Annotated in this window: 44 protein-coding genes (2 of these 44 cut by a window edge); 24 read left to right on the top strand and 20 right to left on the bottom strand. The window is 39.5% G+C overall.

The window, feature by feature from the left end:
* Positions 1–211 carry the 3' portion of a hypothetical protein gene (locus tag B0O44_RS02080; RefSeq protein ID WP_110827035.1) on the top strand. The gene continues 104 nt to the left of window position 1, outside the view, so 211 of the gene's 315 nt are visible here — the last part of the coding sequence; its start codon lies beyond the left edge, outside the window; the stop codon is at positions 209–211.
* A 61-nt stretch (positions 212–272) separates the two neighbouring features.
* Here the strand turns inward: B0O44_RS02080 and B0O44_RS02075 are convergent, their stop codons facing one another.
* Positions 273–1,121, bottom strand: coding sequence for a sigma-70 family RNA polymerase sigma factor (locus tag B0O44_RS02075; protein ID WP_110827034.1), 849 nt, complete (start codon positions 1,119–1,121; stop codon positions 273–275).
* A 369-nt stretch (positions 1,122–1,490) separates the two neighbouring features.
* Between B0O44_RS02075 and mnmA the strand changes: the two genes are divergently transcribed.
* Positions 1,491–2,582 carry a tRNA 2-thiouridine(34) synthase MnmA gene (gene mnmA, locus B0O44_RS02070; protein ID WP_110827033.1) on the top strand — a complete coding sequence of 364 codons (1,092 nt, stop codon included), beginning with the start codon at positions 1,491–1,493 and terminating at the stop codon, positions 2,580–2,582.
* Positions 2,583–2,649: 67 nt separating this feature from the next.
* Here mnmA and B0O44_RS02065 read toward each other — a convergent pair whose 3' ends face one another.
* The gene (locus B0O44_RS02065; protein WP_110827032.1) at positions 2,650–3,159 is read right to left on the bottom strand and encodes a glutathione peroxidase; all 510 of its coding nucleotides are present in this window, start codon (positions 3,157–3,159) and stop codon (positions 2,650–2,652) included.
* 321 nt (positions 3,160–3,480) lie between these two features.
* Here B0O44_RS02065 and topA point away from each other — a divergent pair, with 321 nt between their 5' ends.
* The 4 genes from topA to pbpC are packed head-to-tail and all read left to right on the top strand — an operon-like array spanning position 3,481 to position 14,500.
* Positions 3,481–6,051 (top strand): type I DNA topoisomerase, encoded by a 2,571-nt coding sequence (gene topA / locus B0O44_RS02060; RefSeq protein ID WP_110827031.1) that lies wholly within the window; start codon positions 3,481–3,483, stop codon positions 6,049–6,051.
* On the top strand, positions 6,052–6,456 hold the full coding sequence (locus B0O44_RS02055; protein WP_110827030.1) for a hypothetical protein: 405 nt from the start codon (positions 6,052–6,054) through the stop codon (positions 6,454–6,456).
* A 54-nt stretch (positions 6,457–6,510) separates the two neighbouring features.
* A complete protein-coding gene (locus B0O44_RS02050) occupies positions 6,511–12,096 on the top strand; it encodes an alpha-2-macroglobulin family protein (protein ID WP_110827029.1) in 5,586 nt (1,861 codons plus the stop codon).
* A gap of 1 nt (position 12,097) precedes the next feature.
* Positions 12,098–14,500, top strand: coding sequence for a penicillin-binding protein 1C (gene pbpC, locus B0O44_RS02045; protein ID WP_110827028.1), 2,403 nt, complete (start codon positions 12,098–12,100; stop codon positions 14,498–14,500).
* Here pbpC and B0O44_RS02040 read toward each other — a convergent pair.
* The 6 genes from B0O44_RS02040 to B0O44_RS02015 all read right to left on the bottom strand — a co-directional run bounded on the left by B0O44_RS02040 (position 14,457) and on the right by B0O44_RS02015 (position 21,813).
* A complete protein-coding gene (locus tag B0O44_RS02040) occupies positions 14,457–15,020 on the bottom strand; it encodes a lysoplasmalogenase (RefSeq protein WP_245943527.1) in 564 nt (187 codons plus the stop codon). The genes pbpC and B0O44_RS02040 overlap by 44 nt on opposite strands.
* 220 nt (positions 15,021–15,240) lie before the next feature.
* Positions 15,241–15,546: an RNA recognition motif domain-containing protein gene (locus B0O44_RS02035; RefSeq protein ID WP_108555963.1), complete on the bottom strand. Its 306-nt coding sequence runs from the start codon at positions 15,544–15,546 to the stop codon at positions 15,241–15,243.
* A 167-nt stretch (positions 15,547–15,713) separates the two neighbouring features.
* Positions 15,714–16,079, bottom strand: coding sequence for a response regulator (locus tag B0O44_RS02030; RefSeq protein ID WP_110827026.1), 366 nt, complete (start codon positions 16,077–16,079; stop codon positions 15,714–15,716).
* 168 nt (positions 16,080–16,247) lie between these two features.
* A complete protein-coding gene (locus B0O44_RS02025) occupies positions 16,248–18,029 on the bottom strand; it encodes a DUF885 domain-containing protein (RefSeq protein ID WP_110827025.1) in 1,782 nt (593 codons plus the stop codon).
* A gap of 129 nt (positions 18,030–18,158) precedes the next feature.
* The gene (locus tag B0O44_RS02020; protein WP_110827024.1) at positions 18,159–20,582 is read right to left on the bottom strand and encodes an AsmA family protein; all 2,424 of its coding nucleotides are present in this window, start codon (positions 20,580–20,582) and stop codon (positions 18,159–18,161) included.
* Between the two features lie 124 nt (positions 20,583–20,706).
* Positions 20,707–21,813, bottom strand: a complete 1,107-nt coding sequence (locus tag B0O44_RS02015; protein WP_245943588.1) for an MFS transporter — start codon at positions 21,811–21,813, stop codon at positions 20,707–20,709.
* Between the two features lie 294 nt (positions 21,814–22,107).
* Here B0O44_RS02015 and B0O44_RS02010 point away from each other — a divergent pair, with 294 nt between their 5' ends.
* Positions 22,108–22,479, top strand: coding sequence for a YtxH domain-containing protein (locus tag B0O44_RS02010; RefSeq protein ID WP_110827022.1), 372 nt, complete (start codon positions 22,108–22,110; stop codon positions 22,477–22,479).
* Positions 22,480–22,620: 141 nt separating this feature from the next.
* Positions 22,621–23,466, top strand: a complete 846-nt coding sequence (locus B0O44_RS02005) for a CvfB family protein (RefSeq protein ID WP_110827021.1) — start codon at positions 22,621–22,623, stop codon at positions 23,464–23,466.
* A gap of 45 nt (positions 23,467–23,511) precedes the next feature.
* Here B0O44_RS02005 and B0O44_RS02000 read toward each other — a convergent pair whose 3' ends face one another.
* From B0O44_RS02000 to B0O44_RS01975, 6 genes are all read right to left on the bottom strand, one after another.
* Complete coding sequence (locus tag B0O44_RS02000) at positions 23,512–25,635, bottom strand: glycoside hydrolase family 97 protein (RefSeq protein ID WP_110827020.1); 2,124 nt, start codon at positions 25,633–25,635, stop codon at positions 23,512–23,514.
* A 101-nt stretch (positions 25,636–25,736) separates the two neighbouring features.
* Positions 25,737–27,536 carry a RagB/SusD family nutrient uptake outer membrane protein gene (locus B0O44_RS01995; RefSeq protein WP_110827019.1) on the bottom strand — a complete coding sequence of 600 codons (1,800 nt, stop codon included), beginning with the start codon at positions 27,534–27,536 and terminating at the stop codon, positions 25,737–25,739.
* A gap of 20 nt (positions 27,537–27,556) precedes the next feature.
* The gene (locus B0O44_RS01990; protein WP_110827018.1) at positions 27,557–30,679 is read right to left on the bottom strand and encodes a SusC/RagA family TonB-linked outer membrane protein; all 3,123 of its coding nucleotides are present in this window, start codon (positions 30,677–30,679) and stop codon (positions 27,557–27,559) included.
* Positions 30,680–31,100: 421 nt separating this feature from the next.
* Entirely contained in the window at positions 31,101–32,696 is a 1,596-nt protein-coding gene (locus B0O44_RS01985; RefSeq protein WP_245943525.1) for a DUF6377 domain-containing protein, read from the bottom strand.
* Positions 32,697–32,785: 89 nt separating this feature from the next.
* Entirely contained in the window at positions 32,786–33,568 is a 783-nt protein-coding gene (locus B0O44_RS01980; RefSeq protein ID WP_110827017.1) for a DUF3050 domain-containing protein, read from the bottom strand.
* 44 nt (positions 33,569–33,612) lie between these two features.
* Positions 33,613–34,383, bottom strand: a complete 771-nt coding sequence (locus tag B0O44_RS01975; protein ID WP_110827516.1) for a queuosine precursor transporter — start codon at positions 34,381–34,383, stop codon at positions 33,613–33,615.
* Between the two features lie 101 nt (positions 34,384–34,484).
* Between B0O44_RS01975 and B0O44_RS01970 the strand changes: the two genes are divergently transcribed.
* The 6 genes from B0O44_RS01970 (at position 34,485) to B0O44_RS01945 (ending at position 41,020) form a co-directional block, all read left to right on the top strand.
* Positions 34,485–35,630 (top strand): methionine aminotransferase, encoded by a 1,146-nt coding sequence (locus B0O44_RS01970; protein ID WP_110827016.1) that lies wholly within the window; start codon positions 34,485–34,487, stop codon positions 35,628–35,630.
* A 23-nt stretch (positions 35,631–35,653) separates the two neighbouring features.
* Positions 35,654–36,457, top strand: a complete 804-nt coding sequence (locus B0O44_RS01965) for a nitrilase family protein (protein ID WP_245943523.1) — start codon at positions 35,654–35,656, stop codon at positions 36,455–36,457.
* A gap of 8 nt (positions 36,458–36,465) precedes the next feature.
* Complete coding sequence (locus B0O44_RS01960; RefSeq protein WP_110827015.1) at positions 36,466–37,500, top strand: N(4)-(beta-N-acetylglucosaminyl)-L-asparaginase; 1,035 nt, start codon at positions 36,466–36,468, stop codon at positions 37,498–37,500.
* A 17-nt stretch (positions 37,501–37,517) separates the two neighbouring features.
* Positions 37,518–38,258 carry a copper homeostasis protein CutC gene (locus B0O44_RS01955; RefSeq protein ID WP_110827014.1) on the top strand — a complete coding sequence of 247 codons (741 nt, stop codon included), beginning with the start codon at positions 37,518–37,520 and terminating at the stop codon, positions 38,256–38,258.
* Between the two features lie 69 nt (positions 38,259–38,327).
* Positions 38,328–40,115, top strand: a complete 1,788-nt coding sequence (lepA, locus tag B0O44_RS01950) for a translation elongation factor 4 (RefSeq protein ID WP_110827013.1) — start codon at positions 38,328–38,330, stop codon at positions 40,113–40,115.
* 23 nt (positions 40,116–40,138) lie between these two features.
* Positions 40,139–41,020, top strand: coding sequence for a bifunctional 5,10-methylenetetrahydrofolate dehydrogenase/5,10-methenyltetrahydrofolate cyclohydrolase (locus B0O44_RS01945; protein WP_110827012.1), 882 nt, complete (start codon positions 40,139–40,141; stop codon positions 41,018–41,020).
* A 10-nt stretch (positions 41,021–41,030) separates the two neighbouring features.
* Here the strand turns inward: B0O44_RS01945 and B0O44_RS01940 are convergent, their stop codons facing one another.
* The gene (locus B0O44_RS01940; protein ID WP_110827011.1) at positions 41,031–41,366 is read right to left on the bottom strand and encodes a Rieske (2Fe-2S) protein; all 336 of its coding nucleotides are present in this window, start codon (positions 41,364–41,366) and stop codon (positions 41,031–41,033) included.
* A gap of 97 nt (positions 41,367–41,463) precedes the next feature.
* Here B0O44_RS01940 and B0O44_RS01935 point away from each other — a divergent pair, with 97 nt between their 5' ends.
* Positions 41,464–42,087, top strand: a complete 624-nt coding sequence (locus tag B0O44_RS01935; RefSeq protein WP_110827010.1) for a 7-carboxy-7-deazaguanine synthase QueE — start codon at positions 41,464–41,466, stop codon at positions 42,085–42,087.
* A 93-nt stretch (positions 42,088–42,180) separates the two neighbouring features.
* Complete coding sequence (locus B0O44_RS01930) at positions 42,181–44,088, top strand: OmpA family protein (protein ID WP_110827009.1); 1,908 nt, start codon at positions 42,181–42,183, stop codon at positions 44,086–44,088.
* Between the two features lie 6 nt (positions 44,089–44,094).
* Here B0O44_RS01930 and kdsA read toward each other — a convergent pair whose 3' ends face one another.
* Both kdsA and recQ read right to left on the bottom strand, forming a co-directional pair.
* A complete protein-coding gene (gene kdsA, locus B0O44_RS01925) occupies positions 44,095–44,910 on the bottom strand; it encodes a 3-deoxy-8-phosphooctulonate synthase (protein WP_110827008.1) in 816 nt (271 codons plus the stop codon).
* A gap of 9 nt (positions 44,911–44,919) precedes the next feature.
* Complete coding sequence (gene recQ / locus B0O44_RS01920; protein WP_110827514.1) at positions 44,920–47,109, bottom strand: DNA helicase RecQ; 2,190 nt, start codon at positions 47,107–47,109, stop codon at positions 44,920–44,922.
* Positions 47,110–47,197: 88 nt separating this feature from the next.
* Between recQ and B0O44_RS01915 the strand changes: the two genes are divergently transcribed.
* The 3 genes from B0O44_RS01915 to B0O44_RS01905 all read left to right on the top strand — a co-directional run bounded on the left by B0O44_RS01915 (position 47,198) and on the right by B0O44_RS01905 (position 50,613).
* The gene (locus B0O44_RS01915; protein ID WP_110827007.1) at positions 47,198–48,163 is read left to right on the top strand and encodes a KpsF/GutQ family sugar-phosphate isomerase; all 966 of its coding nucleotides are present in this window, start codon (positions 47,198–47,200) and stop codon (positions 48,161–48,163) included.
* A 15-nt stretch (positions 48,164–48,178) separates the two neighbouring features.
* The gene (locus B0O44_RS01910) at positions 48,179–49,270 is read left to right on the top strand and encodes a mannose-1-phosphate guanylyltransferase (protein WP_110827006.1); all 1,092 of its coding nucleotides are present in this window, start codon (positions 48,179–48,181) and stop codon (positions 49,268–49,270) included.
* Between the two features lie 71 nt (positions 49,271–49,341).
* Positions 49,342–50,613, top strand: a complete 1,272-nt coding sequence (locus tag B0O44_RS01905) for an Hsp70 family protein (RefSeq protein WP_110827005.1) — start codon at positions 49,342–49,344, stop codon at positions 50,611–50,613.
* Between the two features lie 32 nt (positions 50,614–50,645).
* Here B0O44_RS01905 and rlmB read toward each other — a convergent pair whose 3' ends face one another.
* Positions 50,646–51,410: a 23S rRNA (guanosine(2251)-2'-O)-methyltransferase RlmB gene (gene rlmB, locus B0O44_RS01900; RefSeq protein WP_110827004.1), complete on the bottom strand. Its 765-nt coding sequence runs from the start codon at positions 51,408–51,410 to the stop codon at positions 50,646–50,648.
* A gap of 213 nt (positions 51,411–51,623) precedes the next feature.
* Between rlmB and dnaB the strand changes: the two genes are divergently transcribed.
* The gene (gene dnaB / locus B0O44_RS01895; protein WP_394340862.1) at positions 51,624–53,192 is read left to right on the top strand and encodes a replicative DNA helicase; all 1,569 of its coding nucleotides are present in this window, start codon (positions 51,624–51,626) and stop codon (positions 53,190–53,192) included.
* On the opposite strand, the gene chrA is transcribed toward dnaB, so the two are convergent.
* Complete coding sequence (gene chrA, locus B0O44_RS01890; protein ID WP_110827002.1) at positions 53,189–54,388, bottom strand: chromate efflux transporter; 1,200 nt, start codon at positions 54,386–54,388, stop codon at positions 53,189–53,191. The genes dnaB and chrA overlap by 4 nt on opposite strands.
* Positions 54,389–54,398: 10 nt before the next feature.
* Positions 54,399–54,707 (bottom strand): tetratricopeptide repeat protein, encoded by a 309-nt coding sequence (locus B0O44_RS01885; protein ID WP_317047128.1) that lies wholly within the window; start codon positions 54,705–54,707, stop codon positions 54,399–54,401.
* A 73-nt stretch (positions 54,708–54,780) separates the two neighbouring features.
* Here B0O44_RS01885 and B0O44_RS01880 point away from each other — a divergent pair, with 73 nt between their 5' ends.
* The 4 genes from B0O44_RS01880 to B0O44_RS01865 form a co-directional block, all read left to right on the top strand.
* Positions 54,781–55,518 (top strand): electron transfer flavoprotein subunit beta/FixA family protein, encoded by a 738-nt coding sequence (locus B0O44_RS01880; protein WP_110827000.1) that lies wholly within the window; start codon positions 54,781–54,783, stop codon positions 55,516–55,518.
* A gap of 37 nt (positions 55,519–55,555) precedes the next feature.
* Positions 55,556–56,527, top strand: a complete 972-nt coding sequence (locus tag B0O44_RS01875; RefSeq protein ID WP_110826999.1) for an electron transfer flavoprotein subunit alpha/FixB family protein — start codon at positions 55,556–55,558, stop codon at positions 56,525–56,527.
* Positions 56,528–56,565: 38 nt separating this feature from the next.
* Positions 56,566–57,180 (top strand): bifunctional nuclease family protein, encoded by a 615-nt coding sequence (locus B0O44_RS01870; protein WP_110826998.1) that lies wholly within the window; start codon positions 56,566–56,568, stop codon positions 57,178–57,180.
* A 113-nt stretch (positions 57,181–57,293) separates the two neighbouring features.
* A protein-coding gene (locus tag B0O44_RS01865) for a nucleoside permease (protein ID WP_110826997.1) crosses the window boundary here: on the top strand, positions 57,294–57,671 show its start. The gene runs 999 nt beyond the window's last position; the window shows 378 of its 1,377 coding nt (coding positions 1–378); its start codon is at positions 57,294–57,296; its stop codon lies beyond the right edge, outside the window.

Below are 57,671 nucleotides of genomic sequence, written 5' to 3'. Positions count from 1 at the left end.
CATAGCGGGAGCTTATATAATCCAGAAAGGAATCAGGACGCTTCATTCCTCTCCTTTAATTGGTACTCAGGAAGTTTTTCTTGGGGGTTTTTTATTGTATAATGGTGCCACTGGCATTAATTTGCTCTCCAGAAAGGCAAAAGAACCTTCTGAAATACGTAGAAATCAAATACAAGGAAATGATCCTGATTGCATCCCGGCTTTTGTTTAAAATTTTAACCTGACCAGAGACTTTACCTAACCTCTACTAATGATCTCTGGTCAGATATCTTTTACATTCTGCGTTTCAAATCTTTTTTCCGTCTTCTTAGTTCTTTTATCGCTTTATCTCTTAATTGTCTTACCCGCTCTTTACTCAGACCAACAATCGGAGCAATGTCATCCAGCAAAACAGGTTCTTTATCCTCTAGACCATAGAAAAGAATAATAATTTTTCTTTCCCTTGGTCTTAAAATATTGAGCATTCTCTTCACTTCTTCTTTCCTCGCTATTTTCATTAAATTGTGATCAGGTGATTCCCCATCATGCAATATATCAAGTAGCGTATTTCCAATCTCCTCATTGATGATGGAATCAAGAGAAACAGATAATCTGGCCATGTCAAGGTAGTCAGCGATTTTTGCTTCTGGCCATTCCATAGCTTCAGCTATTTCCGCTATAGAAGGATCCCTTTCCAGTTTTTGTTCTAAAATAGCCATCTGCCTATTTATTCTGGCAATGCTATTTATTTTATTGATTGGCAAACGAATGGTTCGTGTCTGACTTCCAATTGCATGAATCATATATTGTCTTATCCACCATACAGCAAAAGATATAAATCTAAAACCCAAAGTTTCATTAAATTGTTTGGCTGCTTTAATCAGACCAAGATTTCCTTCATTGATCAAATCCGCCAGAGGCAAACCATGGTGCTGATACTTTTTTGCCACTGATACCACAAATCTTAAATTAGATAGAATCATTAGCGTCATTGCTTCTACGTCACCTTCTCTCGCTTTTTTTGCTACAAGGCTTTCCTGTTCTAAACTTAATAAGCTGATTTTTCCTATATCACCAAAATATACCTCTAAAGATTCCCCATCCTTTTTGGTAATTGTAATATTAATTTTTAGCTGTCTCATAAAAAATGAATTAAATTATTTGTTAACTTTTCAAGAACCATTAAAATTTTTGACTTATATAGTGCATCATCTGATTTTACATTACACAATAATTACAAAAACAAATATTATAAGTTAATTCAATATTTCTGTAAGAAATTATAAATTCTATAAAGAAACCACAAACATAGATATTTAACCGAATAAAATTTTAAAATGCCATGATTCAGCATCTTTATATTCTGTTTTTATAGTTGTCTTTTTTTGCCATACATTATATTTTAAATTTCTAATCTGTATAATTATTCAGCCTGCTTTTTACAAGCCATTGACCTGTCCAGGAAAAATGTTTGCAATAAAAACTTTACTTTTGTACTCGATTCAAATACAATGAGTAAAAGAGGTAGAATTTTAGTAGCCATGAGTGGTGGTGTTGATAGTTCTGTTGCGGCAGTTATGCTTCATGAACAGGGATATGAAGTTATAGGCCTTACTATGAAGACCTGGGACTATGCAACTTCCGGCAGCAGTAGTAAAGAAACTGGATGCTGTAGTCTCGATAGTATTAACGACGCCCGAACTTTAGCGGTGAATTATGGTTTTCCACATTATATTTTGGATATAAGAGATGAATTTGGGGACTATGTAATAGATAATTTCGTTGATGAATATCTTGCTGGCCGGACTCCAAATCCTTGTGTACTTTGCAATACCCATATTAAATGGGAAGCGCTCTTAAAGCGTGCCAATAAACTGGATTGTGAATTCATCGCTACGGGACACTATGCAAATATTCGGAAACAGGATAACGGAAGATATGTAATATCTAAAGGACATGACGAGCATAAGGATCAGTCTTACGTACTTTGGGGTGTTTCACAAGAAAACCTGTCCCGGACCCAATTCCCGCTTGGATCTTTTTCGAAATCTGAAATTCGTCAGATGGCCTTGGATATGGGGCAGGAAGAACTGGCTAAAAAGAGCGAAAGTTATGAAATATGTTTTGTGCCAGATAATGATTACCGCTCTTTTTTAAAACACAAAGTTGAAGATCTCGAAGAAAGAGTAGCTGGTGGAAACTTCATTTTGAGTAACGGAATGGTTGTTGGCCAACATAAAGGTTATCCATTTTATACTATCGGACAACGAAAAGGCTTGGGAATAGCTTTTGGTGAGCCTATGTTTGTAACTCAGATCTTACCTGAAAGTAATACTGTAGTTTTAGGAAGGGCGGATGAATTGGAAAGAAGAGAAGCCATGGTTCGGAATGTGAACCTTGTCAAATATGCGAATATCAATGATCCAATGGACAATGTCATCACCAAAATACGTTATAAAGATGCCGGTATGTTGAGTACAATTGTACAGGAAAATGATAAAATGCGTGTAGTCTTTGATCATTCTGTTTCTGCAATTGCTCCTGGTCAATCTGCTGTATTCTACGAAGGGAACGATTTGCTTGGTGGAGGATTTCTTTGTTAGTTAGGAGACATTTCAAAAAAGGCTTTACTAATAGGATAGTAAAGCCTTTTTTGAAATAAAAATATCGCTATAGGTTCTTTGTAATCAATGGGTCTAACGGTGTCACTTTTGATCTGAAACGATGAACCAGTTCTCCTTTTTCATTAATCAAGAATTTTTCAAAATTCCAATTGATATCACCTGTGAAATCAGGGTTACTTTGAGAGGTCAGATACTGAAATAGCGGATTGATATCCGAACCCTTTACACTAACCTTCTCACTCAGCAGAAAGGTCACACCAAAATTCTTTTTACAAAAATCCTGAATTTCGGTATTGGTTGCCAGTTCCTGGCCTCCAAAATTTCCTGCAGGAAAACCAATAAGGACCACTTCTTTACCATATTGCTTGTGAAGCTTTTCCAATGCCTCGTATTGAGGCGTAAATCCGCATTTAGATGCCGTATTCACAATAAGGATCTTTTTCCCTTTGAACTTGGATAACTTAACCTCTTTCCCATCTATGGTCTTAAAGCTAAAATCGTAAATGCTTTTTGGGGGACTAAACAAAATGCTCAGTAGTATCAATAATGTATTCATTGTTTAATAAGTTTATATGTATACGAATTTAAGGATAAAATATTCAGTTAAATATAATTACTTCGTCAAGAAATTCTTTACCACTCTATCTTCATACAGCAATAAAACACAATCTGACCTTTAATTAAATTAGTAACATTTTATTTTTAAATCAAAGACTAATACCTAATTAGGAAACGAAAAAGCTAAACAAACACATACCTTTTTAGGGCAATTGCATAGGCATTGATAAGACCTGGTTCCATTAAATTATTACAAAAAAATAGATTCTATTTTGAATTTAGCTGTATTTATAGCTTTATTTGCAGAAAAACGTTCTGAATGGCGAAGAATTTATTAATAGTTGAGTCACCTGCTAAAGCTAAAACCATCGAAGGGTATTTGGGAAAAGATTTTCTTGTAAAATCAAGCTACGGTCATATCCGTGATTTGGTTAAAGGAGATATGGGTATTGATATATCCAATAATTTTACCCAGACTTATGAAGTTCCGGCAGATAAGAAACAGGTCGTTGCAGAACTTAAAAAATTGGCAAAAGACGCCGAAATGGTATGGCTCGCCTCCGATGAGGATCGTGAAGGGGAAGCTATTTCCTGGCATTTGTATGAAACCCTTGGTTTAAAAGAAAACAAAACCAAACGCATTGTTTTTCATGAAATTACAAAGCCGGCTATCCTAAAAGCGATAGAAACCCCTCGTACTATCGATTACAATTTGGTTTATGCGCAACAAGCCAGACGTGTACTGGACAGGCTAGTTGGTTTTGAGCTTTCCCCTGTTTTATGGAAAAAGATCAAACCTTCATTATCTGCAGGACGTGTTCAATCGGTCGCTGTGCGATTAATTGTTGACAGAGAAAGAGAATACAACCTTTTCAAAACTTCTGCAGCATACAAAATTACGGCACAATTCAATACGTCTAATGCGCGGGAATTAGTTAAAGCGGAACTTCCTTATCGTTTTGAGACTGAAGTCGAAGCGGAACAATTTTTAAAAGATTGTATTTCTGCTTCTTTTGATATCAGCAGTTTGGAGACCAAACCGGCCAAAAGAAATCCTGCCGCTCCTTTTACTACTTCTACATTACAACAGGAAGCTTCCAGGAAACTTGGTTTCTCCGTATCCAGAACAATGCAGGTTGCACAAAGATTATATGAAAGCGGTAAAATTACCTATATGCGTACCGATTCGGTAAATCTTTCAGAAACGGCGATCCAAGCAGCTGCAAATGAAATAAAATCAGCCTGGGGAGAAAAATATCTTCATATCAGGACCTATAAAACAAAATCAGCTGGTGCACAAGAGGCGCATGAGGCCATTCGTCCTACGTATTTTAATCATCATTCCGTATCTGGTGACAGCTCGGAACAAAGATTGTACGAATTGATTTGGAAAAGGGCGATTGCCTCACAAATGAGCGAAGCTCTTTTTGAAAAAACCACCGCTCATATCCACGTCAGCAGCAGAAATGAACACTTGGTTGCTGAAGGAGAAGTTCTCAAATTTGATGGCTTTTTAAAGGTATATCTTGAATCCAGTGATGATGAAGACCACGATGAGGCAGAAAATGATAATATGCTTCCTCCTCTAAGCAAGGGACAACAACTCAGTTTAAAGGAAATGAATGCCACAGAAAGGTTTTCACGTCCTCCATCAAGATATACAGAAGCAAGTCTGGTAAAGAAACTCGAAGAACTGGGAATTGGACGTCCCTCCACTTATGCTCCAACCATTTCAACGATTCAGAACAGAGGATATGTTATAAAAGAAGACAGAGATGGAAAACAACGTTCATTCACCTCAATCCTGCTGGTTAATGGAGCATTAAAAAAACAATTAAAGACCGAAATTACCGGGGCAGAAAAGGCAAAGTTATTTCCTACTGATATAGGCGAAGTTGTTAATGATTTTCTTGTTGAACACTTTAAGGATATTGTGAATTTCAATTTTACAGCTAATGTAGAAAAGGAATTTGATGAAATTGCCCAAGGACTACAGGAATGGACAAAAATGCTTCACTCCTTCTACACTCCTTTTCATCAGGAAGTAGAAAATACCCTGGAAACTGCTGACCGAGCCAATGGGGAGCGTTTACTTGGAATTGACCCTTTAAGTGGTAAAAATGTATATGCGAAAATAGGTAAATTTGGCCCGTTGGTTCAAATCGGACAGAATGAAGATGAAGAAAAGCCAAAATATGCCAGTTTACCTAAATCCCAGTCGGTTGCAACCATTACCCTAGAAGATGCTTTGCAACAGTTCAAACTTCCTTTTCAGTTGGAAGATTACAAAGAGAAGGAAGTTTCGGTTGGAGTAGGTCGCTTTGGTCCCTATGTAAAATGGGGAGAGGCATTTATATCGATTCCAAAAAATGAGGACCCTCTTTCCATAGACAGGGATAGGGCGATTGAAATTATCAATGAAAAAATAACAGCTGATGCGCCGGTCGCTCACTACCAGAACCTTCCGGTCACTAAGGGTACGGGAAGATTTGGTCCATTTATCAAATGGAATGACTTGTTTATTAACGTCCCCAAAGCTTACAACTTCAATAATTTAAGCGATAAAGATATTGCCGAATTAATTGGCAAAAAGATAGAAAAAGAGGCTAATCGTTTTATACAACAATGGCCTGAACAAAAGATTGCTATTGAAAATGGAAGATGGGGGCCTTTTATCCGGTTCGGAAAAGAAATGCTCAAACTAAAAAAGAACCCAGTCTCTAATGATAAATATACACCCGAAGAATTAGCAGATATTTCCCTGGAAGAAGTTAAAAGATTAATTATAGAACAGGTACCAAATGCATTCGATGTAAAAGCAAAGACAAGTACCAAAAAGAAAGCTCCAGCTAAAACGGCTACAAAAAAAGCAGTTGTTAAAAAGAAATAAATGAAGAAGGATCTTCCTGAAAATATTGTTGAAGATGTTGCCATGGCTGTTGTCCTGATGGGCGAAACACCAGAAATTAAAAACTGGACAGTCTATTTGATTAATCTTAAAGATGAGCCGATCAGTAATGTGCTGATTAGCTCTAAAGGTTATGGAGAAAAAGATGGAAAAATGGTAAAAACCTCCGTTTTGAGACATTTTTTAGGGGATATGGAAGCTCAATCTTTTTCAGGAGTAGAAGCTATAGATCCTCAGGTTTTTGGCCTTACAAATGAGTATTGGTTAAGCTATTATATTGAGGGTACCATTTATGATAAAAAATTTATTTTCCTCCCGGAAAGTATTGTAGATGAAAATTTAATTCGGATTCCATTGGTAAATAAACCTGGCGTGATGATCAGGTAGCTAAGATTCCATTTTTTTTGCTAATTTTCCGAACATCTGAAAAATTAGCAGTCTATGAAAATTGAACAGTCTACCCTACTGAACAAAAAAAACATTCTTATCACTTCCCTTGTCGTTATTTTGGGAGTTGGCGCATTTTTCTTTTTTAAAAAGAAAAAAACAAATGATCATAATCAGGCTTACTCTAAATACATAGAAGCCTATACTTCAGGAACAATATCGAAAAAAAGCTTCATCCGGCTTCATTTAGCCAGCCAGGTGAAAACTATGGGCAATCTGGGTACTCCGGATGACCGGGATCTTTTTGATTTCTCTCCAGGTATAAAAGGAAAGACCTATTGGATTGATGCCCAAACTGTTGAATTCAGACCCGACGAAGCCTTAACATCAGGAAAGGTTTACACTGGTACATTCAAACTGGATAAAGTAACCCCTACCGAGAAAGGTATGGAAGAGTTCAACTTTGATTTTAAAGTTATTTCTCCTGGTCTTAACCTGACTCAGAACGGTTTGGTTTCTCAGAACAACACTTCACTTGATTACATGAAATTAAGCGGAGAAATCAGTACTTCTGATCAGGAGGATCCCAAGTTAATCGAAAAAGCTTTAAGCATTGACTTTGGACAAGCACTTCATGTCAAATGGCAGCACAATCCGGCAAAATATACATCCTCTTTTACTATTGACAGTATAAAGAAAACAAAGAAGGAAGAAAAACTTCTTTTGAAATGGTCCAGCAACAGTATCGGGGCAGAAAACAAAGGCGAAGAAAACCTTATGGTACCTGCCCTTGGACAATTTAAAGTATTGAATATGAAATCAATACAAAACCAGGAAGACTATGCCTTACTCCAGTTTTCTGAACCCCTTAATGTCGCACAGGACCTGTCCGGATTAGTCACACTTGGCACTTTATCAGATTTAAGATTTACCATTGAAGGCAGTCAGTTAAAAGTATATGCAACCGACGCCTTGGATGGAAATTATACATTAACAGCTAATCCCGGTATAGAAAACATAAATGCTAAAAAACTGGGAACAACCAAAACAGGCAATATCATTTTTGAGAAAAAAGCGCCTGCGGTTTTCATTGCCGGCAGCGGAACCATTATTCCAAACTCAGGTAAACTTGTGTTGCCTTTCGAAGCAATTAATTTGAAGGCGGTAGATGTTACAATCATAAAAATTTATGAGAATAATATTCCGCAATTCTTTCAAAATAATAATTATAAAGATGGTACCGAATTAAGACGTGTCGGAAGACCTATAGTTCAAAAGACCATCAGGCTGGATGAGGACAAATCCCTCAACCTACATAAGAAGAACCGTTTTACGCTTGACCTGGATAAAATGATCCGGACAGAACCCGGCGCCATGTACAGGATCACAATCGGATTCAGACAAAGTTACAACGTCTTTGCCTGTGCCACTGTAAGCAACACAGAATCTGGAACTGTTTCTGATGGTGAAGACGATTACAATGATTACTATGGCGAAAAAATAGATGAGGACGACGAATTCTGGAGTCGGTATAATAATTATTATCCAAAGGGTTATCGGTGGAACGATAGAGAGAACCCCTGTACTCCTTCTTATTATACAAATGATAAATGGGCAAGCCGAAATTTAATTGCTTCTAATATTGGCCTGGTTGCTAAACGAGGAAATGATAACAGCATGGTTGTTATCGCTACAGATTTACTGACAGCCAAACCCATAAGTGGTGTAACTATAGAATTGCTGGATTATCAGAAACAAATATTGTTTAGTATCAAAACAGATGGTGATGGTCTGGCTAGTTTTGATCTAAAAAGAAAGCCTTTTCTTCTCATCGCAAAAAATGGTGAAGAGCGTGGCTACCTAAAGCTTGATGACGGGAGTTCTCTTCCATTAAGTCGCTTTGATGTAGGTGGTGACGTGGTGCAAAATGGGCTTAAGGGGTTAATCTATGGTGAACGTGGAGTCTGGCGTCCAGGAGATTCCCTATATCTTTCCTTTGTACTCGAGGATAAACTCAAAAAACTTCCCACCGCCTACCCTGTTACTTTTGAGCTTTATAATCCCATGGGTCAAATTATTAAAAAAATTGTTAATGGAAACGCTTTAAATGGCTTCTATACTTTTAAAACAGCTACTGAAAGTACCGCCCCTACTGGTAATTGGCTTGTGAAAATTAAAGCCGGGGGTTCAACCTTCAGTAAATCCATTAAAATTGAAACAGTTATTCCCAATCGTTTAAAGATTAATTTTGACATTGGTAAACGCAGCTATCTCGGTACTGGCAGTACTTCGACGGCTTTGCTCACTGCAAACTGGCTCTTTGGTTCTCCTGGTAAACACCTTAAAGCCAAAGTGGATGTTAACCTCAACACAATGAAAACAACATTTAAAGGATTTGAGGCTTATACATTTGACAATCCAACAGTGAGTTATCAGTCACAGGTTAAAACCATATTCGAAGGAACATTAAATGAAAATGGAACAGCTGTAATAAACACCAATCTGAATGAAAACAAAAATGCCCCTGGAATGCTTAAGGCTAATTTTAGTACAAAAGTCTTTGAGGCCGGAGGTAATTTCAGCATTGATAATTTCAGTATTCCGTATCATGTTTATGATCATTATTACGGAATAAAAACTCCCGAAGGTGAAAGGCTCAGCGGAATGCTCGTTACTGGTAAGGACCACCAGATAGATATTGTCAACGTTGACAGAGATGGAAAATTATTGGGCAATAGCAGCTCTGTAGAGGTAGAACTTTATAAAGTTCAATGGCGTTGGTGGTGGCAACAGGACAATCAGGATGTGTATGCAAACTTTACCCAGAACCAATACAATAAACTCATAAAAAAAACCACAGTAGTTCTCCATAATGGAAAAGGAGCCTGGACCTTAAGAATGAACGAACCCGAATGGGGGCGTTATTTGATTTTAGTCAGAGGTCAGAATGGTGCTCATGTAACTGGAAAAGATGTCTATATTGACTGGCCGGGCTGGGCACAAAGAGAGCAAGCCAATAATCCAACTGAAGCTTCGATGCTCTCTTTTACGGCCAATAAAACGAAATTCAAAGTGGGTGAAGATATTGTTCTTACCATTCCTTCCGGTAAAGGAGGAAGGGCTTTAATTTCAATAGAAAATGGCAGCAGGGTACTAAAAACGTTCTGGACAGAAACTAAGACAGGGCAAACTCAGTTCAAATTTAAAGCGGAAAAAAACATGACTCCTAATGTTTTCGCCAATGTAACGTTGTTACAGCCCCACGCCCAAACGGTTAATGACCTGCCTATTCGGATGTATGGAGCTATTCCTTTAACTATTGAGGATCCTGAAACCATTTTGAAACCAATCATCAAAATGGCTGATAAAATTAAACCCGAAACGGACAACACCATTAATGTCAGCGAACAAAACGGCAAGGCAATGACCTATACCATTGCACTGGTGGATGAAGGACTCCTTGATCTTACCCGCTTTAAAACACCAGATCCACATGCTGTTTTTTATGCAAGAGAAGGACTTGGAGTAAAAACCTGGGATCTTTTTGATTATGTTCTGGGGGCCTGGGGAGGCAATCTTGAACGCATTTTGAGTATAGGTGGTGATGGCAGTATCAATAAAAATCTTAATCCCGCGAAAGCAAACAGGTTCAAACCCGTGGTTACTTTTCTTGGTCCATTTGCAATTGCCAAAGGAGAGAGCAAAACCCATCACTTTAAACTGCCTCAATATATTGGTGCAGTACGTGCCATGGTTGTTGCAGGACAAGACGGCGCCTATGGATTTCAGGAAAAATCAGTTCAGGTTAAAAGGCCCCTTATGCTACTGGCAACCCTTCCTCGGGTGATTGGTCCAGGAGAGCATTTCACTCTCCCTGCTACTGTCTTTGCCACTGAAAAGAGCCTAAAAAATGTTACCCTTCAGATTCAAACACAAAATTTGCAGGTAGATGGGGCAAAAACCATCCAGTTACAATACAAACAACCTGGTGAGCAAATGGCTTACTTCGAAATTAAAGCACCAGAAATCAGTGGCATCGGAAAAGTAAAAATTATAGCCCAAAGTGGTGCTGAAAAAGCAGTTTATGATGTTGAAATTGACATCAGAAATCCAAATCCTTACATAACAAATGTTGTTTCTGCTACAATAGAACCAGGTAAAAGCTGGACTCAAAGCTACAATGGTATAGGTATGGCTGGTACAAATTCAGGAGCAATAGAAATTTCATCAATTCCTCCCCTGAATCTCAAAAAGAGGCTGGACTATCTGATGCAATATCCACATGGTTGCGTAGAGCAAACTACCTCTGCAGTGTTTCCACAACTGTTTATAGATAAATTAACACAGCTTAATGCACAACAAAAAGCGCAGACGGAGAAAAACATTAAAGCTGGTATACAGAGACTTAAAAATTTCCAGACAAGTGATGGTGGTCTTGGTTACTGGCCAGGCGCTGGTTCATCAGATGAATGGGGCAGTAATTATGCTGGGCATTTCCTTGTAGAAGCCCAAAATGCCGGCTATACTATTCCCGTTGGACTAATGGACGAACTCTTACGCTATCTTAAAAGTAAAGCGAGTGCCTGGGCACCAAACAGTACCAATTTCTATGGCGGTGATTTATCACAAGCTTATCGTTTATATGTACTTGCTTTGGCTAAAAGAACAGACATGGCAGCCATGAACAGATTAAAAGGCTTTCAATATATCTCTGTACCAGCCAAATGGAGACTTGCAGCAGCCTACAAGTTAGCAGGGCAAACGGATGCTGCAAATCAATTAATCAGAGGACTCGAGACCAATGTTAAGCCTTATACCCAATTGGGCGGAACCTATGGTTCAGATCTTCGGGACGACGCAATGATTATGGAAACTTTAACCTTAATGGGACAAAAAGCCAAGGCTGCACAACTCCTGCAACCTATTGCAGCAAAACTGGGTAAAGATGACTGGTACAGCACACAAACAACAGCTTATAGTTTACTTTCCATTGCAAAATTCTGTGGACAGACCTCTCAAAACAATAAGTTGAACTACACCTATGTTATTGATGGCAAAAAGGGCAATGTCAATACCGACCAATACATCAGTACAACGGGGCTTTCTTTCAAAGCCAAGAACCTTGTGATCAATAATACCGGAAACAAAGTTCTTTTTGCCAGACTAATCCTTCAGGGGCAGCCAGCCGCAGATCAGAATAATTTTTTACCGAATAATCCAGAAACACTGAACATGAGCGTTTCTTATAAGTTGTTAAATGGAAAACCTATTGATCCGGCAACCCTCAAGCAAGGACTGGATTTTTACGCAGAAGTTGTAATTAAGAATCCAGGAAAAATGGGGCCCTATGAGCAAATGGCACTCACTCAGATTTTTCCTTCCGGCTGGGAAATTATCAATACCAGGTTAAGTGATAATGAAAACATACTTTCTTCTTCAGCTTACACCTATAGGGACATTAGGGATGACAGGGTATTTACTTATTTCAATCTTCGTGAAAATGAAACAGTTACCTATAAAGTACTGTTAAATGCTTCGTACATTGGCAGGTATTACCTTTCTGCAGTGCAAACTGAAGCTATGTACAATAATAACATTAGTGCCACGCAAGCCGGTAAATGGGTACAGGTAATCAAGTAGAATGGGTAAAAAATTTAAGTATGAACCAGTATTCTGGATAAGTGATCTGATTTGTTTGATCTTATTTTTGATCTTCTGGTTCATACTTCCCTCCCGGTTATTTATAGCGCCAACTTCTTTTGTTGTTGAGGCTTCAAATGGTGAATTACTTAGTGCCGCAATTGCTAAGGATGGTCAATGGCGTTTCCCGGCTGCGGACAGTATACCAGAAAAATTCTCAAAATGTATTATTGCATTTGAGGATAAAAGATTTTATAGCCACCCTGGAGTAGATCCTGTGGCTATGACCAGGGCAACGATACAAAATTTCAAGGCAAAAAGTGTAGTTAGTGGTGGCAGTACCATTTCCATGCAAGTCATCCGTCTTTATCGGAAAGAAGACCGGACCTTCTGGCAGAAATTGATTGAAATGTTACTTGCTTTGAGATTGGAAATTCGTTACTCAAAAAATGAAATTTTAGGCTTGTATGCTCAAAATGCTCCTTTTGGAAGTAATGTAGTAGGTCTGGACGCAGCAGCATGGAGGTATTTCGGAAGAAATGCATCTTCTTTGTCCTGGGGGGAAATGGCTACACTGGCCGTACTACCCAATAGCCCTGCTCTTGTACATCCCGGCAAAAACTCTTCCAGACTGATAAAAAAAAGGAATGATCTTTTAGACAAACTCGCAAAATTAAAATTTATTGATCAGCAAACAGCAAATCTATCAAAGTTTGAACCTATTCCGGCTAAACCACAACCATTGCCACAAAATGCTCCTCATCTACTCAATCGATTTAAACAAGAAAAATCGGCTTTAGGGATATCCGGTACCCGTATAAAATCCACTCTGGATTATGAACTTCAACTCAAAATCAATAACCTTCTAAAACGTTATAACAACCGGTACCGCTCTAATGACATTAATAACATCGCAGCATTGGTACTGGATGTAAATAATGGTTCGGTCCTTAGCTATGCAGGTAATATTTATCAACCAGATAATACAGAGCTAGAAAGCCATGTAGATATGATAAAAGCACCAAGAAGTCCTGGCAGTACACTAAAGCCCTTACTTTACGCCAGTATGCTAACAGATGGTTTTATTCTTCCTCATACACTTATTCCCGATATTCCAACTCAAATTGGAGGTTATTCTCCTCAAAATTTTGATCTGGGTTATGATGGGGCCATTCCTGCTGACCGGGCTTTAAGCCGCTCCTTAAATATTCCCGCAGTCAGGATGCTTCAAACCTATAGGTATCAAAGGTTTTACGATAAGCTCAAGCAACTTCATTTTACCACGTTGACAAAACCCTCTGATTATTATGGTCTATCTCTTATTCTGGGTGGTAGTGAAGTGACCATGTGGGATCTGGCCAGGACTTATCTGGGTATGGCCAGGACATTGAACCATTTCAATGACTATGCCGGCAGATATAATTCTCATGATTACGATCCACCTTTGTATGTTAGCGAAAAAAAGAAGCAGGATTTTGAACATGAAACTGAGGTGAATTCCGTATTTGATCATGCTTCAATATGGTCAACATTTAATGCCATGGAAGAACTCATGCGTCCAGGCGATGAAGGCTTGTGGGAGCAGTTTTCCTCCTCCAGACGTGTGGCCTGGAAAACCGGAACAAGTTTCGGTTTCCGAGACGGCTGGGCCATTGGTTTAACACCTAAATATGTGGTCTGTGTTTGGGTTGGTAACGCTGATGGAGAAGGGCGTCCAGGATTAACCGGTATTGATACCGCTGCCCCGGTTCTTTTTGATATTTTCCGTCAGCTTCCTAATGACAAATGGTTTCAGGCCCCCAAAACCAAATTAAAGAAAATCCGTATATGTAAACAAAGTGGCTATAAAGCCGGCGAAAATTGTCCGGACCAGGTAGAAGAATTCGTTCCAGCAGCTGGTCAAAAAACCAATATCTGTCCCTACCATAAGCTTATACACTTGGATGCAAGTGGTAAATGGCAGGTTACAGACGATTGTGAATCAACGGTTTCTATGCTTCATAAATCTTGGTTTGTACTTCCGCCTTCGATGGAATATTATTATAGAATAAAAAACAGTGATTATAAGCCCTTACCTCCGTTCAAACCAGGTTGTGGTTTGAACGGAAACAATTATGTAATGGACATGATCTATCCTAAGAACAACACCGCTGTGTATATCCCACTCGAGCTGGATGGTACCAGGGGTAAAGTTGTTTTAAATGCAACTCACCGAGAGCAGAACATTAAGATCTACTGGCATATTGATGGAGAGTATATTGCCACAACAAAAAATTTTCATCAACTGGCCGTAAGTCCGGTAGCTGGTCAGCACACCCTCACCCTAGTTGACGAACATGGGGAACGTTTGTCGTTAAGCTTTAAGGTGTTGGAGAAAGAAGTTTCCGCTCCGCAGCACCCATAACCAGCAAAAATTGGGCAAGCATATAAATTGCACCAACAAAGACATTCGAACCAGACAAGGGAACAACAAATTTGAAATGGGCCAATAACACATCAGAGAACGCTAAAAATAATGCCCCTGCAAAAACGAGGTTAAAACTGATTTCATTGACCCTCAAACGTCGGAATGCAGACATCATCAGCATCATGGCCATCACAAAAATGTAAACCATCACAGGTAGTTTCATATTCCCCAGATAAGGCCGGAGATAAAGATAAAAAGCAATACTTCCCAGACTACAGCAGGCAATTGCAATTCTGGCCACTCTTTTATCCAGTTCCTGGGCAGAAAGAAAATCAAGATAAAATGCCCTGGTATAAAATAAATTGCCCAGTAAGAATCCAATGAGTGCATACAAAAACCAGGAAACATCGGCCATAAAAAACAAGTCCGATAATGCCATAAAAATCATTCCCGTAAAGAATCTTTTATGAAAACGCCCCCGTAATTTGGTTACATTCACAAAAAAAGCGAGTAGCATTAATGAAACTACAGATTGTATCAACAAAGCCGGGACATGAAATTTTAAATACCTCAACACAAGTTCAGATAGATAAGCCATCAAAAAAACCAAACAGAAAGCTTTATACCTTTTAAGCATCAATAACCCTTACTATTTTTTAATAAAAAGATAGCCAGCCGTAGTAGCTACGGCTGGCTATTATATTTTAATTGCAGATCTTGTGTAAGCAAAAGCTCAATTAAAAGCTTCTTTCTCTGTTGTTGTTGCGTTTGAAGCCACCTCCTGCATTTCCGCCGGTATTTGGTTTTTCTTGTGCTTCAGCAACTTTAATACGATTACCATTATAATCGCCACCATTCATTCTTTTAATGGCTTCCTTAGCTTCCTCGTCGTTTGGCATTTCAACAAAACCAAAACCACGGCTCTGACCAGTTTCGCGATCTTTGATAATCCTAAGTGATTTTACTTGACCGAAATCACCAAATACGGCTGTTAACTCATCTTCCCCTACTTCTAAAGGAAGGCCTGTGATAAATATCTTCATTAATGTTTAAAAATTTCCACAAAGGTAACTAAATATTACGTTTAATTTGCAATGTGAGTGTAAGTTATACTATTTTTATTTATGCCTACATAACAATTGAATGCTCTAAATAGTTTGTAAAAATTAAGCATTTCGCATTCGGTCAAAGCTCCATTCCTACCTGTAGATTATTCTTGCTTTATATTATTTTCAATTCTCTTCAACAAGGTCCTCAATTCAAATGGTTTACTCAAAAAATCATTTGCAAGCTTTAATTTTGCCATCTCTTCTTTAGGAAAATGAGCTGACATAAGAATAACAGGTATTTCTCTTGTTTTAAGACCTTCTCTTAAATTTCTGCACAGCTGTAAACCATCCCCGTCTGGTAACCTGATGTCCATCAAAATCAAATCTGGCTCAGCATGTCTGATGTATTTTTTAAAATCAAGCGCAGTTGCCGAAGAAGTGACAAGATAATTTGCTTCTGCTAAAGTAAACCCGATAATGTCCCTGATGTCTTCATCATCTTCAACAACATGAATACTTTTTCGCATTATTTATGATTTTTTGTATTCATCATCAGATTTAAAATATTTGGATCTATCTGTTTTTAATGTCTTTTTAAATTCCATTGTACAAGGGGCATTTTACAATACTAGTCAATATTAGTATTCAGTTTTTAATTCATTGAATAGTTATCATTAAGGAAAAGTTAAATTTCCTTACTTCTTTGTTGCCGCCCAATCGTCCATTTTATGTTCGAACACACTCAATGGTAAAGAACCATCCTTAAGTACCTGGTCATGAAACTCCGCGAGGTTAAATTTATTCCCTAGATGATGTTCATATCTTGATCTTAATTCTCGAATTTTCATAGACCCTGTCTTATAACCTAAGGCTTGGGCAGGTATCCCCATATACCTTTCAATTTCGGCAGTTGCGCCTTGTTCATTAATGGCCTCATTGTCCATCATATATTTGATGGCCTGCTCTCTGGTCATATTTTTTGTGTGAATAGCCACATCTACCACCAAACGGATGGCCCTATGCATTTCATCTCCCAAAGCACCCATATGCTGATAAGGATCAGTGTACAGCCCCAGTTCTTTACCTAAAGACTCACAATATAGTGCCCATCCCTCCACATATGCATTGTGCATACCAAATCTCCTGAATTTTGGTAAAGAGGTATTCTCTTGTGTTAAAGAAATTTGATAATGATGACCTGGAATAGCTTCATGAAGAAACAGGGATTCCATACCCGAGGTCGTGTTGAACTTTGTTGCATCCAATATAGGCACATAAAATATTCCGGGCCTTTTACCATCTGCAGAACCTTGATTATATTCAGCGCTTGCGGATGCAGCCCTGAACGCTTCTGTTTGTCTAATTTCAAATGGGGTTTTAGGCGTATGGTTAAACATCTTCTTTAAGTTTGGTTCCATCCGTTTATGAATATTCTCAAAAGCAGACAAAACCTCTGCCGGTGTTTTGTAAGGCATAAATTTTGGATCCGTTCTCATATACTCAAAAAAAGCATTTAAATCCCCTTTAAATCCAACCTTGTTTTTTATGCTATCCATTTGAGCCTTAATCCTTGCTACTTCTTTTAAGCCAGTCTGATAAATCTCTTCCGGGCTTTTAGTGGTGGTAGTTTGCTGCCGCACCAGGTATTTATACATTTCCGTTCCTGTTGGCATAGCAGAAAATCCAGATGTTGTTCTTGCCTTTGGCAGGTATTCGTTTTTCAGAAAATCACCAAGCTTTTTGTAAGTAGGAACAATTTGCTGAAGTATAGCAGCTTTGTACGCTTCAGTTAGTCGTTTTTTATCAACAGCAGAAAAATCTTTTGGCATCAGACTTATAGGTCCATAAAACAAACTCTTTACTGGATCATCCACCACCATGCTATACATTTGAGGATACATTTTAATCACAAGCGCTTTAGGCAGGACAATACCAGATTTGATGCCTTTTCTGAAGTTCCCAACCGCTGTGTCTGCCCAAAGAGAAAAAGCAGACACACGTTTTAGCCAATTGTCATAATCTTTTACTGTTTTAAAAGGCTGGGCCCCGGTGCCAGAACCCAATTGACCAAAAGTAAGCGGCAAGGCAAACATCTGGTTAAAAGGCAGATATTCAAAATGATATTTAAAACCTTCCAAATTGATCTCCAGCTGGTCTTTCAAAACATCATAAGAAAGTTTGTCGTTTTCGTTGAGCTCTTCCCTGTTATAGTGCTGAAGACTGTCCAGGTAATCTTGATAAAAAGTTTTACTTTCCTTAATAAATGCCTCAGAATATTCATTGGGTAAAAGATCATTATATCTATTGTCCCCTGCATAAGTTGCGTTTAAAGGATAAAGTTTCAAGCCATCTTCATAGTATTTATCACATAAACTTGCAAAGTTTTTGTTTTCTGTTGTGGCAGCTTGCTTGTTCGGGGCTTTGCAGGCAACAAACACAGCAGCAGCATAGAACAGTACATAAATTTTGTTTTTCATTTCAGATTAATTTTGAAATTAAATCTAAGCAAATTTTAATTGAATTTACGTCTAAAGAAATAACTTAAGCCCGATCAATAAATTTTAATGGACACCGTTGTGATGGAAAACCTTCTGAACAGTTAAATTCTAATCATGATTTTTATTCCATTTAAACTTAATCTTACCATTTTCTCCATCAGTTGCTAAAATATGCAGGACAATCCCCTTCATTCTTTTCTCTTTCCTTTCCTCGCTGGCAAGAGAGGCATCTTTCTTCGGATTTCTCAGTGGCACATCCAATGCAATATTCGTTCCCTTACCGAGAGAATACACGCCAGCAACATTCATATTCAATACACTTGAACTGATTTGCATAGGGTTGATCTTTATCTTTTCACCGTTGAGATCAAAGTTTCCATTGAGATTGCTAAAGGTAATATTATTCAGGTCCCTAAGTGGAAAAGCAAACTTTCCAACGCTGGTAATGGGATCAAAATCCAGCAATGCCCCCCTCTTTAAATCAAATACGATATTACCGTCAATAGAATTCTTTAGAACATCTCCACGTTCGGTAATAACTCCTGTGATCTTTGCTTTAGAAAATAAAAATCCTTTCAAATTTTTGGAAGTTAGCGATTTTAAACCAAAATCATCAAAAGAGTAAAAGAAATTTCTAATATCAACATTGTCGACTGTGGCATTTAAGGAAAAATGGTTACCTGATCCTTTTTGAAATAGACTGCCGTTCATCATTAAGGCACCCCCAGCATGTTTTACGCTTACGTTCTTAATGGTCATGCCCAATTGCGAAAGCAACAAATCAGCCTTTGCTTCCGTAGCAAGAAACTTTTTGTAATAAACTTTATCTACCGCGATGTGCATGTTTACATTACTCTTATCGAACACCGTATTTAAGTCCTCAGAAAAAGTCGTTTTACTTTGTTTTGTTTTTTGGCTGGACACTGGTTTTCTTCCATTTAGAAAACCGATAAATTCACCCAAATACAATTGTGGGCTCCGGATCCTCCAGTTTAACATAATTTTCTCTGGTGCATTATAATATAAGTTCAGAAAATTCTGGATAGCGCCCTCCATATAGACAATACTTTTACCACTTTGAAGTCTGATATTTTTAATAAACAAGTCTTTCTCTGTAAAGTCAAGCGAAATGGCTGTGTTCTTAAAATTCAGTTTTCTGGGTACATAATCCACATCTGCATTCTGAATATTTATAAAGCCCTGAACATAAGGTTTGGTCAACTGAAAATTTACAATATCTGCTTTATAATTAAGCTTGACATCTGCATTACCTTTGCCAAATTTCAATAGTTCGGGCCCAATCAATTGATTAAGTTTACTGATCTCGAATTTTGATTTGAATACCCCCGTAGCAATTGGACGCTCTAAATTGACGATTGCAGCCGTATCAATCGAAAACGGGATTGAATTATAATCTCCAGAAAATTGGTAAAGTTTCACCGCCGAATTTGCATCGTCAAAACCTCTTCCCTTCACATAGCCATTTGTATAGAAACCATCAAAATTACAATCTTGAATCTTTCCTCCGGGCGTAGTCAATAAGTTTTTTCTAACTATCGCTTTTACATCAATAGAGGGATCTCCCCCGGCCCCCATATTTCCAATCAGATCACAGCTGACCTTAATAGGTGCTTCAAGGTTAAACATATTCAATTTAGCTGTAATATTAGGAGACAATAAAGCAGCCGCATGGCTCCATAAAATTTCGGGGGCTTTAATATTAATTGTAAAGTCAGCAGGACCATTTCCAATCAAAAACTTTGCTCCGATCCGAAAATTTTCACTTCCTATTTTTAAGGGATTTTCTGCCACGGTGATCAGTTCTTTAGACTGGTCATAATCAATCGAAAACGGTCCATCCAATAACTGATTCTTTACAAAACTGCCTTTTTTAGTATTAAAAGCGAGACTTTTAACCAATACTTTTAAGTTCAAATCTGCGTGCCAGCCACCTAACAAAGGATAATCCATTTTTCCATCCAGTTTATCCACTTCAAACTGAAAAAGTTTTCCACCTTTTTGATTGTCCAGAACAAAACTGACCTGGTTTAAAGAAAAACGTCTGAACTCTGCTGAAGCACTTCTTTTATCTGCCGCTCTTTTTTCTTCCTCCTTCTTTTTAAAAACAGCAGTGTTAGTATAACCGCTACTGTCTGTATACAGGTATACAGCCGCATGATTGATGTCTATTTTTTTAATTTCGATGGTTCCTTTAAGCAATGCAATGACATTCACCGCTACCTTGAAACTTTTAGCCTCAAGTAATTTATGATGGTGAACAGTCCATTGTTCATCTTTTATAACGACATCTTTTAAAGCCAGTGAAACGCCTGGGAATCCACTAAAAAAAGAGGGATCCATATCTCCAACAGTTAAAGAACCATTTAAATTTTCATTTAACTTTTTTGTAATGGATGCCAATAACTGTTTTTTATGGCTGTTTACATAAAGCCCTAAAACTGTAAAAACAAGTACGATCAGTACTATAAAAACCGCAAATACCCTAAGTGTAATTTTTATCCAGCGTGGCATAGAATCAATTGTCAACGTTAAAATCAGATCAGTAATTTTCTAAACAAGCAATTCTTTGACCAAAAAAATCCTACCAACCCTATTCCAGCCTAAATGTAATGTTTCAGCAGGAGTTTATGCCACTTTAACTTATTGATCTTTCGATGGAATCACGGTACCTGAAAAATAGCTGTGTAATAGGAACAAGCATTAAGCCACATATTCCAAAAACGACAAAAGATACCCTTAAATTAAAAGCATGAGCAAGATATCCGATCAATGGCGGTCCCAGCAGCATACCTGTAATGGCATAAGTAGCAATAATTGAAATGGCCATTCCAGGAGAATATTTTTTGGAGGCACCCGCTAAGGCATAAGACATCGGTACAACGGCTGCTGTTCCAAATCCGACCAGGGAAAAGCCAATCATTGCTGTCCAGAAATATGGAAAGATAATCGCCATTGAAATACCAGATACAATAAAAATCGCACTCATTATGTAAGAAGATGGCATACCAATTTTTTCAATAAGCAAATCAGAAATAAATCTGGATAAAGCCATAAATGTCATGAAGATCAAATAGCCATAGGTAAATATCTTTACTTTAATGACTTCCTGAAAATAAATACCACTCCAATCAAACATACCCCCTTCACAAATGGCAGAAAAAAACACAACCAATCCCAGATACAGAATATATGGATCTGGTTTACTCAGCACGATTTTATTGCCTTTTTCAGATCGATCCCCTTTTAGTAAAAATTGAAAAGCATAGCATGTTATGATTAATGCTACAGCTCCAACAATAATAAAATGGGTTTGCAGGCTGATATTGAGTGCCAGCATAAAAGTAGAAAATGCAATTCCTGCAATTCCACCTGTACTCCAGAAACCATGAAAAGAACCAATAATTTTCCTGTCGTATTGTTTTTGTAGTGTAATTGCTTGAGTGTTTACAGAAATATTAAAAATTCTAGTTGTAAAAGCAAAAAGGATTACTGCTGCAACTAAACTTACAGTATTTGTTGCAAAACCAATCAGTGTCAAAGAAATTGTATTCAAACCATACCCAACCGCCAGAGGTATACGGCTGTTGAATTTGGAGACCAGCCAACCTGAAATTGGCAACCCCATTAATGAGCCAATTGGAAGCGCAAAAAGAATTGTTCCAAGTTCTGCTTCATTAAAATTAAATGCAGCTTTAATAGTTGGTATCCTGGATGCCCAGGTAGAAAAACTAAAGCCCGACATAAAGAAAAAAAGACTCAAAAAGATTCTGTGCTTATTTCTGCTGATCATTTTTTAAAAGGTAAGGGAAAAGAACCATCGGTTCTATTATAAAGCACAAATGTAAGTAATCCCGTAAACGATTTACCCTCAATACTAAATTATGATCTTATAACTACTTTTTCATTTAATCAAAACACTCGAAAGTATTTGGCTGTTCTATACCAGGCTCCTTGATCCATCTGGTAAAGGTTCAATCAAGGATGCTTGAGAATAAATGGAACAAAAAACTTCTGAAAAACATTAAATCATTAAAACATGAAATTAAAGAAATTACTATCCGCCTGCAGCTCTTATAAAGCAGATTCCACAATGCCAGTGGTTGCACTGCTGGCTGGCCTTGCTGTTGGGGCAGTTGTTGGAATATTATTTGCACCTCAAAGCGGAGAAAATACCAGAGGAAAAATAGCGGACAAAGCGGGTGATTTAGCAGAAACCTTTAAAGACAAGGTCCAGCGGGTTAAAAACAAATTACATGCAGAAGGAAATGACGCAGCCCAAAACACAGATAAAATTCTGAATGAAGTCAAGAAAAAAGCTGCAAACAAACTGCATAAAGCAAAGGAAGAAGTTAAATCAAAAATTAAAGGGGCCGCGGATGAAGCCAATGATGCCTTACAGGATGCCTAAGTAGAAAATGATTTTTGGGATAGATGCAAAAAATTAAAGCCTTTTTATAATACAGATCATCCTATAAAGGACAGACAGTTTATTACCTTTGCTTTCTAAATAATACAGCTGCTGTATAAAAAGTGGTTTAATCAAACAGAAATGATAGCAATTGGACAATATAACGATTTAAGGGTCATTAACAAAACAGAACATGGCCTGATACTAACAGACGGGGATAAAGAAGTTTTGTTGCCTTACCATCTGGTTCCGGCAGATACCGAAACCGGACAAAACCTGAATGTATTTGTCTACGTCCATAAGGACGGGCGCTTGCTTGCAACAACAAAAAGACCACTAGCTTGTGTAGGGGATTTCGCTTACCTGCGGGTTGTTGCCGATGGCGAGGATGGCATATTTATGGATCTTGGCATAGACAAGGATCTGTATGTTCCTCAGAGGGAGCAGAAAAGACCTATGTTCAAAGGAGACCAGCATGTAGTTTATGTATATCTTGATGAAAGCAATGACCGGATGCTTGCTTCGTCCAGGCTAAGTAATTTTGCAGAAGAAGAAGACTTGGATCTTGAAGAAGGAGATGAAGTTAGTTTATTAATAGTTGACCGTTCTGATCTGGGGTTTAATGCTATAGTAGACAACAAATACATCGGATTATTATATACCAATGAGCTCTTTGATGAGCTGAATCCCGGTGAAATCAGAAAAGGATGGATAAAAAAAATCAGGGTAGACGGTAAAATAGACCTAAGTCTTCAGCCTATGGGTTATAGCCATATTCTGGAAAATAAAGATATGGTACTGGAAGAACTCAAAGAAAGTAAAGGCATTATATATCTGGGTGATAAAAGTTCTCCAGAAGATATTTACAATCGCTTTAAACTCAGTAAAAACGCCTTTAAAAAGGTAATAGGAGGTTTATATAAAGAAAGATTGATTACCATTTCTGATCACGAAATAAAACTCAATATCGACCAGGCAGCAGAATAAAAGAAGGGCCTTTAAAGGCCCTTCTTTTATTCTATTTATACCCAATTACTTTACAGATAAGCAGCGAATTTCTATTGCGGCCCCTCCTCCCTCGGCAAGTCTGAGTTTTAAAACTGACGAAGCATCTATCTTAACCTCATCAATTTTATAAGATTCAGGATTGTTTTTCCAATGTGCTTTGTCTCCATCCCGATAAATGGTAGCCAGATATTTTTTTCCTTTGTCTAAAAAATTCATTCGAACAACCATTTCTCTGGAGTTCTCATTTGTAATTGTGCCAATAAACCATTCTTCTTTTCCTTTTGCTTTTCGGGCAATACTAATGTAACTCCCAGGCTCTGCCTCCAGAATTTTTGTTTCATCCCAGTCTACTGCAACATGCTTTATAAACTCAAAAGCATCCGGATAGTTTTCATAGTTCTCCGGCAGGTCAGCAACCATCTGCAAAGGACTATAAATGGTTATATACAAGGCCAACTGCTTAGCCAAGGTACTGTGTACCTGTCTTTTAGAATCGGCCTGCGCATAACCTTTTAATTTAAATATACCCGGAGTATAATCCATTGGCCCTCCCATTAACCTGGTAAAAGGCAGAATGGTTTCATGGTCCAAATGATTGCCATTACTAAAAGCATTGTATTCATTTCCCCTCCCCGATTCGTAAGCCATCCAGTTCGGATAAGTTCTGTGCAAACCCGTTGGCCGGTTTGGTTCATGAGAATCCAGCATTACTTTATATTCAGCAGCCTTCTGTGCCACTCTTTCATAGTGGTTAACCATCCATTGGCCATCATGATGTTCCCCACGTGGGATAATTTTTCCAACATAACCTGTTTTCACCGCCGGATAAGCATATTTATTCATAAAACGAAAAGCGGTATCCAGATAACGCTCATAGGTTGTTGCAGACCCAGAGGTCTCATTATGCATAATCATCTTAATGCCTTTAGAATGTGCATAATCTGCAATTGCACGAACATCAAAGTCAGGATAGGGTGTTACAAAATCAAAAACATTTTCCTTCCAATTTCCGAACCAATCTTCCCATCCGGTATTCCAGCCCTCTACCAAAACCCCTTCTATCCCATTTTTTGCAGCAAAATCTATATATCTTTTTACATTATTCGTATTGGCTCCATGTTTTCCGCTAGGGATCAATTCTCCATTTGTGTTCACACTATCTAAACTTGATGCATAACTCCATGTGCTTTTCCCGGTCTGCATTTCCCACCACACTCCGACAAATTTCATAGGTTTTATCCAATTTGTCTCTTTTATCGTCGAAGGTTCGTTCAAATTCAAAATCATTTTTGAGGCGAGTATATCTTCTGCATGATCACTCACGATAACTGTTCTCCAGGGCGTACTAAAAGGAGCATGCAAATAAGCCTTATTTCCCAGAGCGTCTGGGACCAGATTGGCGGATAGTTTAAAATGACTTCTGTCCACATGAAGTTGCATTGCAGGATAATTAACCAACGCAGCTTCATGGATGTTAATGTATAAACCTTTTGCGGATTTTAGCATCAGAGGGGTTTGAACAGCATATTGATCCGGCACGATCCTAACGGCAATATCTGTAGCTTTGTTTTGCACGGCCCAGGCGTCCACCTCGCTTAAGGCAGAAGTAGTATAGGAATATTCATTTGTATCATAATCACCCGGTATCCAAAAAGCCTTGTGGTCCGCTGTCATGTTGAACTCTGTAAGTTCACGGGAAACTACAAAATACTTTAAATCAACTTGTTTTGGAAACTCATACCTAAAACCTAACCCATCTTCAAAAACCCTGAAGATGAGATTAATCTTTCGAAAAGGTTTTTCTTGTTGTTGCAGTTGAACCTTCAATTCCTCATAATGATTTCTGATCTGGTTACTTTCCCCCCACACTGGTTTCCACTGTTCATTAACCGAACGACGTGAGGTCCCCGTTAGCTTTAAGCTTTTATTAAAACCAGTCCCATCAGTGAACTCAAAACCAAGAACTGAGGGATTTAAAACCTTTTCTTTACCAAAACTCAAAGTGTAAACCGGACGTCCCACCTCATCGAGATAAAACTCCAAACCTATTTTATTTAATTGTACATGTAGAACTGTTGAGTCTGGAACAGCATAAAGCTGCTGTAAAGCAAAAAGACCGAAGAGTAAAACTAAGGCATATTTTTTCATGTAATTGATTTCGTTATTCTTGAAATTTTCCCGTTTTAAGGGGCCCTATCCCTGATTAAAAAGAACAGGGCCTCCGTTAAAAAGAAGCGTATTTATTAGGTTTAGTAACCAGGATTTTGCTGTCCTGCTATCTTAGCATTTGAATTAAACTCATCCTGAGGGATTGGCCAGGAATAGGATTTACTTTCATTAAACTGTAGGTTGCTCACTGTAAGTGTAGAGCCAAAATAAGCCGCCTCCGATTTACCCAGTCGCCAGCGACAAACATCAAACCACCACTGTCCTTCATTAAACAATTCTGCCCATCTTTCATAATACAATGGATTATTTCCTAAGACCGGGTCACCTATAGCTTTAGTTTGGGCGGTTAAGCTACCATAATCTACCGGTGAAGGGGCGTCGACAGGATAACCATAAGCACGGCGCTTCACTTTGTTCAGATACTCCAACGCTGTACCCTGATCACCGGAGCCTTTAGCCGCCTCTGCATAGAGCAGGAAAACATCAGCCAACCTTAAAAAATACCAGTTACAAGCATCTGCCTGTACGGTCTCAATCGGATAATCGAGGGCAGCATATTTACGGTAACCCCATCCATAAGTATTCAACTGTCCTGCCAGATAAGCTGGTTTTGAAACTGGTGCCCAATTAGATCCGTCGAACTTCAAAGAGTCCAGCCAGGGCTGCACTGTATTTACATACAATCTTGGATCAGCCAGTTTCTGATCTCGTACATTTTGTGCGGCCTGTTTATAAACTGGATCCATAATCATTTTTGGATTGCTGTAGCTTGCTGGTTTTGCACTATTAAATTTCGGATTATTAACGAGCGTATAATAGCCAAGGGGATAACCAAATCGCTTAATATTTTGATCATGTATGTCGCCGTTACCCGTATATCCAAGCCCTTTGGCGCTGGTTTCGGTTCCATCCAGGCCCAATGCACTCGGAGACCATATCATACCATTCAGTGTTGTCGCATTAGGATTATTTCCATATGGCCCATAATCTCCTTTGGCATCTTTATCTACATTGAGTTCAAACAAAGACTCTTCGTTAAATTCGTTAGCTGTAATACCTACAAAGGCATTTCTGTATTTATCATAAGGCATTAAAAATTTGTTACTGTGCTGGATGACATCCAGCAACACGGTCTTTGCGTTTGTCCAGTCTTCAGTAAAAACATAAGCTTTACCGAGTAAACCTTTTGCAGCCCACTCAGACACGCGGCCAACGTCTGCTCCAGACCATACTTTCCCCTTCAAGAGATCAGCTGATTTTTTAAGGTCACTTATGATAAAATCCCATACCTGTCTTGTTTTTGCCCTGGGTTGTTGGGTACTGGCCACATCGGCGGGTATTTTATCATAAAGGGGAACCCCCATTTTATCTGCCCCTATGGTGCCTTTAATATAACTTTCTCCATAAAAACACTCCAGTTGAAAATAATAGAAAGCCCTTAAAAACAAGGCCTGTCCCCGTATGTAATTGATCATCTGCAAATCTGCAGGTTTGGCATAATTTTGCTCAAAAAAATCAGCGGCCTGTAAGGTTACATTGCAATTTTTTACACCGGTATACAAAGCGCTCCAGGCATTGGCAGAAAAGGTATTGGTAACACTTAAATTATTGTTCATCCATTCTTTCCATACCACATCCCCATAGTTTCCATTAGAGGTATGGACTGCATTCGCCATTGCCTTAGGCATAAGTTCAAAACCATACAAGGCGAGACTTCTTAAATTGGAGTAACCTGGAGCCAGTACACTTTGAAGGTCATTTATACTTTTAGGATAGGTACTGGTGGAATAAGCATCCGTTGGCCCAACCAGCGAGGGGTCTTTTTTACAGCCGGTAAGAACCAGCAGCAAGAAAAAAATCATATATATTTTATGATACATCGTCGTAAGTTTAAATAAGTTTAAAAATTAAGATCTAAGCCTACAGAGTAAATTCTGGTCTGTGGATATTGAGATACGGCATCTATTCCTCTGGTGGTCGGACCTGCGTAGCCTGCCTGAGAAAAAGCACTGCCCAGTTCAGGATCCAGTCCACTATATTTTGTAATTGTAAATAAGTTATTCCCCATTACAAATACCCTGGCGCTTTTTACTTTAATCCGGTTGAGCAAATTGTTTGAAAAAGTATAACCGATTTGCAGGTTCTTCAATTTCAGGTAATCTCCTTTTTCCACAAAATAGCTGTTTACAGAAGTATAGTTCTGATTTGGATCAAGATTAAAATTTGCACCGTTCTGGATGCCAATCCTGGGTTGATCGGTTAAACCATTACTACCCAAAAAAGAGGCTCCAAATACTTTCGGAGAAGTATTTCCATCTGCAAAAGGATACATTTCATAGGCTTTAATACCATTAAAAATATCAACACCTGCTACCCCGTTAAACAATAGTGCAGCATCAAAACCCTTGTAGTTAAAACGAAGGTTAATGCCATAGACCAACTTAGGATTTGGATTGCCTATGACCTGCCGGTCGGCAGCGGTAATTTCCGGATTGCCATCTATGTTCTGATAAATCAGGTCACCGGCATGCGCCTGGTTTCCGTTTACAATTTGTTTGGATGCTTCTGCATCTGTCTTGAATATTCCAAGCACCTTATAGCCATAAAAAGAGCCAAAAGGCAAGCCAGCCTGACTGATGGTTATTCTTTGATTTGGCATAATATTGAAGCCGGCATCTCCATTATTGTAAAAGTTATAGCCATCATAGAGTGCATCTGTCGTTACCCCGGATAAACTGATCACTTTATTTCTGTTGAAACCTGCAGTAATGCTAATGTCATAACCGAAATCTCCCTTTTTATCATGATATCCAAGCATCAGATCGAGCCCTTTACTATTCACAGAACCAATATTGGTCAGGTAAGGGCTTGTAATGCCTGAACTGAGGGAAACCGGAAGTGCGTACAAAAGATCCTTGGTTGTCTTATTGTACCATTCTACAGTAAAGTAAAGCTTTCGGTCCAACAAGTCACCATCTAAACCCAGATTCGTCTCTCTAACTGTTTCCCAATGCAAGTCAGGATTTGGAATGGCGCCATAGGTGTTGGCGATAATAAGTGGCGTTCCCGGAGCAAAATTCTGACCTCCGGCCGAGCCCTGGCCAAAACTGGTAAAACGACTGTATAATGCCAGAAAACTATAAGGCGATATGTTACTGTTTCCCAGTTCTCCATAACTTCCCCTTAGTTTAAGGGTATTTACTACTGGCAAGCTTTCCTTAAAAAAAGGCTCTTCAGCAATGTTCCATCCTGCCGAAAATGCTGGAAATACGCCTTTTTGTTTATTAGGCCCAAAAACAGTGAAGTTAGCATCCTGCCTTATTGATCCAGATAAATAGTATTTTCCGGCATAATTATAATTTAAACGCCCGAAGAAAGATTTAATCAGACCATTATTGTCCGTTTTTCCATTGACAACATAGCCTGTTTCAGAAGTTGGAATAATAGAAAAGCCCGGTAAACCAATACTTGTTGCCGTTACATTCGTATTAAAATACTTACTGCTGATCTGTTCAAAGCCAGCCACGGCATTCAAATTGTGTTTTCCAAAAGTCTGATCATAGGTTAATACATAATTGCTAAGCAATTGTCTGCTGTCTATTCCCTGTTTATTTAGTGAATTATTTCCTACCCCTCCTGGCCCTGTAAAGGAATCCTGAAAATAATCCTGGCTCTCATGATAGTAAGAATAACCAAAAGTTGTCCTGAAATTTAAATGGAATGGAAGTGTGATACTGGCATACACATTTCCCTGGAAATTATTCTTGAAGTTTTGAACACTGGCAGCATTAGCGGTCGCCAGAGGGTTTGGCCCACCAAAGGTAAAACCATTGTAACCACCTGGGACTGTTCCATAAGAACCATCTGCATTATATAAAGGGATGATTGGTAGTGTTCGGAAAGGTGCATTATGTAATTGGGCTTCTATACCGATTGGCGGTGCTGTTTCCCGTTGTGAAACAGCGATTTGTTCACCAATTTTAATATACTTCCCTAAATTATAATCTGTGTTTACCCTTGCTCCTGCAATATTGGAAAAGTTCTTAATGTAAACCCCCTCTTGTTTATTGTAGAAACCAGAAACCAAATAATTGACAACCAGAGATGCCCCGCTTACGGAGATGTTGTAATTCTGTTCATGAGCGTTATTATATAGCGCTTTCACCCAATCGGTATTAGATAAAGTATCTGTTCTGGTGGCGGCACTAAAATACTTTGGCTGAATCAGGTTTTGTAATTTTATAAAGCCATCACGGTCAAGAAGTTTCACCAATTTAGGCTTGGTTATACCATAACGTGCATTAAAATTTATAGATGGCTGATCACCGCTACCCTTTTTTGTGGTAATCACAATCACTCCACCCGCTGCTGCGGAACCATAAATGGCAGCAGCGCTGGCATCTTTGAGCACATCAATAGAAGCGATATCCTGTACATTCAGGTTGTTGCCGTCCGGTGCCCTTACCCCATCAATAATATATAAAGGCGCAGGTTGGCTTAAAGATGTTAAACCTCTGATAATAATAGAAGGTGTTGCATCGGGAGCACCTGAATTTTTGACAATATCAACTCCGGCAACCCTACCCTGAATGGCTTCTGTCGGATTAGTGACGGGCTGGTTTTTAAACAGTTCTCCTTTTACTGAACTAATCGATCCGGTAACATCCTTTCGTTTTTGGGTCCCGTAGCCTACTACCACAACCTCTGTTAGCTGCTTATTTTCTTCCAGAAGTTCAACAGTGGTCAGACTGGCAGAAGCTTTAACTTCCTTGCTTTGAAACCCAATAATCGAGAAGATCAGAACATCGGTAGACTTATTGTTCAACTGGATAGAGTAATCTCCCTGGGCACCAGATACCTGCCCAATATTTGTACCTTTAACCTGGATGCTTACTCCTGGTAAAGGTACACCTTTAGTGTCTGTTACTTTCCCGTTAACTGTCATTTTCTGGGCAATAGCCCCATTGACAAAGAGCAGGAACAGACAACAAAAAACCAGTGGTTTTAGTAATTGTCGTTTCATGTTTAATTTGGTTATGGTTTGATTTTGTTTAATTGATACAGTGGAGAATGATCCGGATGAACCAGTAATAGATCAGTTTTTTTAAAAAAGCTGAAAAAATTGTAGTACACGAATTGTACTAAAGGCTTGAGTTTGCGCGTCAGTTTCATATTTGGTTTGGTTTATATTTGGATATTTGGCGGGATCAGAAGATCTGTCAAATACAAACCAAAGAGAGTTGATAAAACAACAAGTCGCAATTTTCAAAATCAAAATATAAACGAAATCTCGACAAACGCAAACCCAAACAACTGAAAAACAATAACTTAGATAAAATAGTTTTTCCCAAAATATAAATAGAATATAAACATATTTTGTCCGGCTAAAGTGATAAAATACTTAAAATAAGCTATCCCTCAAATTTTTCTAAACCAAATTATCTTTAAATACTGCCAATCGCTAAAATTGCCTCTTCGAAATCGTCGTTGGGAATTAGAGACTTACTTTTAATCCTTGCCTTGTAATTATAGATGGTATTCATAGAATATTCTAATATGCAGGCAATTTTTTCTGTATCAGTAATTCCTAAACGGACCAGCGCAAATATTCTAAGATCTGTATTTAACAATTGATCCGCATGAAGTTTTAACTGGTGCTCAGGAGGAAAAAGTGCATTGAATTCTTTAATAAAATCCGGAAAGAGTGTCAAAAAAGCTTTATCAAAGTTCAGAAATAGCTCTTCCCTCTCTTTCTTCAGGTTGATATTATTCACCAACATTTCAATGTCTTCAAATCTCTTGGTCACCAGTTTATTATTTACCGAACGTTTAAACTTATCAAGCTTGGTAATGTACTCTGAAATCAGATTAAAATAATAGCCTATATACTCTTCTTTAATTTTATCAGCTTCATTTAATTTGTGAATGGTTTCCTGCAGGGAATGATTGGCACTCAGAATGAGTTTATCTGCTTTTTTTAGTTTTTTTAATTGCCTGTAAATGATAAAAACAAACAAAATGATCAGAGCTACCAGAAGCGTCAATAAAGAAGCATAAATGAATAAAATCCGGCGCTGCTCTTCTACAGAATTGATCTTTTCTCCTGCAATAACCATCAGAATAGCACTAACCTGCATTTTCCGCTGCCTGGCTCCATAATATCCCGCATCGTTCATTGCCTGATTAATAAAGACGTACGCGTTTTTAATGTCACCCTTTTTATGCAGTAACTGTGCCAGGTTAAGCATCGCTGCAGCTTCCTTGGTACTTTCATGAATATCGGCTATAGCTGCCCTGATCAACAAACTTATGGCTTCATTATTCTGACCGTTCTGAATATAAATATCACTTAGCGTAGAAGCTGTTACGGCCAGTTGATGATCCGTTAGCCTCTGACTGCGGATCAATTGCTTTAACAGAACCGAAGACTCTTCATTTCTTCCCATTTTTAATAATTTCAGGCCTGTATTATAGATTTTGTCATAAGACCCTGCTTTAGATAAAGCAATTGCAGAGTCTATGTAAACACTTGCCCTTTTATTATATATTGGAGCATAATATTTGTCTTTGTCAAAATCAGCCAGATCATAATAGGTCCTGGCCAGAAGAAAATAATACTCCTTTTTAATACTATCCGGAAGTATTTTAACCTTAACGGTGTTTAAAGAATCAAAAGTTTCCTTAAACATGCCTGATGAGAGCAGTATAAACCCAAACTTAATCTTTCCATCTGCAATTTTAACCTGATCTTTCAAACGGTGGCCTATTTGCTGCAGTTCCTGCGAAAAATGGAATGCTTTATCATAGTTAAAGGATTTATATTCATTGTAAAGGGCAGCACACACCACATATTTTTCAACCGGTATGGCTATATCCTTTAACCTGGACTCCAGCTCAGCAATGCGTTTTAGTTTAACTTGGTCAAATGTGTCCTTTTGCTCTATACTTTTATTGAGCTGATCCAAAGCAGGTGACTGCTCATTTTGTCCATAAGCCGGCACCGCAAGAAAAAATAAGAGAGGTAATAAAAATCTTTTCATAAAAGAGCCTTTGTCCATTCAGATATATCCTGAAACAAATCAGACAAAGACCCTAATATAGTAATTTATTTAAGTACGGTATAAACAGATTAAACTGTCATTTTATGCTTTAAAATTTGCTGATAAGCACCTTCCCATAAAACGATCCTTTTTTGTAGTGATTCCACCGCTGCTTTTTCTGCTTCCACCCAGAAAGCTTCATTATCAGAGCAGAGTTCAGCAGTCATTTCCAATGCGAGGTGGCTGTGATGGTCGCCATCAACTTCTATATGCCTTTCCAGATAATATTTAAAAATAGACAACTGTTCCGGAAATTTTTTATTCAGGTCATTCACAATAGAGAAAAACATATTAGGAATTAAGTCTTCCCTTCCAAAAGTAAAAGCGCTGGATTGCTGATGCAGTTTATTGTTTTCTATGAGTTTAAAAGTAAAATTCACAAATTCCTGCGCTGCCCCGGGTGTGCTTGCAGCAGCATAGGCAACTGTTCTGTCTTGTTTTAACTTCAAACTTTCTGAAAAACGTCCAAAAGCGGCAGTGTCTGCACCACATTGCTCCATAGCCTCTAAATACAGTTCAAAATGACTCTTTTTAATGCCATCTTGATCTACGTCCGATTCTTCGCCTGCTACAATTTCGTTGATCAGGGACCTGGTACTGGCTGATCCCACAGGAAACCAGGGAATACTTGTACAGGTAAGGTTCACCTGTAAAGACTTGAGCAATGACATAAAATCCCATACGGCGTAAACATGATGCTCCATAAATACCCTGAGATCATCTACATCATTAATGACCTGGTATACCCTGTGGTTAATAATTTGCTGCCTTAAAGGTTCTATCACCTTCTGGATATGTTCAATTCTGTTCATTTCTGTCTCTGCTCAATTTCGCAGCAAAGGTAAAGAATTGAAAATTAATTTCTAGCTGACATCCGGATCAGTTTATGAGCAAGTTCTTTACCCAGATAAGCATCAATAATCCCATGGACTAAATATAATATCGGTGTCATTAAAATAGCAACCACGAACTTGTAAGTATAGTTCACTAGCCCAATAGCGGCAACCATTTGCCAGCTCCAATGGTACTGGGGATTAAGATAAAAAGCGATAAAAATCACCACAAAACTGTCTATCAACTGAGAAATCAATGTTGAGCCCGTTGCCCGGAGCCACAAGGCCTTTTCCCCTGTTACTTTTTTAATTTTATGGAAAATAAGTACGTCGGCCATTTGTCCAACTAAAAATGCCACTATAGACCCGACAATGATCCACATTCCCTGGCCAAATATACCTGCAAAAGCGTCATTCATATTTAACTGGTGTCCGTTGATGTTTTGATTCACCCAAAAATCAGAAGGATCCAACAGCATCGCCCCTCCCACGATAAAAAAAGCGTAGGCGATCAAAATAGCAGTCAGTATAGATAAATAGCGCACTTGTCTGATCCCAAAATACTCATTGATGATATCTGTCATAATAAAGATAAAAGGCCAGGTCAGTACTCCGGCAGACATGTTAAAAGACAATTTAGGAACCCCTAAAAGATTAATATCAAACTGTTTAATTCCAAGAGTGCCTTCAACGGAAAAAATTTTAACGCCTATAAATTCAGATAATATTGCATTTGCTACAAAGAATGAGCCTAAAACCAATAGCAACCTGCTCTCTTTTGTCTTGAAAGTCATGGTTGAAATTATCATTTTTTTTTGAAATAAAGAGCTGCTTTTTCCTATTTTCCTCATCCCCCTTTCGGCAATGCATAAAATTATTTCTATTTTCGCTAAACATGATATCTATTCAATCTAAACTACCTGGAACCGGAACAACCATTTTTACAGTCATGTCAAAATTGGCAGAAGAACATAAAGCCATTAATCTTTCGCAGGGATTTCCTGATTACAGTTGTGATCCCGACCTGGTTCAACTGGTGAGCACAGCAATGAATGAAGGTTTTAACCAATATGCTCCCATGACAGGACTGCCGGCGCTGAGGGAACTTATTGCAACCAAGGCAAACAATCTTTATGGTTCAGACTATCATCCTGAAACCGAAGTCACTGTTACAGCCGGGGGCACTCAGGCTATATTTACCGCACTGAGTTCCTGTATCGGAGCTGGTGATGAGGTGATTATATTTGAACCTGCTTATGATTCCTATGCCCCTGCGATCAAAATGCTCGGCGCCCTGGTCAAGCCTTATCATATGGCCCCGCCCGATTATGAAATTGACTGGGAAATGGTCAAAAGATTGTTTAGTGCCAATACAAAAATGATCATCCTCAATAGTCCTCATAATCCAACAGGAGCTGTTTTATCACAAAAAGATATCGACGCCCTTATTAAACTGACAAAAGACACAGATATCCTGTTGCTGAGTGATGAAGTCTACGAGCATCTGATTTATGATGGCAAAAAACACCTGAGCATTGCGGCCTATCCTGAGTTGCGTGAAAGAGCTTTCGTAATTGCCTCCTTCGGAAAATTGTTGCATGCCACCGGATGGAAAATCGGATACTGTCTCGCGCCGGTACAGCTGATGAAGGAATTTAGAAAAATTCATCAGTTTAATGTTTTCAGCGTAAATACACCCATGCAAAAAGGTATAGCAAGCTACCTTGAAAAGCCATCGGTATACAATGGACTCTCCGCTTTTTTCCAGGAAAAACGGGATCAGTTCCGTAAATTAATGAGCCAAACCAAGTTTGATCTTTTGCCATGTCATGGTTCTTATTTCCAATGTGTAACTTACAACCGGATTACAGATCAGGCGGACACGGACTTTGCAAAACGATTGATTAAAGACTTAGGTGTGGCAAGCATCCCCGTTTCGGCCTTTTACATCAGGAACACAGACCACCAAGTTTTACGATTTTGTTTTGCAAAAAAGCAAGAAACCCTGGAAAAAGCCGTTGAAAGATTAATCACCTTATAAATTTAGTCCCTTACAAGCAGCATATGGAACAACCAAATCACCTGAGCATCAGCAATCTGAAGATTACCGTTTTTCAGGCCTATCTTTTTTGGGAAAACATAGATAAAAATCTTCAAAATCTTTCTTTAAGACTTTCTTCCGGAGTTAAAGAGAAAACAGATCTCATCATCCTTCCCGAAATGTTCAGTACGGGCTTCAGCATGAATGCCCAGGCCCTGGCCGAAGAAATGAACGGCAAGACCATGGAATGGATGGCAAATTCTGCCCGTAAATATGATTGTGTGGTTACAGGCAGCCTGATCATTAAAGAGCAGGAAAAATATTACAACAGAATGATCTGGATGCTCCCTGACGGAAATTTTAATTATTATGACAAAAAACACCTGTTTAGCATGGGTGAAGAAGATAAACACTATGCTGCAGGCAAAGATCAGGTGACTGTCACACTTAAAGGTTGGAAAATTAGGTTGGCCACCTGTTATGACCTGCGTTTTCCAGTATGGCTGCGTAATAAAAATGCAGCTTATGACATTTTGCTTGTCATTGCCAGCTGGCCCGACAAAAGAACTGCACACTGGAAAGCACTTATCCCGGCAAGGGCCATCGAAAACCAGAGCTATGTTATCGGTGTCAACCGGGTCGGACATGATGGCAAAGAGGTTTACCACAGCGGTCATTCCATGTGCATAGATCCCTTAGGAAATACGGTTTATTACAAACCGGAAGATGAAGACCTGTATACTTTTAGTATTGGTTACGAAGAACTTTTAAAAATCCGCCGCGATTTTCCTTTTCTGCAGGATGCAGATGATTTTACCCTATCCTAAATACATACATGTTTAACCGAAGAAAGTTTTTAAGAACAGGTGCAGCATCCGCTTCCCTTCTGTTGATTGATAAAAAAAGTTTTGCCTCGGTATTTCCAAAACCACGGGAAAAATCGGGCAATTACCCTATTGTGATTTCTACCTGGGATTTTGGCATTCCAGCAAACAAAGCCGCCTGGGGAGTCTTGTCCTCCGGAGGAAAAGCACTGGATGCTGTTGAAAAAGGTGTTCAGGTGCCAGAAGCAGATCCAAAGATACAAACCGTTGGTTATGGTGGTCTTCCTGATCGTGATGGCAGGGTTACACTGGATGCTTGTATTATGGATGATCAGGGTAACTGTGGATCTGTCGCTGCACTCGAACATATAATACATCCTATTTCTGTGGCCAGAAAGGTGATGGAAAAGACGCCACATGTAATGCTTGTTGGTGATGGTGCATTACAATTTGCACTCGAACAAGGTTTTAAAAAACAAGATCTGCTTACCCCGGAAAGTAAAAAAGCCTGGATGGAATGGCTAAAGACAGCGAAATATGAGCCGGTAATGAATATTGAAAACAAAACTTACCAAAACGCTGCCCCAACTAAACTTCCAGGGAATCAATACAACCACGATACGATAGGAATGCTGGCCCTGGATGCAAAAGGCAACATCTCTGGAGCCTGTACCACAAGCGGAATGGCCTATAAACTACATGGACGCGTTGGAGATAGTCCCATTATTGGGGCCGGCCTTTATGTTGATAATGAAGTTGGAGGTGCTACTTCCACCGGCGTAGGTGAGGAAGTGATCCGCAATGTAGGCAGTTTTCTGGTGGTCGAACTTATGCGTCAGGGAATGGGTCCGGAAGAGGCCTGTAAAGAAGCTGTTATGCGGATCATTAGAAAAAAGCCCGATATCGCAAAAAATATACAGGTGGGTTTCCTTGCCTTGAATAAAAAAGGGGAATACGGCGCCTATGCCATTCAAAAAGGATTTAGTTATGCTGTTTGCAATGATGCAAAGCAAGATCTGCTTATAGCTGGAAAAAGTTATTACTAAATTGTAGCCTATCCCTTATGATAAAAATGGAAGTTTGTGCCAACTCATTGAGCTCGGCACTTGCAGCCCAGCAAGGCGGGGCATCACGCGTAGAACTTTGTGATAATCTGCCAGAAGGCGGAACTACACCAAGTTATGCCCAGATTGCACTTTGTAAAAAAATGCTTCACATAGAGGTCTATCCTATTATTCGTCCCAGGGGTGGTGACTTTTTATACAACGATCTGGAGTTTGAACTGATGAAAGAAGACATTAAAATTTGTAAAGCCCTAAACTGTGATGGTATAGTGATTGGTTTGCTACTGGCAGATGGACGCATCGATAAAGAACGGTGTAAAATACTAGTAGAGTTGGCCAGTCCGCTCCCTGTTACTTTTCACAGGGCATTTGACAGGAGCAATGACCTTGAAAAAGCGCTGGAAGATGTCATTGAAACTGGTTGTGTGCGGATTCTTAGTTCCGGAGGATCAAGTTCTGCTTTAAAAGGCGTGCAAATGCTTTCAAAACTCATCAGGCAAGCCGGAGAAAGGATAAGTATTATGCCGGGTGCAGGTATTACAGAAGACAACATTCAAGAAATCATATCCCTGACCGCTGCAGTTGAATTTCATGCCTCTGCTAGAAAGACAGTACACAGTCAAATGACCTTTTGCAACCCGGCAGCGACCATGAGCAGCGGTACCGAAGAATATCCGTATATGCTCACAGATGCTGAAACAGTAAAAAATATGATTTTGCAAGCAAATAAAGCCTTATAAAACAGCTATTCTCAGAGATCTGCATACAAAACATAAAATGACAGATCAAAGTCTTATATTTGCGCAAAGATGAAGCATATACGTAATTTCTGCATAATTGCACATATAGATCACGGAAAAAGCACTTTAGCTGACCGTTTATTAGAGTATACCAAAACCATAAGCCAAAGGGAATCACAAGCCCAGCTTCTGGACAACATGGATTTAGAGCGTGAACGTGGTATTACCATAAAAAGTCATGCTATACAAATGAATTATACGGTTGATGGACAGGATTATGTCCTCAACTTAATTGATACACCTGGGCATGTCGATTTCTCTTATGAAGTTTCCCGTTCCATCGCAGCTTGCGAAGGTGCCTTATTAATTGTCGATGCTTCTCAGGGTATTCAGGCACAAACCATATCCAATCTCTACCTGGCCCTTGAACATGACCTGGAAATTATTCCGATCCTGAACAAAATGGACCTTCCTGGTGCCATGCCCGAAGAGGTAAAAGATCAGATTATCGATTTAATCGGCTGCAAACGCGAAGAGATCATCCCTGCCTCCGGAAAAACCGGCTTAGGGGTAACCGATATCCTGCAAGCCATTATAGATCGTATTCCTGCACCTTTAGGTGAACCAGAGGCGCCATTACAAGCCTTGATCTTCGATTCTGTGTTTAATTCCTTTCGCGGCATCATTGCTTATTTCAAAGTGGTAAATGGTGAAATCCGTAAAGGAGATAAAGTTAAATTTATCAATACCGGCAAAGAATACCTTGCTGATGAGGTGGGTGTACTCAAACTCAACATGCTGCCCAAAGAAGTCGTTAAAACGGGTGATGTAGGTTATATTATTTCAGGAATCAAAGAAGCCCGTGAGGTAAAGGTCGGTGATACCATTACCAATGTGGCCAGACCATCACTGGATGCTATACAAGGATTTGAGGAAGTAAAACCGATGGTTTTTGCAGGAATTTACCCGGTAGATACAGATGAATTTGAAGAGCTTCGGGAAGCCATGCACAAGCTGCAGCTCAACGACGCTTCCATTGTCTTTGAACCCGAAAGTTCAGCGGCCCTTGGTTTTGGTTTCCGTTGTGGTTTCCTGGGTATGCTGCACATGGAGATTATCCAGGAGCGTCTTGAACGTGAATTTGACATGACGGTCATTACCACTGTGCCTAACGTTTCCTATATCGCAAAAACAACGAGAGGTGAAGAAGTGAGTGTAAATAACCCTTCTGATTTACCCGACCCAAGTAAACTGGAATATGTCCAAGAACCTTATATCAAGGCTAATATAATAACTAAGGCAGAATTCGTAGGCCCGGTTATGTCCCTTTGTATTCAAAAAAGAGGTGTCATAATCAATCAGTCTTACCTGACTTCTGATCGGGTAGAACTGATTTTTGAAATGCCAATGGGAGAAATTGTATTTGATTTCTATGATAAATTAAAAACAATTTCCAAAGGTTACGCCTCTTTTGATTATCATCAGGTAGGCTACCGACAATCCGATCTTGTCCGTCTGGATATTTTGTTAAATGGCGAGCACGTGGATGCCTTGTCTTCTCTAATCCACAGGTCGAATTCTTATGATTTTGGTAAAAAGATCTGCGAAAAACTTCGGGAGTTGATCCCAAGACAACAATTTGAAATTGCCATACAGGCCTCTATAGGGGCCAAAGTGATTGCAAGGGAAAATGTCCGGGCAATGCGTAAAGATGTTACTGCCAAGTGTTATGGCGGTGATATTTCCCGTAAACGTAAATTACTGGAAAAACAAAAGAAAGGTAAAAAACGGATGCGCCAGGTGGGCAATGTGGAAATACCACAAACCGCATTTATGGCCGTACTAAAATTAGACTAATCAATAAAACAGAAGCGTATACTATGCAGTTACTGGACGGAAAATTTGCATCAGAAAAGATAAAACAGGAAATAGCAGCCCAGGCAGCTGAATTTTTGCAGCAAAGTGGCAGAAAACCTCATTTGATCGCCATATTGGTAGGCAATGATGGGGGCAGTGAAACCTACGTGGCCAGTAAAATGAAAAACTGCGAAAAAGTTGGCTTCCGCTCCTCTTTAATCCGTTACAATGATGAGGTTACAGAGGCCGAATTGCTGCAAAAAATAGCTGAAATTAATCAGGATCCGGAAGCTGACGGACTCATTGTCCAACTTCCCCTTCCAAAACATATTGACCCGGAAAAGATAACCGAAGCTATTGATTACAGGAAAGATGTAGATGGTTTTCATCCGGTGAATCTTGGCCGTATGATCCGTAACCTGCCTTGTTTCATTCCTGCCACACCATATGGTATTTTACTAATGCTACAGGCCTATCAAATAGATACCACTGGGAAACATTGTGTTGTTGTAGGGCGCAGCAATATCGTAGGCAGTCCAATGAGCATACTTATGGCCCGCAATGCCAATCCGGGTAATTGTACAGTTACCCTCACCCATAGCAAAACCCATAACCTTAAGGAACTGGTTCTACAAGGCGATATTATTGTTGCTGCAATAGGAAAGAAAAATTTTGTTACCGCAGATATGGTAAAACCGGGAGCTATAATTATTGATGTTGGTATCAACAGGGAAAACTCTGCAACTACAAAATCAGGCTATAAACTTTACGGAGATGTAGATTTTGAACAGGTGGCACCCAAGTCTTCCTGGATTACACCTGTACCTGGTGGCGTCGGTTTGATGACCATCGTCGGCCTGCTTAAAAATACACTGGCATCTGCCAAAAAGGAGATTTACAGCTAAGTGCTGTAAATCACTTTAAAAATCTGCTTAGCCAACTTTCTTTGAAACCAATGTAAATACCATCAGAACGATGTTCAACCGGATAGATATGGATGTAATCGCCCTGTCCCTGGGCCCCTCTACCAGTTTTTAAACTGTACTCCCAGCGGTGTATCGGGCAGACAATATACTCGTTTTTACACCACCCTCCGCTTAAAATTCCTCCTGCATGAGGGCAGGTATTCTGTAAGACATAAAACTCTCCTTTTTCTCTTACAACACATACTTTTTTCCCATTCACCTTAATCTGTTCCACAAAATCTCCTTCGGGAAGCGTATTTTCTATTTTATACCACTTTAGAGCCATCTCTTAAAAAACAAATTTCACAAACAGGTCATATAAACATTTAAGATACAGATAATCCTTATTCCTCTGAAGATTTTTTTACCTTTGGCGGATATTTATGGCACATCAGATACCAAGCGACGGCACATTGCTTCCTTTAATGGAAGAATTCTATACAATTCAGGGAGAAGGATTTAATACGGGCAAAGCCGCTTATTTTATCCGTCTTGGGGGGTGTGATGTAGGTTGTCACTGGTGCGATGTTAAAGAAAGCTGGGATGCAGAGTTACATCCCCTCACCTCAGCAGATGACATTGTTGCTAAAGCAGAAACCTTTCCCGGGAAAGCAGTTGTGATTACGGGTGGCGAACCCCTCATTTATAATTTGGATTATTTAACAGCTAAACTTCAGCAGAAGAAGATTCTTACATTTATAGAGACTTCTGGTGCTTACCCCTTATCTGGAAGCTGGGACTGGATTTGCCTTTCTCCAAAGAAATTTAAGGCACCAAGGCCAGACATTACCCCCTACGCCAACGAACTTAAAGTGATCATTTTTAACAAAAGTGACTTTAAATGGGCAGAGCAGTATGCCCAAACTGTTTCCGACAACTGTAAACTCTATCTGCAGCCCGAATGGTCAAAATCAAAGGAAATTACACCTTTGATCATTGATTATGTTATGGCCAATCCCAAATGGGAAATATCCCTTCAAACACATAAATACCTGAACATTCCATAATTAAATATTTTTTAAGTACCTGGCAGTCAAACAGAAAAGATAATTCATTTTTTTATCTTAAATTGACCTTAATTTCTGTTTAACGATAAAGCGATGCAAAGCAGACTCTTCAAAATAGCTCTGGTCCTGCTGTTGTTTCCTGCGGCAAAAAATCTTCGTGCCCAGGAAATTGCAAAAAAAGCGAAAGCCAGTTTTGAAAAAGCTCAGGAATCCATCACTCAAATGGATTATCCTCAAGCCATCAGTCTTTTAGAATCAGCAATTAAAGAAGATAATACCTTTCAGCTGGCCTATATGCAATTGGCAGAGCTCTGCAGAAAGTCAGCCAAATATGCACAAGCCGTCCCTTATTATAGTAAAGGGATTGCACTCGGCAATTTAAACGAAGCCAGAGTCTATTATGGATTTGGAGAATCTTTGTTGCTCAGCGGCCATTACCAACAGGCAAAAGATAATCTGAATACCTTTATCCGTGAATATAAAGGAAAAGACAAAGCATTACCCCTTAAAGCAGAAAAATACATCAGGGATTGTGATTTTTCAATAAATGCCTTAAACCATCCTGTCAAATATGATCCTGTTAACCTTGGTCCGGGCGTAAACTCTAAATACAGGGATTATTTTCCTTCGATTACCGCAGACGGACAGAGTCTTATTTTTAGTAGAAATGTGGAAGGTAATGAAGATTTCTATATTTCGCACAAGATCAATAACGTATGGGATACTGCGATTCCTTTCAGCAGTCAAATCAATACTACAAAGTATAATGAAGGTGCCCAATCCATTTCTGCCGATGGTATGTATTTGTTTTTCACAGGTTGTAACCGTCCGGATGGCCTGGGCCGATGTGATATTTATGTTAGTCATAAAAATGGCAAAGACTGGGGTACACCTTTCAACCTGGGGGCGCCGGTAAATTCCCCTTACTGGGAGTCGCAACCATCCATCAGTCCAGACGGAAACACACTTTATTTTGTCAGTAACCGGCCCGGTGGACTTGGTGGTTATGACATCTGGAAGAGTCATCTGAAAGAGGATGGTACCTGGGGTGAACCGGTAAATCTCGGTCCTGAAATCAATACCATTTATGATGAGCAAACCCCGTTTATTCATCCTGATGGAAAAACCCTGTATTTTTCTTCGGATGGTTGGCCTGGATTTGGAAGTAAAGATATTTTCAGGAGCCGCTTGCAGGCAGATGGCCATTGGGAGTTGCCCTTAAACCTGGGCTCCCCCATCAATACATTCAATGAAGAAACAGGACTTATTGTAAGCCCAAATGGCACCGAAGCCTTATTTTCTTCAATTCTTCCGGGAGGTTACGGCGATATGGACATCTATAAGTTTGATCTTCCCCAAACACTTCAACCGGGTAAAATCAGCTATGTAAAGGGAATCGTCAAAGATAAAGCCAATAGTGAACCGCTGGAAGCAAAAGTCAGGGTTACCGAACTTAAAACGCTTCAAAATCAGTTCAATGATTATACTTCAGCTGTTGACGGGGAATTTCTTGCGGTAATGCCCGTTGGAAACAGCTACCTACTGTATGCTGAGGCAGAAGGCTACTTATTCTATTCCGATCATTTTGATCTGGAAAACAAAGAAACCGACAAGCCTTTCCAAATCGTTATCTACCTGGAAAAAATCAAAGCCGGCGCCAATACGATCCTTAAAAATATATTTTTTGACACCAATAAATATGACCTGCTGCCTGCTTCTGTTATTGAACTAGGTAGTCTGGCCGAACTATTAGAACGCAACAAAAACATTTCCATTGAAATACAGGGGCATACTGACAATTCGGGCAGTCCGGCCCAAAACATAAAGTTATCTGAGCAAAGGGCTAAGGCTGTGTACGACTTTCTTCTGGGCAAAGGTATTGAAGCCACCAGGCTGAGCTATAAGGGATATGGAGAGAGCAAGCCAATCGCCTCCAATGAGCAGCCATCCGGAAAACAACAAAACAGACGAACCTCCTTTGTAATCACCAAAGTAAAGTAATAAGTTTTACACGATTGCTTTTCTGATTTTAATCAATTTTTCCAGTAATTCTTCCAGGTGGTCCAGGTGTAACATATTGGCCCCATCAGATTTTGCATTTGCCGGATCAGGATGGGTTTCGATAAATAAGCCATCTGCTCCCACTGCGATTGCAGCTTTAGCTATGGTACCAATCAGTTCTGGTTTTCCTCCCGTCACACCAGTGCTTTGGTTGGGTTGTTGTAAAGAATGTGTACAGTCCATCACTACTGGTACACCAAAACCCTGCATTTCAGGGATCCCTCTGTAATCAACAATAAGATCTTGATAACCAAAGGTATTTCCTCTATCGGTTAAAACTACTTTATGATTTCCAGACTCTACAATTTTTTCTACGGCAAACTTCATTGAACCTGCAGAAAGAAATTGGCCTTTTTTTACATTGACTACCTTTCCGGTTTTCGCTGCGGCAATCAGCAGATCTGTTTGCCTGCATAAAAATGCAGGGATCTGCAATACGTCTGTATAAGCAGCAGCCATAGCTGCCTCAGCGCTTTCATGAATATCGGTAACTGTTGGAACACCAAAAGTTTTTCCAACTTTCTCTAAAATTTTTAACGCTTTTTCATCCCCAATTCCCGTAAAAGAGCCACCTTTAGAACGGTTGGCTTTACGGTAAGAACCTTTAAAAATGTATGGGATTTCAAGTTTATCTGTGATTCTCACAATCTTTTCGGCAATTCTCATGGCAATCTCTTCGCCTTCTATGGCACAAGGTCCAGCCATTAAAAAAAAATTATCAGATTGTGTATGCTGTAATTTATCTAATTCAAAATTAATCATCTTCTTTTTCTAGTTTCCAAGCTCCGACATAAATTTAATCCGCATCAGCTGGATTTCTTCGCGCGTATAATCTGTTTCTCCAAGGTCTTTTAATGCCTCATCAATAGAGTCATTCTCTGCTCCACGGAAGTAATCGAAAACCTCATCCTGACGGTCTTCATCCATCACTTCATCCACAAAATAATTGAGGTTCAACTTTGTTCCTGAATTCACTATGGCTTCAATTTCTTTAAGGATCTCAAAATAAGTAATCCCCTTAGACCTGGCAATGTCTTCCAGTCCAATCTGTCTGTCGACATTTTGAATGATAGATACCTTTAGCTGCGATTTATTCGCCTGTGTTTTAATAATTAGGTCTATTGGGCGCTCGATGTCATTATCTTCTACATATTTTTTAATCAGCTCCAGAAAAGAACCACCAAACTTCAGCGCTTTACCATTTCCAACCCCAGAAATCTGCTTCAGTTCCTCCATTGTAATGGGGTAATGCGTACACATTTCCTCCAGGGAAGGGTCCTGAAAAACGACAAAAGGAGGAACATTTTTTTGCTTGGCAATCTTTTTACGCTGATCCTTCAGTAATAAAAGCAACTGGGAATCCAGAGCCCCAGTACCCTGTTTTACTTCATCATCGTCTTCTTCTGATGCCGCATCAATTGGATCGTTCAGAATAAATTTCAGACTATAAGGATTTTCCAGAAAGGCATTTCCTGATGCCGTTAAACGCAACAGCCCATAATTATCGATGTCTTTAGACAGGAAATTATTAAGCACAGCCTGTCTAATCAGTGATTTCCATAAGTTTTCACCTTCGGCTTTTCCCATACCGTATTCCGGTAGCTTGGCATGCTCATATGCAATTGTCTGTGCGGTTTCCATGCCCAATAGAACATTAAGGATATGGATGTCATCAAATTTTTCACCAATTTGTTTGATTAGACTGAGTAAGGCTTTTAAAGGTGCTTCTGCATCAAATAATTTTTTAGGCTTTTTGCAATTGTCACACATACAATTACAACCTGTTTCGTTAAAATTTTCTCCAAAATAATGCAGAATCTGCTTTCTGCGACAAACACCCGATTCTGCATAATCAATTACCTCCTTCAAGATCTGCGTACCAATTTCTCTTTCAGAAACAGGTTTATCTTTCATGAATTTGGCCAGTTTATCTACATCTTTTTGTGCATAAAAGGCAATACAAACACCTTCCCCACCGTCTCTTCCTGCCCTTCCGGTCTCCTGATAATAACCTTCCATACTTTTGGGAATATCATGATGGATCACAAAACGTACATCCGGCTTGTCAATCCCCATTCCAAAGGCAATGGTTGCAACAATCACTTCCACATCTTCCATCAGGAATTTATCCTGCGTTTCTGCACGGGTTTTAGGCTCCAGGCCAGCATGATATGGTAGGGCTTTAATACCATTAAGATTCAGGCTTTCGGCAATTTCTTCTACTTTTTTCCTGCTCAGACAATAAATAATACCCGATTTACCGGTATTTTGTTTAATGTAGCGGATCATTTCTTTCACAACATCCCGTTTGGGACGGATTTCATAAAAAAGGTTTGGACGGTTAAAAGAAGACTTAAACAAAGTTGCCTCGGTCATTTGCAGGTTTTTTATAATGTCCTGCTGTACCTTTGGGGTTGCTGTGGCCGTAAGGGCTATAATTGGAATATCACTTCCCAATCCGCTGATCACCTGTCTGATTTTCCGGTATTCAGGCCTAAAATCATGGCCCCATTCAGAAATACAATGGGCCTCATCAACAGCAACAAATGAAATTTTAATGAGTCTTAAAAAATCTATATTATCCTGTTTGGAAAGAGATTCAGGGGCAACATACAACAGTTTTGTCTGTCCGCTGAGCAAATCGCTCTTCACCTGTGCAATATCTGTTTTATTTAAAGAAGAGTTTAAAAAATGGGCAATACTATCATTTCCTCCGAAGGCCCTAAGCTGATCTACCTGATTTTTCATCAACGCAATCAAAGGAGAAATGACAATAGCAGTTCCCTCACTCATCAGTGCTGGCAATTGGTAACAAATAGACTTCCCCCCACCTGTTGGCATAATTACAAACGTGTTCTTCTTCTCGAGAACGTTGGTGATGATTGACTCCTGATCACCTTTAAAATTATCAAAACCAAAAAAGTTTTGTAAGTTGTCAAACAACGACTTTTTCACATCCATTTTCTCTATAAAATATTCCGTGCTATTTTTCATTCAAAATAACATAATTTTGCCTTAATTAAAGCATTAAGATACTAAATAATTCTGTTTGAAAAGTAAAAAATCAATTATAGAGGCGGGTGTCAACACTTTACAACTGGAGGCCCAGGCTATTTCTGGCCTGATCGGGAACATAAATGAAGATTTTGTTCGTACAGTAGAGCTCATCGTTGCATCCCAGGGTCGTGTTATTGTTACCGGAATTGGAAAAAGTGCCATCATTGCTCAAAAAATTGTGGCTACTTTTAATTCCACAGGAACTCCAGCGGTATTTATGCATGCTGCTGATGCGGTGCATGGGGACCTTGGAATGATCCAGGAAAAAGACATCATTATCTGTATTTCCAAAAGCGGTAATACCCCTGAAATTAAAGTACTCGCGCCCCTGCTTAAACAATCCGGAAATGTATTGATCGGAATGGTTGGACAATTGAACTCCGTACTGGCCGATTATGCTGACCTGATTCTAGACACCAGCGTTGAAAAAGAGGCCTGCCCAAATAATCTTGCTCCAACAACCAGCACCACGGCACAGCTGGCCATGGGTGATGCCCTTGCGGTTTGTCTCCTGCATGCCCGGGATTTCAATAAAGACGACTTTGCCAGATACCATCCAGGAGGTTCATTAGGAAAAAGACTTTATCTTAAAGCATCCGATTTGGCTTTAAGAAACGAAAAACCGTTGATCTCCCCTCAGGCGCCTGTTAAAGATGTGATTGTTGAAATAAGCCAAAACCGTTTAGGGGTCGTAGTTGTTGTTGAATCAGATCATATCCTGGGGATAATAACTGATGGAGATATTAGAAGAATGTTGGAAAAACATTCTAATTTAGCAGACATTATGGCGAAAGACATTATGAATACCAATCCTAAAAAAATTGATAAAGATGCGCTGGCACTGACCGCACTGGAAGTGATCAAACAAAACAACATAACTCAATTGCTGGTCACAGAGGGCAATCATTATTTCGGCATTATCCACTTACACGATCTGCTCCAGGAAGGGATCATCTAACGCATTTATAGCAGTATGAACAAAAATAATTATGCCTTAATCATGGCAGGTGGCGTTGGCAGCCGTTTTTGGCCAGTCAGCAGAACAGAATACCCGAAACAATTCATTGATTTTTTTGGAATCGGAAAAACTCTTATACAAAGCACTTATGAACGCTTTTTAAAAATTTGCCCGGCAGAAAACATCTTTATTGTAACCAATCAGATTTACACGGACATCATTAAAGAACAAATACCGGACATACAAGACAATCAGATTCTTGCAGAACCTATTATGCGCAATACCGCTCCGTGTATTGCCTATGGTTCTATGAAAATAACAGAAATCAATCCAGAGGCAACTATAGTGGTCGCTCCTTCTGACCATACCATTGCCGACCAGGATAAATTTATAGCAGCTATAGAGGAATCAATGGCTGCAGCTGCTAAAAATAATTGTCTGATTACACTTGGAATAAAGCCAAGCCGACCGGACACGGGTTATGGCTATATCCAGTATATTGACAGCACTTTGGCGACAGATCCAAAAATCCATAAAGTCAAATTGTTTACAGAAAAGCCAAATCTGGAGCTGGCTAAATCTTTTCTTCAAAGCGGTGATTTTTTATGGAATGCAGGTATTTTTATCTGGTCTGCAAAATCCATCAATGCTGCCTTTCAAAAACACCTGCCAGAAATGTATGAAATCTTTCAGTCCGGCCTTCCTTTATACAACACACCTAAGGAAATTGAATTTATTGGAAATGCTTACCAGCAGTGCACCAATATTTCTATAGATTTTGCCATCATGGAAAAAGCAGATAATGTGTATGTATTACCTGCGGATTTTGGCTGGTCAGACCTGGGTACCTGGGCATCTATTTATGAAATGGCCGAAAAAGATTATGTTGGAAACGCTGTTATTCCTTCAGAGAAGGTAATGATGTTTAATTCTTCCAATTGCATGGTCAATGTCCCTAAGGACAAACTCGTGATTCTCCAGGGTTTACATGATTACATCGTCGTTGAATCCAACAGTACTTTACTGGTTTGCCCAAGAAGTGAAGAACAAAGCATCAAGCAAATTGTAGCAGACATCAAATCGAAACACGGCGCTAAATTTATATAAAACACATAACCAAAAAAGCATCCATTATCTTTTAAAGATAATGGATGCTTTTTTTATAACGATCTAATTCAATGGGTAAATTTCTATACGGCATAGACTTTGGAACCACCAACTCCTCCCTCTGCATTTACGATGAGGAGTTACGAGAGATTATCGAAACCATAACTGTCCCTTCCCTGCTGTATTTTCAAAGTGCGCAGTCTGCCGGGGGTGATCTGAAATATTATGTCGGGGAACAAGCCATTGATGCTTACCTCAAAGACGGCATGAACGGCCGTTTTATGAAATCTGTAAAGAGAATTCTTCCCAGGAGCAGCTTTACACAGACCCGTGTTTATACCAAAACCTTCAACGCTTCAGAATTGGTTGCCTTAATCCTCAAAGATCTGAAACAGAAGGCCGATGGGATCATTGGTCAGGATTGTACCAAAGCCATTATTGGCAGGCCTGTTTTTTTTGACGACGACAGTGCCCAAAAAGATGAATTGGCACAAAAAAGATTAAACAAAGCTGCTGAAAATGCAGGTTTTTCCCAAATTGCTTTTCAGTTTGAACCTATAGGAGCTGCGTTTGCCTATGAAAAAACCATTACCCACAAACAAAGGGTTCTGGTCGCAGATTTGGGTGGAGGAACAACCGATTTTACCTATTTGCTCCTGGACCCTGAAAAATCAGGAAGCAAAGACCGTAAAAAAGACATTCTGGCCACAGGAGGCATTTACATAGGAGGTGATAGCTTTGATTCGGCCTTTATGTGGGAAAAAGGAACTCCTTACTTCGGAAAGGAAACCCTATATAAAGCGGCACCAGACAAATGGTTAAAAGTCCCTGTCTCTTTGTTCAGCAACATCTGTACCTGGGAGCAGATGAATTTTTTTAATGGCCAGAAGATAAAAAATGACCTGCAGGACTATTATTATTACTCAGAAAAAAATGAAAAGTTCAAAAATCTTTTGACCTTAACCGAAAATAACCTGGGTTATTCTGTTTTTCAGAAGATTGAACAAACAAAAATTGAATTGTCGCGACAAGCTAGCTCTTGTTTCAGTTATTCCAATATGGGCATCGAAATTGAAGAAGAAGTTTCACTTTCAGCTTACAATGACATCATCAGTAAAGACCTTGAAAAAATCAGCGCTTATATCGATGAATTTTTAAGCAAAAACCAAATCAGCCATACAGACATTGAAAGTCTGTTTATTACCGGTGGCACCTCCCTGCTTTTGGCAGTACAAGAACTGTTTAAAAATAAATTCCCCGGTATCCCAATAAAATCAGGTGATAATTTTATCAGTGTAGCAAAAGGACTTGCTTATAGTGATTATTTATTTGAAAATGACTAAAAACAAAGTAATAAGCATTTTAAAAAAATAAATTACATTCTTTGCCTTATGGCCTCATACAGAATAATCCCAGCGGCCACCGATACGTTCAGCGAACTAATTTCTCCGGACATTGGAATCTTAGCCAGATAATTGGCCATCCGCATAATGTCGTTTGAAATGCCCTCATCTTCTGCCCCCATGACAATTGCTGTAGGCACGGTATAATCCGGCACGTAAATCAGGTCATTTGTTTTTTCTGTACAAGCCACAATCTGCAACCCGCATTCCTGTAAAAACAAGGCGGTTTTATGCAGATTAGCGTGCCTGCACACCGGAATGGTAAACAAAGCACCAGCGGAGGTTTTAATGGCATCGGCATTAATCTGTGCAGAATTTCTGGTCGGAACAACAATAGCATGGACACCTGCGCAGGCCGCTGTCCGGGCAATGGCCCCCATATTTCTTACGTCAGTTACGCCATCCAGGATCAGTACCAATGGTGTTTCCCCTTTCTCATAGATAGCTGGAATAATGTCTTCAATCTTTTGAAAAGTCACCGCAGAAATCACCGCTATTACGCCCTGGTGATTTTTCTGGGTCATGCGGTTCAGTTTTTCTACCGGAACATTGTGCAAAGGAACTTCTATTCCCTTTAATAAAGATTTAAGCTCCAGCATCAGTTCGCTTGACACCCCACGCTGAACATAAATGGTCTCCACATCTTTCCCAGCTTTAATTGCCTCTATCACAGCACGTATACCAAACACAAACTCATTATTTTCTTTAAATCTTCCAGACCGCTTAAAGTTTTCCATACCTATATATTAAAGCGCAAAAATAGCTGAAATAATATGATTATCGGAAACCTATTTTATTCTGCAGCTAAGCCCCTCTTATCCACAACATTCTGTTGGAAAATAATTCATTATGGGGAAACCGGCTCCAAACAGAAGAATTTTAACTGTTTAAATGTTCATAAAGATTTAAAGAAATGACCTGTTTTTTTGTCTATTTTTGTACCTATGAGTATGGATCACGGAAATCAAGGGCAAGACAAATCAAACTTCACAGCCAGAAAAAACAGACTGAACAATTCGATGAATGCGCTGGGAAAAATCCCTCCTCAAGCATTAGATCTCGAAGAGGCTGTGCTTGGTGCGCTGATGCTGGAAAAAGATGCACTCTCTACGGTTATTGATATTTTAAAACCCGAAATTTTCTATTCCGAAGCCCACAAAAAGATTTTTGAAGCGATTGCCATATTGTTCCAGAAATCAAAACCGGTTGATATCCTTACGGTGACCTCTGAACTTCGCAACCTCGGCTTACTGGAAATGGTTGGGGGCGCCTATTACATCACCAACCTGACCAACCGCGTGGCTTCATCGGCCAATATTGAATACCATGCCCGTATCATTTCTCAAAAATATATACAAAGGGAACTGATCCGCATTTCTTCCGAGATCATACAAAATGCTTATGAGGATACCACGGATATCTTCGATCTTTTGGACCATGCAGAAAAGAACCTTTTTGATATTGCCCAAAACAATTTACGCAGAGATACTCAAAAAATGGATGAGATTGTTAAACAATCCCTGGCAACCCTGGAAGAATTACGAAATAAAACGGACGGATTAACAGGCGTACCTTCTGGGTTTACAGATCTGGACAGGATTACCGGAGGCTGGCAGCCATCGGATTTGGTGATTATTGCAGCACGTCCGGCCATGGGAAAAACGGCCTTCGTACTGACCTGCGCCCGTAATGCCTCTGTTGAGTTTAAGCGTCCTGTTGTGGTTTTCTCCCTGGAGATGTCTTCGGTGCAGTTGGTGAATCGTTTGATTTCAGGGGAAACGGAAATTGAACAGGAAAAAATCAGAAAGGGAAACCTCGCTGAATGGGAATGGCAACAACTGCACAGCAAAATAGGAACACTAACCGAAGCCCCGCTTTTGATCGATGATACCCCTGCTTTAAATATTTTTGAATTCAGGGCAAAATGCAGAAGGCTAAAATCACAATACGACATCCAGTTGATCATTATCGATTATTTGCAGCTGATGCATGGTAAAGGCGAAGGTCAAGGTGGCGGTGGAAACAGGGAACAGGAAATTGGTAGTATTTCCAGGGCTTTGAAATCAGTTGCAAAAGAGTTAAACGTGCCGGTACTTGCCTTATCACAGTTAAGCCGTGCTGTGGAGAGCAGACCTGGTGCGAATGGAAAAAGGCCCATGCTCTCGGATTTACGTGAATCTGGTTCCATTGAGCAGGATGCAGATATGGTATTGTTCTTGTACCGGCCTGAATACTACGGAATTACAGAGGATGAACAAGGACGCTCCCAGGCGGGTGTTGGTGAGGTCATCATTGCCAAACACCGTAATGGTGAAACCGGCATTGTACCATTAAGATTTATTGGTAAATATGTTAAATTCGCGGATCTTGAAGATACCTTTATGCCGCCAAACTCTTTCTCTATGGAGAATACCAGTGCAGGTATGCAGCCTTCTTCGGAATTTGACAGACCAGCAGGAAACGTGATCATTAAACCATCCAGAATGGATGATATGAATGACGAAGAAGCGCCTTTTTAAATAAAATATCCAATCAGTATCCCCGCAATGACAATGAGCGGGGGGCTGATCTTTGTAAAATTAAGCACAACAAAGGTAACGGCCATAATGCCAATAGCCACAACATCAAAGCCTATGGGTTTGAGCAGCAAGATAAAGGCAGCCACAATAAACCCCACACTAACCGCATTGATGCCTGAAAGAGAATGCTTAATCCTGCTGATTTTTTTCAGATCGTCCCAGAAAGGCACAATAAATAAAACCAGGATCAGGCCCGGAAGGTTCACCCCCAGTACCGCTACTGTACCACCGATGATCTGACCAAATAAACCATAACCAAAGTTTTTCATACTCAGGGCGCCCACATAGCTGGTAAAAGAAAACGTTGGTCCGGGTAAGGCCTGCTGAATGGCAAAACCCGATAAAAAACCCGAAGCCTGAAGGTAGTGCTTCATTTGTACAAACTCCGTGAACATCAAAGGAACCAGAACTTGTCCGCCCCCAAAAATAAACATACCGTTTCGGTAAAAATTTTCAAAAAGTCTGATGGGCAGGCTAAATGGAGAAGTCGTATTGATAATTGCGCCCAGAATTGCCATAAAAAGCAGCAGTGCAATGAAATAACTGAACTTTTTGGGATTGATATTGGACAGTAGCTTTACCCGTAGCTCTGTTTCTTCTTTAGGTGTATCTATTGCAGAAGACACCATTCCACCGATCAGAATGGCCATTGGAAAAACATAGGCATTACGCAACACCAAGGTAGCAATTACCGCCGAAATGGCCAGAAGTATAGTCAGCTGGGACACCAGTACCTTTCTGGATAAATGATAAGCTCCAAAAGCCACAATACCCAGGGCAATAGGTTGAATAAACCGGAATACCTCTGCAAATCTTGCTTTCTGGTCAAACCTGGCATAGCTAATGGCTGCAAAGGTCATAAAAGCTGCCGAAGGAAAAATCCAGATCAGGAACGTCAGAATCGCAAGGCGCAAACCACCTACCTTATAGGCAATCCCAACCAGGGTTTGTGTGGACGCTGGACCCGGCAAAACCTGCGCCAGTGCATTCAGTTCCAGTAATTCCTCCTCTGAGACAAAACGGTTGTTTTTTACAAAATATTTAAGCAACAATGAAATGTGTGCCTGCGCCCCTCCAAAAGCTGTAAAGGTGAACAGAATTACATTTCTAATGAAAAGGAGTTTTCGCTTTGCCAAAACCTCTAAGTTAATCGTCTTCGTAATCCAGTCCCATTGCACCGTTGTAAGCCCCTTGCAGCTCAGAAAAAGCGTGGTTATCCCTCTTGTTCCTGGCCACCAACATTCCTGTACGGTAAGTTTCAATGGCTTTATCTTTTTGTTGCTCCTTTTCATAAAGTTTACCCAAATGATAATAGGTACCTACATAATCCGGATGGTCACTAAGCAGGATGTGGTAATAATGAAATGCTTTTTCAATGTCATTTAAATTATTATATTCTGTTGCCAGTGCATAGACAACAAAGGGATCACCTGGATCACTTTCAAAAAATTCCATTAACTTGATTAATCGGGTACTTTGCATTTTAAATCCCTGCTTTTTTAATTAGATTTGCAAAAAGACATTTTTTATGAAAATATTAGTTTGTATCAGTAATGTGCCCGACACAACAACAAAAATAACTTTTACTAACGATAATACCCAATTCAATACATCAGGAGTACAATTTATTGTAAATCCATACGATGAGATTGCTTTATCGAGAGCAATAGAGCTTTGTGAAGGTGGAAAAGGTACCGTAACCGTAATAAATGTAGGTGACAGCAGCACCGATCCAACCATCCGCAAAGCCCTTGCCATAGGTGCCGATGACGCGGTGAGGATCAATGCTTTACCACGGGATGCTTATTTCACTGCTTATCAGATTGCTGAATATGCAAAAACTGCAGATTTCGATTTGATTTTGTGCGGCCGTGAATCCATCGATTACAATGGTGCACAGGTTGCAGCAATGATCGGTGAGTTTTTAGATATCCCCTCTGTTTCTATTATAAAGAAATTAGATTATGATGGCGCTACAGCCACCCTTGAAAGAGAAATTGAAGGGGGTAAAGAAGTGGTTTCCATTCATGGTAAATTTATTGCCAGCTGTGCTGAAGGTGTCGCTGAAGCAAAAATCCCTAACATGCGTGGAATTATGTCTGCCAGAACCAAACCTCTGCAGGTTGTTGAAGCTGCCGATATTCCGGAAGTAGCCAAAGTGGTGAAATTCGAAACTCCGGCACCAAGGAGCGCTGTTAAACTTGTTCCGGCTGAAGAGGCAGCAAAATTAATCGACTTATTACACCAGGAAGCAAAAGTGATCTAAACAGATCCCCTTTTCAATTCATTAATTAAAGATATTTATGTCAGTTTTAGTATATATAGAACAAGCCGAAGGCAAATTTAAGAAATCAGGTTTTGAAGCTGTTTCTTATGCAAAAGCCATTGCAGATGCACAGGCAACTAATTTAACCGCTATTTCCATAGGTAACGTTGGAGAGGCAGAACTTAAGGAATTAGGGAAATACGGCGCATCCAAAGTATTGAATGTTTCTTCTGATCAGCTGAAAAGTTTTGTGAACCAGGCTTATGCTTCGGTCATCACCGAAGCTGCCCAAAAGGAAAACGCAGACATCATCGTTTTATCAAATTCATTTTCCGGGAAAGGACTTTCTCCAAGGATCGCTGTAAAACTTAAAGCTGGCCTTGTCGACGGAGCGGTTGAACTTCCTCAAACAGAAGGTGGTAAGTTCCTGGTAAAAAAGAATGCTTTTTCAGGTAAAGCTTTTGCAGTGACTGAACTGACTTCAGCCAATAAGATTATTGCCTTAAATCCAAATGCTTTTGGACTGAAAGAAAATCCGGTTGAGGCGACCATCGAAAATTTTTCTCCCGAAATTAAATCTACAGACCTTGCTGCAATTGTAAAAGAGATTGTCAGGGCAACGGATAAAGTTTCTTTACCCGATGCAGAACTGGTCGTATCTGGTGGACGTGGTCTTAAAGGACCAGAAAATTGGGGTATGATAGAAGAATTGGCCTCTTTGCTGGGTGCAGCAACAGCTTGTTCCAAACCCGTATCGGATGCAGACTGGAGACCACATTCCGAACACGTAGGTCAAACCGGTATCGCCATTAGCCCGAACCTGTATATTGCCATTGGTATTTCGGGTGCAATACAGCATTTGGCGGGTGTCAGTTCTTCAAAAGTTATTGTGGTGATCAACAAAGACCCTGAAGCTCCTTTCTTTAAAGTAGCCGATTACGGTATCGTAGGTGATGCTTTCGAAGTTGTTCCAAAATTAATTGAAGCTTTAAAAGCACATAAAGGATAAAAATACGGGGCAGGTTTCCCTGCCCCGTATTCTTTAATATGAAAAAAGTAAAACTTGACATCGTTGGCTTATCCTATAGCCAAACCCAATCCGGTGCTTATGCACTAGTTCTTGGAGAAGTAAATGGAAGAAGACGTCTTCCTATTATTATTGGTGCTTTTGAAGCACAGGCCATTGCTATTGAAATTGAAAAAATGACGCCGAGCAGGCCACTCACCCATGATCTTTTCAAATCTTTTGCCCAGGCATATGACATACAAATCCAGGAAATTTTAATCTATAATCTGGTTGATGGCGTTTTCTTTGCCAAACTTATTTGCACAGACGGGGAACAAGTCCGCGAAATTGATGCAAGGACTTCTGATGCTATAGCCCTTGCCGTACGCTTCAATGCGGCTATTTATACTTATGAATTTATCATTTCCTCTGCAGGTATCGTGATCGAAGGCAATGACCTGCTCTTTTTGGAAAATATGGACAGTATGACCAAAGAGAAAGGATCTGAGGACATTTCTACTTCGATCCCCGGCACCAATTACAAGTCGCTGACTATGGAAGAGCTTACCCAAAAACTACAGGAAGCTATTGCGGAAGAAGCCTACGAAAAGGCCGCCAGAATACGGGATGAAATCAACAAAAGAAATTCTGCCTGACCAGGGCCGGAAAATATAAGTACGAAGTATAACTATTTTAGAACAATTTAGATTTTGTTTCAAAATAGTTCTATATTCAGCCTTTACTTTCAAAATCAAACTAAACTATTATTATGAATGTTAAGTTTCGCTTAACGGTGATGAGCTTTTTGCAATTTTTTGTGTGGGGCGCATGGCTTCTGACGATTGCCAATTATTGGTTCGGAACAAAACAATGGGACGGAACCCAGTTTGGGGCAATTTTTGCTACCATGGGTTTTGCTTCTTTGGTCATGCCAACCCTTACCGGCATTATTGCCGACAAATGGGTAAATGCAGAAGTTCTTTATAGTATCCTTCATATTTTGTATGCCTGTGTTTTGTTCTACCTTCCCCAGGTACAAAGCCCTAATACTTTCTTTTGGGTAATGCTTGTCGCTATGTGTTTTTATATGCCCACCATTTCCCTGAGCAATTCCATTTCTTACACCACCTTAAAATCAGGCAACCTG

Origin of the sequence: Pedobacter nutrimenti (assembly GCF_003208655.1) — a bacterium.
Lineage (GTDB): Bacteria > Bacteroidota > Bacteroidia > Sphingobacteriales > Sphingobacteriaceae > Pedobacter > Pedobacter nutrimenti.
Note: the sequence above shows the minus strand (reverse complement) of the source record. Positions and strands in the feature narration are given on the sequence as shown.

What these genes read in the sequence shown, in the direction of transcription:
- B0O44_RS01995 (WP_110827019.1), bottom strand. Translation starts at nt 27,536, where the DNA reads ATGTATCATAAAATATATATGATTTTTTTCTTGCTGCTGGTTCTTACC.
- B0O44_RS02000 (WP_110827020.1), bottom strand. Translation starts at nt 25,635, where the DNA reads ATGAAAAAATATGCCTTAGTTTTACTCTTCGGTCTTTTTGCTTTACAG.
- mnmA (WP_110827033.1), top strand. Translation starts at nt 1,491, where the DNA reads ATGAGTAAAAGAGGTAGAATTTTAGTAGCCATGAGTGGTGGTGTTGAT.
- B0O44_RS01990 (WP_110827018.1), bottom strand. Translation starts at nt 30,679, where the DNA reads ATGAAACGACAATTACTAAAACCACTGGTTTTTTGTTGTCTGTTCCTG.
- rlmB (WP_110827004.1), bottom strand. Translation starts at nt 51,410, where the DNA reads ATGGAAAACTTTAAGCGGTCTGGAAGATTTAAAGAAAATAATGAGTTT.
- B0O44_RS01910 (WP_110827006.1), top strand. Translation starts at nt 48,179, where the DNA reads ATGAACAAAAATAATTATGCCTTAATCATGGCAGGTGGCGTTGGCAGC.
- topA (WP_110827031.1), top strand. Translation starts at nt 3,481, where the DNA reads ATGGCGAAGAATTTATTAATAGTTGAGTCACCTGCTAAAGCTAAAACC.
- dnaB (WP_394340862.1), top strand. Translation starts at nt 51,624, where the DNA reads ATGGATCACGGAAATCAAGGGCAAGACAAATCAAACTTCACAGCCAGA.
- B0O44_RS02065 (WP_110827032.1), bottom strand. Translation starts at nt 3,159, where the DNA reads ATGAATACATTATTGATACTACTGAGCATTTTGTTTAGTCCCCCAAAA.
- B0O44_RS01980 (WP_110827017.1), bottom strand. Translation starts at nt 33,568, where the DNA reads ATGAACAGAATTGAACATATCCAGAAGGTGATAGAACCTTTAAGGCAG.
- B0O44_RS02075 (WP_110827034.1), bottom strand. Translation starts at nt 1,121, where the DNA reads ATGAGACAGCTAAAAATTAATATTACAATTACCAAAAAGGATGGGGAA.
- B0O44_RS01880 (WP_110827000.1), top strand. Translation starts at nt 54,781, where the DNA reads ATGAAAATATTAGTTTGTATCAGTAATGTGCCCGACACAACAACAAAA.
- recQ (WP_110827514.1), bottom strand. Translation starts at nt 47,109, where the DNA reads ATGGATGTGAAAAAGTCGTTGTTTGACAACTTACAAAACTTTTTTGGT.
- B0O44_RS02010 (WP_110827022.1), top strand. Translation starts at nt 22,108, where the DNA reads ATGAAATTAAAGAAATTACTATCCGCCTGCAGCTCTTATAAAGCAGAT.
- B0O44_RS02005 (WP_110827021.1), top strand. Translation starts at nt 22,621, where the DNA reads ATGATAGCAATTGGACAATATAACGATTTAAGGGTCATTAACAAAACA.
- B0O44_RS01930 (WP_110827009.1), top strand. Translation starts at nt 42,181, where the DNA reads ATGCAAAGCAGACTCTTCAAAATAGCTCTGGTCCTGCTGTTGTTTCCT.
- B0O44_RS02025 (WP_110827025.1), bottom strand. Translation starts at nt 18,029, where the DNA reads ATGAAAAACAAAATTTATGTACTGTTCTATGCTGCTGCTGTGTTTGTT.
- B0O44_RS02030 (WP_110827026.1), bottom strand. Translation starts at nt 16,079, where the DNA reads ATGCGAAAAAGTATTCATGTTGTTGAAGATGATGAAGACATCAGGGAC.
- B0O44_RS01935 (WP_110827010.1), top strand. Translation starts at nt 41,464, where the DNA reads ATGGCACATCAGATACCAAGCGACGGCACATTGCTTCCTTTAATGGAA.
- B0O44_RS01965 (WP_245943523.1), top strand. Translation starts at nt 35,654, where the DNA reads ATGGAACAACCAAATCACCTGAGCATCAGCAATCTGAAGATTACCGTT.
- kdsA (WP_110827008.1), bottom strand. Translation starts at nt 44,910, where the DNA reads ATGATTAATTTTGAATTAGATAAATTACAGCATACACAATCTGATAAT.
- B0O44_RS01885 (WP_317047128.1), bottom strand. Translation starts at nt 54,707, where the DNA reads ATGGAATTTTTTGAAAGTGATCCAGGTGATCCCTTTGTTGTCTATGCA.
- B0O44_RS01940 (WP_110827011.1), bottom strand. Translation starts at nt 41,366, where the DNA reads ATGGCTCTAAAGTGGTATAAAATAGAAAATACGCTTCCCGAAGGAGAT.
- B0O44_RS01905 (WP_110827005.1), top strand. Translation starts at nt 49,342, where the DNA reads ATGGGTAAATTTCTATACGGCATAGACTTTGGAACCACCAACTCCTCC.
- B0O44_RS02055 (WP_110827030.1), top strand. Translation starts at nt 6,052, where the DNA reads ATGAAGAAGGATCTTCCTGAAAATATTGTTGAAGATGTTGCCATGGCT.
- pbpC (WP_110827028.1), top strand. Translation starts at nt 12,098, where the DNA reads ATGGGTAAAAAATTTAAGTATGAACCAGTATTCTGGATAAGTGATCTG.
- B0O44_RS01960 (WP_110827015.1), top strand. Translation starts at nt 36,466, where the DNA reads ATGTTTAACCGAAGAAAGTTTTTAAGAACAGGTGCAGCATCCGCTTCC.
- lepA (WP_110827013.1), top strand. Translation starts at nt 38,328, where the DNA reads ATGAAGCATATACGTAATTTCTGCATAATTGCACATATAGATCACGGA.
- B0O44_RS02020 (WP_110827024.1), bottom strand. Translation starts at nt 20,582, where the DNA reads ATGCCACGCTGGATAAAAATTACACTTAGGGTATTTGCGGTTTTTATA.
- B0O44_RS01975 (WP_110827516.1), bottom strand. Translation starts at nt 34,383, where the DNA reads ATGACTTTCAAGACAAAAGAGAGCAGGTTGCTATTGGTTTTAGGCTCA.
- B0O44_RS01945 (WP_110827012.1), top strand. Translation starts at nt 40,139, where the DNA reads ATGCAGTTACTGGACGGAAAATTTGCATCAGAAAAGATAAAACAGGAA.
- B0O44_RS02040 (WP_245943527.1), bottom strand. Translation starts at nt 15,020, where the DNA reads ATGCTACTCGCTTTTTTTGTGAATGTAACCAAATTACGGGGGCGTTTT.
- B0O44_RS02035 (WP_108555963.1), bottom strand. Translation starts at nt 15,546, where the DNA reads ATGAAGATATTTATCACAGGCCTTCCTTTAGAAGTAGGGGAAGATGAG.
- B0O44_RS01875 (WP_110826999.1), top strand. Translation starts at nt 55,556, where the DNA reads ATGTCAGTTTTAGTATATATAGAACAAGCCGAAGGCAAATTTAAGAAA.
- B0O44_RS01985 (WP_245943525.1), bottom strand. Translation starts at nt 32,696, where the DNA reads ATGAAAAGATTTTTATTACCTCTCTTATTTTTTCTTGCGGTGCCGGCT.
- B0O44_RS01870 (WP_110826998.1), top strand. Translation starts at nt 56,566, where the DNA reads ATGAAAAAAGTAAAACTTGACATCGTTGGCTTATCCTATAGCCAAACC.
- B0O44_RS01970 (WP_110827016.1), top strand. Translation starts at nt 34,485, where the DNA reads ATGATATCTATTCAATCTAAACTACCTGGAACCGGAACAACCATTTTT.
- B0O44_RS01955 (WP_110827014.1), top strand. Translation starts at nt 37,518, where the DNA reads ATGATAAAAATGGAAGTTTGTGCCAACTCATTGAGCTCGGCACTTGCA.
- B0O44_RS02050 (WP_110827029.1), top strand. Translation starts at nt 6,511, where the DNA reads ATGAAAATTGAACAGTCTACCCTACTGAACAAAAAAAACATTCTTATC.
- B0O44_RS02015 (WP_245943588.1), bottom strand. Translation starts at nt 21,813, where the DNA reads ATGTCGGGCTTTAGTTTTTCTACCTGGGCATCCAGGATACCAACTATT.